A 50,906-nucleotide genomic window follows, 5' to 3' on the forward strand; every position below is an offset into this window, starting at 1 on the left:
AAAATCTATAATTATTGCTTTGGGGATTGCTAGGTCAAATTAGTTTCCATTTTTTAACTTGTAAAACTTTTACTTGACATAAGACGTCTTATTAATTAATAATTTAAAATTGAAAATAAAAAATTCTCAATTACCCATTATTATTAAAGTATTCTACATCTACATATGGTGAAGTCAATGCCCGCAACAAACATGGATAATTTAATTCAAACTCCAATATACTGCCCACTACAACATTTTCTCTCTCAGTGACATCAACAATTAAATGATCACTACTAGCCCCCTCAATGATAATTCCATCCTGAGAAGGAATTAGACCAGTAGGGTCTATATCTTGTTTTCCTACTGCTAAAATTGCTCGCTGACGTACACCTTTATCTATAATCTCTTTCTTTTCTCCAAAAGCATTTTCTCCTTGTTGGCCCTTAGTTGAAGTTGGCTTCTGTCTCAATTCAATTATTTCTGCTTTTAATTTAACAGTATTAGTTATAGTTCCAGGGAATGCATTACCACTTGGAACTTCTCGACCTAATAAAATAGTTTCTCCAATCCTTAGTTGATTGATTTGAGCCTGATAATTATCATCTAGCAATAATGGTAAAGAACTACTATTACCACCTGAAATCATATCTAATGTTATATTTAACTCTTTCTCTACTTCATCCTTTAATCGGATTAATTCTTTCATTTTATCTTTACTTGGTAGAATTCCCATAAAGCAAGCTAAATTAGTACCTAAACCAACTAATTTTATGTTAGATAAAGTTTCAATTTTTTTTACTATCTGCAGTACATTATTAGGTAAAACCCCTTCCCGGCGGTCGCCTAAGTCAACCATCAAAATTATTTTATGTATTTGCTCTTTTTTTACAGCAGCTTGATTTAACTGCTTAATAACCTCCAATTCAGAATTTAAACTAATATCAGCATAATCAATCACTTGCTCTACTTGACTAAGCATAGGACTTCTTAGTAACATTAATTCCGTATCTAAATCAGATAACCTTTTTAAATTTTCAATCCGCGAATCAGCTAATCCTCTTACCCCAGCTTCAAGCATCTTCTTAGCTACTTCAGGGTCACCTTTAACCCCCTTAGTGACACCCCAAACATTAATACCATTCCTCTTAGTTAACGAAACTATACGCTGGGCATTATCTTTTATTTTAGCTAAATTAATTTCTACTTTTGGATACATAAACTAATCCTCCAATAAGAATAGTAACAAGTAATCAGTAAAGAGTAATCAGTTAAAATCAAGTCAAAAAACGAAAACTCTTCGTGTCGCCCTAGGCGCTGTGCTTAGAGCTTGTTAAGTGCGCAGTCTATATGCAGTTGTTTTTGTTTATTGCATACATACCAATAAGAAAAGGAAGAGTATAAAAATACCCTTCCTTGTGGAAATACTGCATTATCTTTTAGAGAATTGTGGAGACTTACGTGCTTTTTTGTGTCCGTACTTTTTACGTTCTTTCATTCGTGGATCTCTAGTTAAGAATCCAGCCTTCTTAAGTACATCACGATGTCCTTGATCTACTTCTAATAAAGCACGAGAAATACCATGGCGAATAGCTTCAGCTTGTCCTGAAGTTCCTCCACCATCAGCATTTACTATTACATCAAATTCACCAATAGTTTCAGTGATTTCTAACGGCTGCTTAACAACCATTTCTAAGCTATCTCGACCAAAATAATCGGATAGTTCTTTATCGTTAACTACAATCTTACCGTCACCAGGCAACAATCTAACCCGTGCAGTTGAAGTCTTTCGTCTACCAGTTCCTAAATATTCAACTTCTGCTGCCATTAAAACATCCTCCCTTCATTTATAATTCCAATTCTTCAGGTTGCTGAGCTTCATGAGGATGCTCAGAACCACTGTATACTTTAAATTTCTTAAACATCTTACGTCCTAACCTATTTTTAGGTAACATACCCTTTACAGCTAATTCAATAGCTTCTTCAGGTTTGTCTTCTAATAGTTCTCCATATGGTTTAGACTTTAAACCACCTGGATATTCAGAATGTTCATACCGCATTTTATTTTGTAATTTGTTCCCACTTAAGTGAACTTTATCAGCATTAACAGCTACTACAAAATCTCCTGTATCAACATGAGGAGTAAAAATAGGCTTATGCTTACCTCTTAAAATTTTAGCAATTTCTGAGGCAACTCGACCTAAAGTTTTTCCTGCAAGATCAACAACATACCATTTACGATCAATTTCTTCTTCTTTAGCCATATAAGTACTCATGGTCTTACTCATGGACTTACCTCCTTACAAAAATTATATAATAAATTTAACCGGGGCTAGCCAGCATAGAAAACAAACGTACAAATTAATTTTATTATACCTCTCCAGTCCTGTCAAGCAATTTTAAAAGTTAATTAAAATTACTATAACTTAAAACAAAATTCCTACTCCCACTAAATAAAGAAAACTAACTCCTAGTGCCCAATAATCTCTACCAACTAAGGTGAGAACATTCATGCGAGTCCGATTTTCTCCTCCACGGTAGCATCTCGATTCCATTGCTAAAGCCAATTCATCCGCCCTACGAAAAGCACTTACAAACAAAGGTACTAACAAAGGGATTAAACTTTTAGCCTTTTTAATCAAACTGCCGCTTTGAAAATCCGCTCCTCTCGCCTGCTGAGCTTTCATTATTTTCTTTGCTTCTTCAAGCAAAGTAGGAATAAATCTTAAAGCAATTGTCATCATCATTGCTAATTCATGTGCTGGAACACCTATTCTTTTAAATGGATTTAACAGTCTCTCAATCCCATCTGTTAACTGCAATGGAGAAGTAGTTAAAGTTAATAGAGAAGTATAGGACACTAAAAAAATCAAGCGCAAAGCCATAAATGAACCTAAAGTTAATCCCTCTTCTTCAATTCTTAAAAACTTCCACTGCCACAGCACTTCACCACCACGAGTCATAAATAAATGAATAAAAAAGGTAAATAAAATAATGAATAATAATGGTCGAATACTTTTGATAATATAACCAGGCTTAATCTTAGATAGTAAAACAGTCACAAACAATAATCCAGCTAAAGCTAAATAACCTTTAAAGCTACCAATCAAAAATATAGTTATTATGAAAAACATAATAACTAATATTTTAGTTCTAGGATCTAAATTATGAATAATCGAATCCTTTTCTATATATTCGCCGATTATAATATCATCTAACATAATTTAACCTCTCATTACTTTTAATAACTCATTTTTAGCCTGGTCAACTGTAAAAATATTGGTATCCACTTCAATTCCTCGGGCTCTAACTTTATGCAATACTTCAGTAATTTCTGGAACTCCTAAACCTATTTCTGTTAAATATTCATAATTAGAAAAAACTTCATCCGGTGTACCAGTTAAAGAAAGTTTGCCGTTATCTAAAACGAAAACACGATCAGATAATCGAGCAATTTCTTCCATCCGGTGAGAAATTAAAATGATAGTTAGAGAAAATTTCTCTTGTAATTCCACAATCTCTTCAATTAACTGCTTCCGCATTTGAGGGTCCAAACCTGCAGTTGGTTCATCTAAAATTAAAATTTCAGGTTCCATTGCTAAAACTCCAGCAATAGCAACTCTTCGCTGTTGTCCACCTGATAATCTAAAAGGAGAACGATCTTTAAATTGATCATAATCTAAATTAACTAATTCCAAAGCATGTTGGACTCTTTTTTTTATTTTCCCTTCCTTTAACCCTAAATTTTTAGGGCCAAAAGCAACATCTTTAAAGACTGTTTCTTCAAACAGTTGATGTTCAGGATACTGAAATACAAGTCCCACTTTTTGATGAATCTCTTTTAAACTTTCTGCTTCAGTTAAATCTAAACCACTAACTTTAACTTGACCACCTGTAGGTTCAACTAAACCATTTAAGGTCTGAACTAAAGTTGACTTACCTGATCCAGTGTGACCAATTAAACCAATAAACTCTCCTTCAGCTATCTCAAAACTAATATCTTTAATTGCATAATCCCCAGGATCTAAATCAGGACTATAACAGTGTTCTAAATCATTTACTTCAATCAACATAATTCTTTCACCAACCTGTCTACCTCAAATGCTTCTTGCGAGATATCTATACCTGCTTCTCTAAGTTTTACAGCTAGCTCTATAGTTTGAGGAACATCCAAATGATATTCATATAATTGCTCCAAATTAGAAAATAATTGAGCTGGAGTTCCTGTTAAAACAACTTTCCCTTCTTCCATTACTATTATTTTATCTGCCTTAATTACTTCATTCATAAAATGGGTAATATAAATCACTGTCATATTTAAATCTTCATTTAATTGATGCACCGTAGATAAAACTTTCTTTCTTCCAACAGGATCTAACATAGCAGTAGGTTCATCTAAAACAAGGCAATCAGGTTTCATAGCTAAAATACCAGCAATTGCCACTCTTTGTTTCTGCCCCCCTGATAAATGGTGCGGAGCAGCTCTTTTATATTCTTCCATATCTACTATGGAAAGAGCGTTATCAACTCGTTGACGAATTTCTGACGAGTCTAGGCCTAAATTTTCAGGGCCAAATGCTACGTCTTCTTCTACTATATTAGCCACTAATTGATTATCAGGATTTTGAAATACCATTCCTATTTTACGTCTGATATCCCAAATCTCATCTTCTTTAGTTGTTAGATGCCCTGCTACTTCAACTGAACCGCGACTTGGGGTTAGTAATCCATTTAACATTTTAGCTAAAGTGGATTTTCCCGAACCGTTATGACCTACTATTGCAACAAAATCACCAGACTCAATATCTAAATTAACATCTTCTAAAATCCAATCCTGTTCTGTTTCATATTTATGATATAAATCTCTAATTTTTATTAGCGGCATTTTCTCACCAACCTAATACAAAAAACAGCCATATATACTAGACGATTTTCGTCTAGTATGAATTATTAACATGGCTGTTTGGAAAGTAAATAATTTTATTGTCTAAAATTATTCAACTAATTCTAAAATTGCCATTGATGCTCCATCGCCTCTACGCTGTCCAGTTTTTAGAATTCTAGTATATCCACCTGGACGATCAGCAAATCTTGGGCCAAGATCATCAAACAATTTATCAACTGCTTCAGAATCTTGTAATTTACTCATAACCTGACGACGAGCATGATCTGTTCCTTTTTTAGCTTTTGTGATTATTTTTTCAGCAATACTTCTAACCTCTTTAGCTTTAGGTTCAGTTGTTTCGACACTCTCATTCTTAAACAACTGAATAGCTAAATTAACAAATAATGCTTTTCGAGGTGCACTTTTTCTTCCTAACTTTCTGTGGGCCATGATTATCCCTCCTTTTACTCCAATATCTATTTTACAATTCAGGTTGTTTTAAAGTTAAATCTAATTCTGCTAATTTTGCTTTGATTTCTTGTAATGATTTCTTACCTAAATTCCTAATTTGCATTAACTCTTCTTCAGTAGTATTAACAAGCTCTTCTACTGTATCTAAGCCAGCTCTCTTCAGACAATTAGAAGATCTAACAGATAAATCTAGTTCTTCAATTGTAGTATCTAAAATTTCGTTCTTTTCTTCTTCTTCTTTTTCAATCATGATATCTACTTCATTAATTTCTTCATTTAAGTTTAGGAATAAGTCTAAGTGTTCTTCTAACACTCTAGCAGCTAAACTGATAGAGTCTTCTGGAGTAATACTTCCATCAGTAGTAACTTCAAGAGTTAACTTATCCAGATTACTTCTATTCCCAACTCTAGTATCTTCCACATCAAAATTAACTTTTTTCATAGGAGAAAAAGAAGAATCTATTGGAATTTCACCGATTACTCGTTCTTCTTCATCTTTATTTTCTTCAGCAACTACATAACCGCGCCCTTTTTCTACAGTAGCTTCTAAATGAAAGTCAGCTTCTTCAGATAAAGTAGCGATATGCAAATCAGGATTTAAAATATCTACATTACCACTCACAGTAAAGTCATCAGCAGTAACAGTCTGCTCGCCACTAACATCAATCCGAATCTTTTGTGGCTCAGATTCTTCCTCCATTTTAATAATCAAATCTTTTAAATTTAAGATTATATCAGCTACATCCTCTACAACACCTGGGATAGTATCAAACTCATGCTTAACACCATCAATTTTAACAGCAGTTACCGCTGCACCAGGTAAGGAGGATAACATAATTCGGCGCAAAGAATTACCTATTGTCGTTCCATATCCTCGTTCTAGTGGACTAATTACAAATTTACCATAAGTGTCATTTGATTCAATACGCTCAATTTGAGGCTTTTCAATCTCTATCATATAATTTTAGTCCTCCTTTTAATGAGGCAAATTTAAACAAACTACTTGTAAATAATTTAACCCCTAACAATATTATCTAGAATAGAACTCTACAATTAACTGTTCTTGGATTGGAAGATCAATATCTTCTCGCACAGGCTCACCAAGCATTTTTCCTTCTAATTGATTAAGATCAGATTCTAACCAAGAAGGTACTTCTTGAACTTCATTAAATTCAGTTATTTCTTCCATCCGCTTCATATCTTTACTGCTATCTTTAACTTCAATCTTATCGCCAACTTCTACTTGATAAGATGGAATATCAACTCTACGATCATTAACCTGAATATGTCCGTGTCTTACAAGTTGTCGTGCTTCATTTCTAGATGTAGCAAAACCTAGTCTATACACAACATTATCTAATCTACTTTCTAGAATTTGTAAGAACTTTTCACCAGTAACACTTGGCTGATGTTCAGCTTTTTCAAAATACTTTCTAAATTGACTTTCTAGTACACCATAAATTCTCTTAACTTTCTGCTTTTCTCTTAACTGTACTCCAAATTCAGATAACTTTCTTCGTCTACCCTGCCCATGATCTCCTGGAGCATACGGACGACGTTCCATAGCACATTTATCAGTATAACATCTTTCGCCTTTTAAAAACAACTTTTCTCCTTCTCGTCGACATAATCGACAAACAGGTCCGTTATATCTTGCCATATCTTAATTTACACCTCCATAAAGTGATTAAAACAAATTACTTATTATACTCTCCGACGCTTAGGTGGACGACAACCATTATGTGGAATAGGAGTTACATCTTGAATAGATGCTACTTCCAATCCAGCTGCCTGTAAAGCTCGAATAGCTGCTTCTCGTCCAGACCCTGGTCCTTTAACGAAAACTTCAACTTCTTTCAAACCATAATTCATTGCTGTTTCAGCTGCATCATCAGCAGCAACCTGAGCAGCATAAGGAGTTCCTTTTCTAGAACCTTTAAAACCTAACTTCCCTGCGCTAGCCCAAGAAATAGTATTTCCTTTTCTATCTGTTAAAGTAACAATTGTATTATTAAAAGTAGACTTAATATGCGCTTGACCATTTTGTACTTTTAATTTTTTCTTCTTTTTTGCCATAATGACCCTCCTTTATTCACTAAATATTTACTGACCAACAGTACTCTTAGGTCCTTTTCGAGTTCGAGCATTACTTTGAGTTCTCTGACCTCTTACAGGTAACCCTTTCTTATGCCGTTTCCCTCTATAACATCCAATATCTTTTAGACGCTTAATATTAGCTTGAACTTCCCGTCTTAATTCACCTTCAACAAGATAATTTTCATCAATAATATTACGTAATTCAGCTATTTCGCCTTCAGTCAAATCTTTAATTCTTGTACTTTTATCAATTCCAATTTCTTCTACAATATCCTCAGCAGAAGAACGACCGATACCATAGATATAAGTCAATCCAATTGCAACCTTTTTATTTTTAGGTAAATCTACACCCTCAATACGTGCCATTAAATACACCTCCTAATAGTTTACAGTTTAAAATTTAAAGTTGAGAGTTTAAAAATAAAGAATAAGCAAAATACTATTAAATTCAAAATTGCTTTTGATTTTAACTATTCACTCTTAACTCTTAACTATCAACTGTATTTATCCTTGTCGTTGTTTATGCTTTGGGTTTTCACAGATAACATAAACTTTTCCTTTCCGACGCACAACCTTACATTTATCACAAATCGGCTTTACAGATGGTCGAACTTTCATATTAACCCTCCTTTGTATTGTTACATTTAGGAATCATGACGATAGGTGATTCGACCACGACTCAAATCATAGGGAGACATTTCTACTGTTACTTTATCTCCCGGTAAAATTTTAATAAAGTTCATTCTCATCTTGCCAGAAACATGTGCTAATACTTCATGACCGTTTTCTAACTCAACTTGAAATTTGGCATTAGGCAAAGTCTCGACAACAGTTCCTTCCGCTTCAATAGGCTCTTCTTTTGCCATAAGTTTATTTCAACCTCCTTTAAAAGGTTAGAAATTTCGACACCTCAATATATCATTTTATCACAAATAATATATTTTATGCAATTAAATTTCTTTTAAATTTTCTTTAAGGTCAGCAAATACTTCATCTAAGCTTTGCTCACCGTCAATTTTCAGTAATGAACCTCTATCTTTATAATAATCAACTACTGCTGCAGTCTTGTCATAATATACCTCTAAGCGCTCTTTAATAGTGTCTGGAGTATCATCATCTCTTTGATATAATTCTCCTCCGCATTGATCACAAACGCCTTCTTCTTGCGGTGGATTAAAATCAACATGATAAGTAGCTCCACAATCATCACAAATTCTACGACCAGATAAACGTTTAACTACTTCATCATCATTCACTTTAATATTTACTGCAGCATCTAGTTCATAATCTAAATCATTCAGAATTTGGCTTAAAGCCTCAGCCTGATTAACAGTACGAGGAAAACCATCTAAAATAAATCCATCTTTGCAATCAGACTGAGCTAGTCTTTCCTTAACAATACCATTAGTAACTTCATCAGGAACTAATTTTCCTTGGTCAAGATATTGCTTTGCCTTTTGCCCTAATTCTGTTTCATTTTTAATAGCCTTACGAAAAATATCTCCCGTTGATATATGAGGTATACTATAATAATTTTCTAACCGAGCAGCCTGTGTACCTTTTCCTGCTCCAGGTGGCCCAAGCAGCACTAATTTCATCTATATCACTCCCTAATTTATTGCATAAATCCTTCATAGTGACGAGATAGTAAATAAGTTTCAACTTGCTGCATTGTTCTCAAGGCAACACCAATTACAATCAATAATGCTGTTCCGCCAAATCGAGCTTCAATACCAGTTAAATTAATTACAAAGTTCGGCAGCACCGCAACTCCGGCTAAGAATATCGCTCCAGCTAAAGTGATTCTAGTTAGAATCTTATCCAAATATTCAGCTGTTGGTCGACCAGGTCGACGCCCCGGAACAAAACCACCATTCTGCTTCATATTATCTGCTATCTCAATTGGATTAAATTGAATTGCAGTATAGAAGTAAGTAAAGAATATAATCATTAACGCAAATAGAATAATATATAATGGTGTCCCAGGAGATAGAGCGTTTGCTACAGCCTGAGCCCAATCCTGTTGAATAAATTGAGCAATAGTTGCTGGGAATAATAATACTGATGAAGCAAAGATTACTGGGATTACACCAGCTTGATTAACTTTCATTGGAATATGAGTAGAACGTCCCCCATAAACCTTTCTCCCCACAACTCTTTTAGAATATTGCACTGGTACCTTACGCTGCCCCTGTTGAATGTAGATAACTACAGCAATAACTACAACAGCAATTGCAGCAAAAATTAATACATTGAAAATGTTGATTGCTCCTGCTTGCAATCTATCGAATGTATTCATTACAGCCGTTGGAAAACGAGAAATAATAGAAGCAAAGATAATGATTGAAATACCATTACCAATTCCTTTATCAGTAATTTGCTCCCCTAACCACATCAAGAATATTGTTCCAGCAGTCAAAGTGATCACAATTGTAGCTAAATTAAAGAAGCTATTATTAGCAATTGCTCCAGTGTTTCTAATCATCATAGTAATTCCCGTACCCTGAATTAAACCTAAAACAACTGTAGCATAACGAGTATATTTAGTAATTATCTTCTTACCTTCTTGACCTTGCTTAGATAATTCTTCTAACTTAGGAATTACAACTGTTAACAATTGCATTACAATTGAAGCAGTAATATACGGACTGATACTCATTGCAAAAATAGTAAATCTTCTTAGAGCACCACCAGAAAACATATTTAAGAATCCTAACACACCACTGCCTTGAAAAAACTGCTGTAATTTTGAAGGATCAATTCCCGGTACTGGAATATGAGCTCCAACTCTATAAACAGCAATCATCGCCAAAACAAACAAAATTTTATTTCTTAACTCTTCTACCTTCCAGGCATTTTTTAAAGCTGATAACATTTATTAAATCACCTCTGCTTTCCCTCCAGCAGTTTCGATCTTCTCCACTGCAGATTGGCTATATTGATGAGCTTTAACAGTTAAAGACTTTTCTAATTGTCCATCACCTAAAATCTTAACCCCATCTTTAATTTGCTTAACTAAACCAGCATCTTTCAAATCTGCAATAGTTACTTCAGCTCCATCTTCAAAACGATTTAAATCTGCTACATTAACGACTGAGTATTCTGTCTTAAACTTAGCATTAGAAAATCCTCGCTTTGGAAAACGTTTAAAGAAAGGAGTTTGACCTCCTTCAAATCCAGGTCTTGTGCTACCACCAGAACGAGAATTTTGACCTTTGTGACCTCGACCAGCAGTCTTACCATTTCCAGAACCAATGCCGCGGCCTTTTCTTTTTCGATTACTTTTTGCTCCTTCAGCTGGTTGTAAATCATGTAATTCCATTTCAATTCACCTCCTGAAATTATATTATGAGGAACTTATCCTAATAGTTCTTCGACTGATTTACCTCTTAATTTAGCAACTTTTTCAGCATTCTTTAGACTATCTAAACCTTGAATAGCTGCTTTTACCACATTAAGTGGATTATCTGTACCTAAAGATTTAGTTAAAACATCATTAATACCTGCTAGTTCCACAACAGCACGAACTGGACCACCAGCAATTACTCCTGTACCTTTAGAAGCAGGTTTTAAAAGAACTCGCCCTGCACCAAAGACACCTGTAATTTCATGTGGTATAGTAGTATCTTCTAATGGTACTTTAACTAAATTTTTCTTTGCTGCAGCAATACCTTTATTAATTGAATCAGCAACTTCGTTAGCTTTACCAATTGCTGTTCCTACATGTCCATTCTTATCTCCAACTACTACTAAAGTACTAAAGCTAAATCGGCGTCCACCTTTAACTACTTTAGCAACTCGACTAATATCAACAACCCGTTCTTCTAGTTCTAAATCACTAGGATCAATAATATTTCTTGGCATTTCTTCCCCTCCTTATGATTAAAATTCTAAACCATTTTCCCGTGCAGCCTCAGCTAAGGCCTCAATTCGACCATGATAGTCAAATCCTCCACGATCAAATACAACTTTTTCAATTCCTTTATCTAATGCCCGTTCAGCAAGATATTTTCCGACAATTTCTGCTGCTTCTTTATTACTGCTAACTTCAATTTCAGTTTTAATTTCTGTATCTACAGTAGAAGCAGAAACTAAAGTTTCTTCAGCAAAATCATCAATGATTTGGGCATAAATGTGTTTATTACTACGATAAACATTTAGACGAGGTCGATCCGGCTTACCGACAACTTTATTTCTAACTCTTTTATGTCTTCTTTCACGTGCCTCTCTATTACTTAAATCACCCATTATTGTACTCCCTCCTTCATCAATTAGCTAGTTTTTCCTTCTTTACGTCTGATTCGTTCATCAGCATATTTAATACCTTTACCATTATAAGGTTCAGGCTTTCTAATCTGTCTAATATCAGCAGCAACCTGTCCTACTAGCTGCTTATCTACACCTTCAACAATAATATTACCATCTTCTACTGTAAATTCAATATCTCCTTCAGGTTCAACAACTACTGGGTGAGAATATCCTGCTTGAATTTCTAATTTATTACCTTGTTTAACAGCTCGATATCCAACACCATTAATTTCTAGTTCTTTTTTGAATCCAGTAGTCACTCCTTCAATCATGTTTACAATTAGACTTCTTGTTAAACCATGAGCAGATTTGTCATCTTTAGACTCAGTTGGACGATTAACAACAACTTCATCATCATCTACTTTGATATCCATTCTTGGGTTTAAATCTTGAGTTAAACTTCCTTTTGGACCTTCAACGGTTAAAACATTATCTTCTGTAATTGAAACATCAACTTTTTCTGGAATTTCAACTGGTAAATGACCAATTCTAGACATAAAAGTCACCCCCTCCAATATTTTTTTGAATTACCATACGTAGCAAAGAACTTCTCCGCCGATTCCATTCTTTCTTGCTTCTTTATCTGTCATTACACCTTGCGATGTAGAAATTACTGCAACTCCTAAACCACCTAATACTTTAGGTAATTCATCTTTATCAGCATATACTCTTAATCCTGGCTTACTAATTCTCTTTAAACCAGTAATTACGTCCTCTTCATTAGGACCATACTTTAAGAATAATTTCAAAGTACCTTGAGCACCATCATCATATCGGTCATATCCTTCAATAAATCCTTCTTCTTCTAAAAGATTAGCAATTGCCTCTTTTACATTAGAAGCAGGAATACTTACCTTATCTTTAGAAAGTTGAGTAGCATTTCGAATTCTTGTTAACATATCAGCTATTGGATCAGTCATAAAACCTTACCTCCTTTCAAATTATAACACAAATTTATTACCAGCTTGCTTTTTTAACACCAGGTAATTTTCCTTCATGAGCTAATTCTCTAAAACAAATTCTACATAATTCAAATCTTCTTATAACACCAGTCGGTCTTCCACAACGGCGACATCTTCTTTCTTCACGAGTTGAATGTTTAGGCTCACTATTAGCCTTCACAACTTTAGACGTTTTAGCCACTTTGCCACCTCCTTAGTTACTGTTTAAATGGCATTTTCATTAATGATAATAATTCTTTTGCTTCTTCATCAGTTTCAGCAGAAGTTACAATTACAATGTCCATTCCTAAAATCTGACTAACTTCTTCAACATCAATTTCAGGGAAAACAGTATAATTTTTAATTCCTAGAGAATAATTCCCACGACCATCAAATGACTTAGTAGGTAAGCCTCTAAAGTCTCTTACTCGAGGCAGCGCAACATTAATTAATTTATATAAGAATTCATACATTTTATTTTTACGTAAAGTAGCTTTGCAACCTACCGGCATTCCTTTTCTAATCTTGAAATTTGCAACAGATTTTTTAGCTCTTGTAATTACAGGATCTTGACCAGTAATTGCACTTAAACTTTCTACTGCTTCATCCAAAATAGTTGCATTTTCTGGAGCATCTCCAAGTCCCATATTAACAATAACTTTTTTAATCTCCGGTACTTCCATTACATTATCATATTCAAACTTTTCCATCAAAGCAGGAACAATTTCTTCCTTATATTGTTCTTTTAATACACTCATTATCTTATCCTCCCTTCCAATCTACGATCTAATCTACGATTTCACCACAATTTTTGCAGTATCTAACTTTTTCACCACTATCTAAAATCTTCTTACCAGTTCGAGAGGCTTCACTACAATGCTTACAGACTAACATAACATTCGAACTATGAATTGGTGCCTCTTGTTCCTGAATACCTCCCTGAGGATTATCCTGAGTAGGTTGTTGATGTTTCTTAACTATATTGATTCCTTCAACAACAACTCTATCATCTTCAGGAAATGCTTTCAGAACTTCACCTTCTCTACCTTTATCTTTTCCCGCAATAACTTTAACTTGATCACCTTTTTTTACATGTAATTTACCAGTAGACATAATTTAACCTCCCTTCTAAACGCACTATATTACTTCAGGTGCTAAAGAAATAATCCGATTAAAGCTTTTCCCTCTTAATTCTCGAGCAATTGGACCAAAAATTCTTGTTCCAACTGGTTCGTTATTATTATTTATAATTACAGCAGCATTTTCATCAAAACTAATATAAGAACCGTCGTCTCGACCTACCTCTTTATTAGTTCTAACAATAACTGCTTTTACAACATCTCCTTTACTTACCATACCATCTGGAATAGCCTCTTTAACTGTTGCAACAATTATTTCTCCAACAGAAGCAAATCTTTTGCCAGATCCGCCTAAAACCTTAACACACAATAGTTCTCTAGCGCCTGAGTTATCGGCTACTTTCAATCTTGATTCTGCTTGAATCATTCTAAACCCTCCTTTCAAATAACACTAATTATCTATTTAGCTTTGCGTATAATTTCTGTTACTTTCCAAGTCTTATTCTTACTATACGGCTTAGTTTCTACTATTTCTACTTTATCGCCTTCTTTACATTCATTCTCTTCATCATGTGCCATAAATCTAGAAGTTCTATTAATAACACGCTTATATAAATCGTGCTGGACTTTACGCTCAACTGCTACTACAACAGTCTTATCCATTTTGTCACTAACAACTTCACCAGTTCTTTTCTTACGATTGCTAGCGGCCATTTTATACCTCCTCTCAATTAACCTTGATTAATACCAAGATCTCGCTCATTTAAAATTGTTTTTACTCGGGCAATAGTTTTCTTAACTTCCCGGATTCTAATTGGATTTTCTAGTTGAACAGTTGCGTTTTGAAAACGCAGATTAAACAATTCATCCTTTAATTCGCTTAATTTATGCTCTAATTCTTCTGAAGTCATTTTTCGTAATTCATTAGCTTTCATCTGTGTCACCACCCATATCTTCCCGCATTACAAATTTAGTATCAATAGGCAACTTATGAGAAGCTAATCTCATAGCTTCACGGGCAATTTCTTCTTCTACACCTGAAATTTCAAACATTACACGACCTGGCTTTACAACAGCAACCCATTTTTCAGTTTCACCTTTACCGCTACCCATTCGTGTTTCAGCAGGTTTAGCAGTTACAGGCTTATCAGGGAAAATATTAACCCAAACTTTTCCTCCTCGCTTAATATATCGAGTTAGAGCAATTCTTGCTGCCTCAATTTGACGATTTGTAATCCAAACTGGTTCTAATGCTTGCAGGCCATATTCGCCAAAAGTAACTTCTGTTCCTCTCGATGCTTTTCCTTTAAGACGTCCACGATGTTGTTTTCTATGCTTAACTCTTGTTGGAATTAACATTATTTGGCCTCCTTTCTATTCTTCATCGTCTTCTAATTCTGGTAGAACTTCTCCTTTATAGATCCAAACTTTAACTCCAATTTTACCATAAGTAGTATACGCTTCTGTAAAGCCGTAATCAATATCTGCTCTTAGAGTATGAAGCGGAACACTACCTTCATTATAGCCTTCAGTACGAGCCATGTCTGCTCCACCTAGACGGCCAGCACATTCAATCTTAAATCCTTCTACGCCACCTTGACGCATAGCACGATTCATAGACTGTTTCATAGCTCTTCGGAATGAAACTCTATTTTCTAATTGTTGAGCAACATTCTCAGCTACTAATTGTGCATTTTGATCAGGATTATCAACCTCTACTACATTAACTTGCACATTTTTATCTGTCATTTCTTCTAAGTCTTCTCTTAGTTGATTAACTTCAGAACCACCTTTACCGATTACCATTCCTGGGCGAGCAGTATGAATGTCTAACTTTACTCTATCAGCTGCTCTTTCGATAACTATTCTAGCAATTCCTGCTTCATACATTTCTCCTTTAACGTGCTCTCTAATTTCTAAGTCTTCATGTAACAAATCAGCATATTCATCTGGTTCTGCAAACCATTTTGCATCCCAGTCTTTAATGACTCCAACTCTTAAACCATGTGGATTTATTTTTTGTCCCATTCATTATCCCTCCTTTTCTGCTACTTTAATAGTAATATGACTAGTTCTTTTATTAATTGGGCTCGCCTGCCCCATTGCTCTCGGTTTGTATCTTTTCATTGTCGGACCTTGGTCAACATATGCTTCAGAAACCTTAAGTTCATCAGCGATCATACCATGATTATTAACAGCATTCGCAACAGCGGAATTAAGAACTTTCTCAATTATTTCCGCAGCTTTTTTCTGTGTATTCTTTAAAATGCCAATTGCTTTGTCAACATCTTTACCCCTTACTAAATCAATAACCAACCTAGCTTTTCTTGGGGAAATTCGAACTTCCTTAGCAATAGCTTTTGCTTCCATTGTTTTACCCCCTTTATATTAAAACCATTTAAAGTTCTGTAGAGTTTCCCAGATATCTACTTAAGAGATGTAGATCTTTCAGTATGTCTACTGTGTCCCCTAAATGTTCTAGTTGGAGCAAATTCTCCTAATTTGTGTCCTACCATTTCTTCAGTAATATATACCGGTACATGTTCTTTACCATCATGAACAGCGATTGTATGACCTACCATCTGTGGATAAATTGTTGAACTTCGGGACCAAGTCTTAACAACTTGCTTTTCCCCAGATTCATTCATCTCCTGAATTTTAGCCAACAATTTCTCATCCACAAAAGGACGATTGTTTTGTTTAGCCACGCATATACCTCCTTACGAATCAATTATTTTTTATTCTTTTTAGATTCATGACGTCTCTTAACAATATATTTATCAGATTCTTTTGGCTTTCTTGTCTTCTTACCCATAGTAGATTGACCCCAAGGTGTAACTGGATGTCTACCTGCAGGTTTCTTACCTTCTCCACCACCGTGTGGGTGATCATGTGGGTTCATTGCTGTACCACGAACACTTGGTCTCTTACCTAACCATCGATTTCTACCTGCTTTACCGATAGTTATATTTTCGTGGTCAACATTACTTACTTGACCAATTGTAGCTCTACATCTGATATTAACTAATCTCACTTCGCTAGAAGGCAACTTAATATGAGCATGTTTTCCTTCTTTAGCCATTAGTTGAGCTTGAGTACCAGCAGATCTAGCTAACTGTCCGCCCTTACCTGGCTTTAATTCAACATTGTGAATAATAGTACCTACTGGAATTTCTTCCAAAGGCAAAGCATTACCCACTTCAATTTCAGCATCAGGACCTGAAACAACAGTGTCCCCTACTTCTATATCTCGTGGTGCAATAATATATCTCTTTTCTCCATCAGCATAGTGCAATAATGCAATTCGAGATGAACGATTAGGATCATATTCTATAGTAGCAACTTTTGCTGGAATTCCATCCTTATTTCGTTTAAAGTCAATCACCCGATATTTTCTCTTATGGCCACCACCTTGATGTCTAACAGTAACTCGACCATTAGAATTACGACCGCCTGTTCTCTTTAACGGTTCAAGTAGTGACTTTTCTGGTTGATCAGTAGTAATATCTTCAAAAGCATCAACTGTCATATATCTTTTAGATGGAGTTGTTGGTTTAAACTTTTTAATTGCCATTTTTATTCCCTCCTTCTTCGGTTAAAAATTATACTCCCTCAAAAATTTCAATATTGTCATCTTCAGATAATTTAACTCTTGCCTTCTTCCATTCAGCAGTTGTACCTTCATTATATCTTAACCGTCTCTTTTTACCAGGCATGCGGCAAGTAGTAACTTTTTTTACTGTCACATCAAAGATATCTTCTACAGCATCTTTAATCTGTGACTTATTTGAATTAAGTGCTACTTTAAAAGTATACCAATTATTTTCTTCCATATCCATCATAGTTTTTTCAGAAATATGAGGTTCAATAATAACATCTCGTAAATTCATTATACTACTAGCACCTCCTCAACCTGGTTCACTGCATCTTCCTGCACAATAACCTTATTACTATTTACAACATCATAAACGGTTACTTGTGTTGGCTTTACGATTCTAACACCTGGAATATTTCGAGCAGATTTATATACATTTTCAGTAATTTCATCTAGAACAATTAATACCTTTTGATCTTTGGCATTTAAATTATCTAGCACAGATACCATCTGCTGAGTTTTTGGCTGAGCAAAATCAAAGCCATCAACTACAACTAATTCTTCATTTCTAACTTTATCAGTTAATGCAGACTTAACAGCCAATTTTTTTACTTTCTTTGGAATGTTCTTCTTATAACTTCTTGGTTGTGGACCAAAAGTAGTTCCTCCACCAACCCAAATTGGCGACCTGATACTTCCGTGTCGAGCACGACCAGTACCTTTCTGTCTCCACGGCTTACTTCCACCGCCATTAACTTCGCCTCGAGTTTTAGTTTTAGCAGTACCAGCTCGTTTAGCAGCTAATTGAGCATTTACTGCCTCATGAACAACATGTTCATTTATTTCAACGTCAAACACTTTATCATTTAAAGCAACATTTCCTACACTTTCTCCATTAGAATTATATAAATTTAATTCTGGCATCTTTTTTCCTCCTTCCTCATAACCTATTTAACTGTTTCAGTAATTTCTAATAGTCCTTTCTTAGGACCAGGTAAACCACCTTTGATTAATAAAACATTCTTTTCTGAATCGATTCTAACAACTTCTAGATTTTGAACTGTTACTCTTTCACGACCCATTCTTCCTGGCATTTTTTTACCTTTGAATACTCTTGCAGGGTCAGCACTCTGGCCAATTGAACCTGGTAATCTATAATTTCGAGAACCATGAGTTTTAGGACCAGTATTAAAGTTCCATCTCTTTACGGTACCAGCAAATCCTTTACCTTTAGAAGTACCAGTTACATCAACTTTTTCACCTTCTGCAAAGTTTTCAACTGTAACTTCATCTCCTGTTTCTAATTCTTCTGTCCCAGACATTCTAAATTCCTTAACATATTTCTTAGGACTAATCCCATGTTTTTCAAAATGTCCTTTTTCTGGTTTATTAACTCTAAATTCCTTTGCATCTTCAAATCCTAACTGTACTGCTTCATATCCATCAACAGCTTCAGTCTTCTTCTGAATCACTGGACAAGGTCCTGCTTTCACAACTGTTACTGGAACTACTTCTCCATTTTCTTTAAAAACTTGCGTCATACCAATCTTTTTTCCTAAAATACCTTTCATCTTAAACACACCTCCTTATCAACAACCACTATTATAATTTAATTTCGATATCGACACCAGCAGGTAAATCTAATCTCATTAAAGAATCAACTGTTTTAGGTGTCGGTTCTTTAATATCAATCAATCTTTTATGAGTTCTCATCTCAAATTGTTCTCGTGCACTACTATTAATATGAGGAGAACGAAGAATAGTAAATACTTCCTTTTTCGTTGGTAATGGTACAGGTCCAGAAACACTTGCTCCTGTTTTTTTAGCTGTATCCACAATCTTTGCTGCGGAATCATCTAGTACTTGATGTTCATAAGCTTTTAATTTAATTCTGATTTTCTCTCTAGCTTGTTCAGCCATTATTTTCACCCCCGATTACATAATTAAAAGCAGAAAAAAGATGAGGAGGAAACTTCACTCCTCATTTTTTCCTATTTTATTTGATTACTCAATAATTTCAGTAACAACGCCAGCTCCTACTGTCTTTCCACCTTCTCTAATTGCAAATCTTAATCCTTCATCCATTGCAATTGGAGAAATTAATTCTGCGTCCATCTCAATGTTGTCTCCTGGCATTACCATTTCTACATCTTCTGGTAAGTTGATTGTTCCTGTTACGTCTGTTGTTCGGAAATAAAACTGCGGCTTATAACCATCAAAGAATGGTGTATGTCGCCCACCTTCGTCTTTTCCTAGCACATATACCTCTGCTTTAAACTTAGTATGAGGCGTAATTGTTCCTGGTGTTGCTAGTACTTGACCTCTTTCAATATCTTCTTTATCAATACCTCTTAATAATGCACCTACATTATCTCCTGCTTGAGATTGTTCCATCTCTTTTCTAAACATTTCTAATCCTGTAATTACTGTTTCTTCTGTCTCTTTAATTCCTACTAGTTCTACTTCATCTCCTACATTTACTACTCCTGTTTCTACTCTACCAGTTGCTACTGTTCCACGTCCTGTAATACTAAATACATCTTCTACTGGCATTAAGAAGTCTTTGTCTGTATCTCTCTCTGGAGTAGGAATATACTCATCAATTGCATCCATTAATTCTAGAATCTTTTCGCCCCATTCACTATCTGGTTCTTCTAGTGCTTTTAGAGCTGACCCTACAATTACTGGAGCATTATCTCCATCAAATTCATATTCGTTTAATAAGTCTCTTACTTCCATCTCTACTAATTCGATTAATTCTTCGTCATCAACCATATCTGCTTTGTTTAAGAATACTACTATTCTCGGAACTCCTACCTGACGAGCTAATAGTAAGTGTTCTCTTGTCTGCGGCATTGGTCCGTCTGCTGCAGATACGATTAATAAAGATCCATCCATCTGTGCTGCACCAGTGATCATATTCTTTACATAGTCTGCGTGTCCTGGGCAGTCTACGTGAGCATAGTGTCTATTCTCTGTTTCATACTCTACGTGAGATGTTGCAATTGTAATACCTCTTTCTTTTTCCTCTGGTGCATTGTCAATATCCTCAAAATTTGCCACACTATCTTCGTCTTGAGATAATACTTTTGTGATTGCTGCTGTTGTTGTTGTCTTACCATGATCAACGTGTCCAATTGTACCAATATTAATATGTGGTTTCGTTCTTTCAAACTTTTCTTTTGCCATCATTTATCCCCCCATTTGAATTTTAACTTAAATTAATTTATTTTTCTTCTTCGATAATCTCTTTAGCAATATTTTGCGGTACTTCTTCATAGTGATCCATCTGCATTACATATTGAGCACGACCCTGTGTATTAGAGCGTAAATCAGTCGCATAACCAAACATTTCGGACAATGGAACATAACCATTAATAATCTTAGCATTTCCTCGTTGTTCCATTCCTTCTACTTGACCACGTCGACTGTTAAGGTCACCAATAACATCTCCCATATATTCTTCAGGAGTTGTTACTTCAACTTTCATAACTGGTTCTAATAGAACAGGCTTTAATTTATAAGACTGTTCTCTAATAGCCATAGAACCTGCTATTTTAAATGCCATTTCAGAAGAGTCAACTTCGTGGTGAGAACCATCTTCAAGACTAACTTTTACATCCACAACTGGATATCCAGCTAAAATTCCATTGTCTAAAGCTTCTTTTGCTCCCTCTTCAACGGAACTAATATAATCTTTAGGGACAACTCCACCAACAATGTTATCTTCAAATTCAAAGCCTTCTCCAGCTTCTAAAGGTTCTACTTCCATAACTACGTGACCATACTGTCCACGTCCACCCGACTGTCGAATAAACTTACCTTCGACTTCTGCTTTTTGAGTGATAGTTTCACGATAAGCAACTTGTGGCTCACCGATATTAGCTTCTACATTAAATTCTCTAGTTAAACGGTCAATGATTACTTCTAAGTGTAATTCACCCATTCCAGAAATAATTGTCTGACCAGTTTCTTCATCAGTCCGAACATTAAATGTCGGATCCTCTTCAGCTAATTTCTGTAATGCTTCACCTAATTTATCACTATCAGCCTGAGTTTTAGGTTCAATAGCAACATCAATTACTGTTTCAGGGAATTCCATTGATTCTAGAATTACTGGGTCTTCTTCTGTACATAAAGTATCACCAGTAGCAGTATTCTTTAAACCAACAGCTGCTGCTAAATCACCAGCGTATACTTCTTCTCGATCTTCACGCTTATTAGCGTGCATCTGTACAATTCGTCCAACTCTTTCAGTTTCATCCTTAGTTGAGTTGTATACATAAGATCCAGATTCTAAAATACCAGAATAAACTCTAAAGAATGCTAACTTACCAACATATGGGTCACTCATGATTTTAAATGCTAATGCAGAGAATGGAGCATCATCATCTGCAGGTCTTTCGATTTCCTCTTCAGTCTTTGGGTCAATTCCTTGCACTGGAGGAATATCTACTGGTGCAGGTAAGTATTCTACAACTGCATCTAGTAAAGGCTGCACTCCCTTATTCTTTAATGCTGTTCCGCAAAGAACAGGAGTAAACTCATTAGCAATAGTTCCTTTTCTTAGAGCCTTTTTAATTTCTTCAACAGTAATTTCTTCATCCTCTAGATATTTCATCATGATTTCTTCATCTACATCAGAAAGCTTTTCAATTAATAGCTCTCGATATTCATGAGCCTTATCTTCTAAATCTTCAGGAATTTCAGTTCTTTCATAATCAATTCCTAATTCATCTTCATAAACAATTGCTTCCATAGTAACTAAATCGATAGAACCTTTATAATCTTCTTCTTTACCAATTGGAATCTGGATTGGTACTGGATTAGCATCAATTCTTTCATCCATCATATCTACTACATTGTAAAAGTCAGCACCAGTTCTATCCATCTTATTTACAAATGCTATCTTAGGAACATTATACTTATCTGCCTGACGCCAAACAGTTTCTGATTGAGGTTCAACTCCTCCAACAGAGCAGAAAACTCCAATAGCTCCATCAAGCACTCTTAAAGATCTTTCTACCTCAACAGTAAAGTCCACGTGTCCAGGCGTGTCTATGATATTAATTCTGTGATCATCCCATTGACACGTAGTAGCTGCAGAAGTAATTGTAATACCTCTTTCTTTCTCTTGGTCCATCCAATCCATCTGCGAATCTCCATCATGTGTTTCACCAATTTTGTGTGTCCGTCCTGTATAGAACAACATACGTTCTGTTGTCGTTGTTTTACCAGCATCAATATGAGCCATCAAACCAATATTTCTCGTCTTTTGTAGCGAAAATTGTCTGGGCACTTAAAACACCCTCCTTATCTTATATGCTTAATTTACCATCTATAATGAGCAAACGCTTTGTTTGCTTCTGCCATCTGATGTACATCTTCCTTCTTTCTAACAGCTCCACCTTCTTCATTATAAGCGTCAATGATTTCATTTGCAAGCTTATCTACCATTTTTCTTTCATTTCTACCTCGCGCAGCATTGACTAGCCATCTTAGTCCTAAAGTAATTCGTCGATGTTTATCAACTTCAACTGGAACTTGATAGTTAGCTCCTCCAACTCGACGGCTGATTACTTCTAAAACCGGCATAACATTATTTAAAGCTTCTTTTAGAACCTCTAAAGAGTTTTCACCAGTTTTTTCTTCAACTATATCCATTGCATCATAAAAAATGTTTTCAGCTAAGCTCTTTTTTCCATCATACATTATTTTATTAATAAAGCGAGTTACTAGCTTACTATTATATACTGGATCAACTGCTACATCTCTTCGAGCTTTTGTATTGTTATCTTCAGACATTTAATTTCCCTCCTTCCATTTAACTAATAGCTATACTTTACTCACTAGGCTTTTTTACTCCATATTTTGAACGACCTTGCTTTCTGTCTTCAACTCCAGCAGTATCTAAAGTACCACGTACAATAGTATATCTCACACCTGGTAAGTCTTTTACACGACCACCTCTAACTAATACTACAGAGTGTTCCTGCAAATTATGCCCAATACCTGGGATATAAGCAGTTACTTCTTTTCCATTAGTTAATCTTACACGAGCAACTTTTCTCAGGGCCGAGTTAGGCTTTTTAGGAGTAGCAGTATAAACTCTAGTACAAACTCCTCTTTTTTGCGGTGCTCCTTCTAATGCTCTAGCACCTTTTTTCTTTTTAACCTTATTTCTTCCTTTACGAACTAATTGGTTTATTGTAGGCATTAAACTACACCCCCTTCCAAAATTTTATAAAAACTGTTAAACAAAAGGAGCACTAAGCCCCTTTTGTTTATTATCTTAGATAAATTTTATCATTAATTTGATTTTAGCTAAATTAATTTTGATTACATTATTACAACACACTTAAGAATTTTAACATTTACTTTTATGCCTGTCAACATTTTTTTGCTTTTTATTCTACAATTTCTGGTTCAGCATCTCGATATTGCTTCATACCTGTTCCAGCAGGAATTAATTGGCCAATAATAACATTTTCTTTCAGACCTTTCAAGTTATCTTGCTTTCCTTCTAGAGCAGATTCAGTTAATACTCTTGTTGTTTCCTGGAAAGAAGCTGCAGATAAGAAGCTCTCAGTATTTAATGAAGCTTTAGTGATACCTAATAACTGCGGAATTGCAGTTGCAGGTTCTTTTTCATTAGCGATTGCCTTTTCATTCTCTTCTTCAAATTCAAAGACATCAACTAAATCTCCAGGTAATAAATCTGTTTCACCAGCTTCTTTAATTTTAACTTTGCTCATCATCTGTCTAATAACTACCTCAATGTGTTTATCATTAATTCCTACACCCTGAGATCTATATACATTCTGTACTTCTTTTAATAAATACTTTTGTACATCTCTCTTTCCAGCAATATTTAATATATCTTCTGGATCCATAGGACCTTTAGTTAATTTATCTCCCGCTTCAACACGGTCACCATCAGATACTATTATCTCTGAACCATATGGCAATTGATAAGTCTTTTGACGTCCATCATCTGTTTTAATTACCGCCTTATAAGAATTGCCCTTTTCTACAATATTAGCTGTTCCATCTAACTCAGTTACAACTGCCTGTCCCTTCGGACTTCTAGCTTCAAATAGCTCTTCTACACGTGGTAAACCTTGTGTGATATCATCTCCAGCAACTCCACCAGTGTGGAAAGTTCTCATCGTTAACTGAGTACCAGGTTCACCAATTGATTGAGCAGCCATAATTCCAATTGCTTCTCCAACGTCAACCATTTTTCCAGTAGCAAGATTACGTCCGTAACATTTCTGACAGACGCCATCTTCAGTTTGGCAAGTTAAGACGTTTCTAATTTCAACCGCTTCAATTCCAGCTGCAGTTATCGACTGAGCTTGTTCTTCTTCGATTAGTTCGCCTTCTTCAACTATTACTTCACCAGTTTCTGGATGGGTAATATCTTTTGAAGCTATGCGGCCTGTGATTCTTTCTACTAGACCTTCAATTATTTCACCATCTCGTCTAACTGGCTCAACTACTAATCCTTCTTCAGTACCACAATCTTTTTCTTGCACTACTACATCTTGTGACACATCAACTAATCTTCTAGTTAAATAACCAGAGTCAGCAGTTCTTAAAGCAGTATCGGCTAATCCTTTTCGAGCACCGTGAGTAGAAATAAAGTATTCTAACACAGTTAAACCTTCTCTAAAGCAAGCTTTAATCGGCATATCAATGATTCGACCCGATGGATCAGACATCAAACCACGCATACCACCAAGCTGAGTAATCTGAGAAGTATTACCTCTCGCACCAGAAGTAGCCATCATATAAATTGGATTAAATTTATCTAAGTTATCGATTAAGGCTTCTGTAACTTGATCTTTAGCTTCACCCCAAACATCTATCGTCTTCTGATAACGTTCTTCATCAGTAATTAAACCACGACGATATTGTTTTTCTATCTTCTTAACTGTTTCTTCTGATTCCTCTAAGATATCTTCTTTTTCATCTGGAATGGCTACATCAGTAACACCAATAGTAATACCAGATTTTGTAGCATAATCAAAAGTTAAGTTTTTGATATCATTTAATGTTTCACCAGTTTGATTAGGGCCAAGCTCTTTATGACAACGTGTCACAATTTCTCCCAATTTGCCTTTATCTACAACTACATTATAGAATTCAAATTCTTCCGGCAAAATAGAATTAAAGATCACACGTCCTACGCCTGTTTCAATCCATTCGCCATTTTCTTTTCTATATTTTATCTTAGTCTGTAAAGTAACTCTATCGCTTTCATAAGCTTTAATTACTTCATCAACTGAACCAAAGAATTTATTCTTACCTTTGGCATCATCATCTAAAATAGTTAAATAATAAGCACCTAGTACCATATCTTGAGTCGGTACCGCAATTGCTTCTCCATGTGCTGGAGACAGCAAGTTATATGTGGATAACATCATTGATCTACATTCAGCCTGAGCTTCAGCAGATAAAGGTACGTGTACTGCCATTTGGTCACCATCAAAGTCCGCGTTATATGCTGGACAAACTAATGGATGAATTTTAATAGCTTTTCCTTCTACTAAAATAGGCTCAAATGCTTGGATTCCCAATCTGTGTAATGTTGGAGCACGATTTAACAACACAGGATGTTCTTGGATTACATCTTCTAGCACATCCCAGACTTCGCCATCACCGTTTTCCACCATACTCTTAGCACTCTTAATATTATGAGCTAAATCCCGATCAACTAACCCTTTCATCACAAATGGCTTAAATAATTCTAAAGCCATTTTTCGTGGTAATCCACATTGGTCAATATTTAAATCAGGACCTACTACAATAACTGAACGTCCAGAATAATCAACACGCTTACCTAATAAGTTTTGACGGAAACGTCCTTGCTTACCTTTCAGCATATCACTTAAAGATTTCAGTGGTCGATTATTAGCTCCAGTTACTGGACGACCTCTTCGTCCATTATCAATTAATGCATCTACTGCTTCCTGTAACATTCTTTTCTCATTACGAATAATAATATCAGGAGCACCAAGGTCTAATAATCTTTTTAATCGATTATTTCGATTAATAACACGACGATAAAGATCATTTAAATCAGAAGTAGCAAATCTTCCTCCATCTAATTGAACCATTGGTCTTAATTCAGGTGGAATTACTGGTAATACTTCTAAAACCATCCACTCTGGATTATTACCTGAGTCTTTTAACCCTTCTAATACTTTTAATCGTCTGACAGCTCTTTTTCTTCTTTGACCGGAAATACCTTGGATTTCTTCTCGAATCTCTTTTATTTCAGCAGCTAAATCAATATTTTTTAATATCTTCTTAATTGCTTCAGCTCCCATACCCGCTTCAAAATCATTGCCATATTTCTGTTTAGCATCTCGGTATTCACTCTCACTTAATAACTGTTTCTTACTTAATGGAGTATCACCAGGATCAATGACAATATAGGATACGAAATAAAGAGCTTTCTCTAATGAACGAGGCGACATATCCATTACTATTCCTAAACGACTTGGAATCCCCTTAAAGTACCAAATATGAGATACCGGAGCCGCTAGTTCAATATGCCCCATTCTTTCACGTCTTACTTTAGATTTAGTGACCTCTACACCACAACGGTCACAAACTACTCCTTTATATCTAACTCGTTTATATTTTCCACAATGACATTCATAATCTTTTGTCGGTCCAAAAATCTTTTCACAAAATAATCCTTCTTTTTCTGGCTTCAAAGTTCTATAATTAATTGTTTCTGGTTTCTTAACCTCACCACTTGACCAGGACCTAATTTTTTCTGGTGAGGCTAATCCAATTTCCATTGAATCAAAACTATTTACATTAAACAAGGGTTATTCACTCCCCCTCTTCAATAATTTTATTTATTCTTCGTCTTCCCCATCATCCTCGGAAGCAATATCTAACCCAAGTTTCTTTGTATCTGTTTCATCAATTTCTTCTTCTTCAATGGACAATTCTTCTTCCTCAGAATAAATTTTTGCATCAAGTCCAATACTCTGCATCTCTTTAATTAATACTTTAAAGGATTCAGGGATCCCCGGTTCAGGAATGTTTTCATCTTTAACAATTGATTCATAAGCTTGCACTCTACCTACAACATCGTCTGATTTAACCGTAAGCATCTCTTGTAACGTATTTGCAGCACCATAAGCCTCTAAAGCCCAAACTTCCATTTCACCAAATCGCTGTCCACCGAACTGTGCTTTACCACCTAGTGGCTGTTGAGTTACTAAGGAATATGGACCAGTAGAACGTCCGTGTAATTTATCATGAGCTAAGTGGTGTAACTTAAGCATATACATTACACCTACAGTTACTCTATTTTCAAACGCTTCTCCTGTTCTACCATCATAAAGCTTTGTTTTTCCATCTCTTGGCAAGCCTGCTTCTTCAAGAGTATCTTCTACTTCTTCTTCAGTAGCACCATTAAATACTGGAGTTGAAGTATAAATATCTAATTCTTGAGCAGCCATTCCTAAATGAGTCTCTAATACCTGCCCAATATTCATTCTTGATGGTACCCCCAGTGGATTTAACACTATCTCTACTGGTTCTCCATTTGGTAAATAAGGCATATCTTCTTCAGGTAAAATTCTTGAAATTACACCCTTATTACCGTGACGGCCTGCTAACTTATCTCCTACAGTAATCTTTAATTTCTTAGCTACATAAACTCTGACTAGCTTATTAACTCCAGTCTTCAAATCATCGCCATCTTCACGGTCAAAGACTTTAACATCAACTACTATTCCTTCTTCACCATGAGGAACTTTTAATGATGTATCGCGAACTTCTCTTGCTTTCTCCCCAAAGATAGCTCTTAATAATCTCTCTTCAGCAGAAAGCTCTTTTTCTCCTTTTGGCGTTACTTTTCCTACTAAAATATCTCCAGCTTCAACTTCAGCTCCTTCTCGAATAATTCCTCGCTCATCTAAATCTTTTAGAGCCTCATCGCCCACATTAGGAATTTCTCGAGTGATTTCTTCAGGACCTAATTTAGTATCTCTAGCTTCTGCTTCATATTCTTCAATATGAATAGAAGTTAATCCATCTTCTTTAACTAAGTTTTCATTTATTAAAATAGCATCCTCGTAATTGTATCCTTCCCAAGCCATAAATGCAACTGTACAATTACGACCTAAAGCTAATTCACCTTTATCAGTAGCAGGACCATCAGCAATGATTGTTCCTGCTTCTACATAATCGCCTTTACGAACAATTGGCTTTTGGTTTATACAGCTCCCTTGGTTAGAACGAGCAAATTTAGTTAAATCATATCTATCTACTGTACCATCATCAGTTTTAATTAATATTTTTTCACCAGTTACTCTCATTACTTCACCAGCATTTTTAGCAACTGCTGTGGCACCTGAATCTTTAGCTGCAGCATATTCAATACCTGTACCTACTCTTGGTGCATCAGTTTTTAATAAAGGTACAGCCTGACGCTGCATATTTGCTCCCATTAAAGCTCGGTTAGCATCATCATTCTCTAAGAATGGAATTAACGCTGCAGAAACTCCAATGATTTGATTAGGAGCAACATCTATATAATCAACTTTTTCTGGGCTTGTTTTAATTTCTTCCCCATTATGTCGAGCAAATACTTCATCATGCTCTAAATTGCCATCTTCATCTAATGGCTCATTAGCCTGAGTGATGACATAGTCATCTTCCTCAGCAGCATTTAAATATTTTATTTCATCAGTTGCCTGCCCATCAACCACTTTACGATAAGGAGTTTCAATAAATCCAAACTCATTAGTTTCTCCAAAGATACATAATGACCCAATAAGACCAATGTTAGGTCCCTCTGGAGTCTCAATCGGACAAATACGACCATAATGCGTATGGTGTACATCACGTACATCAAACCCAGCTCTTTCTCGACTTAATCCACCTGGTCCTAAGGCACTCATCCTTCTTTTGTGAGTTAATTCGGACAATGGATTAGTTTGATCCATAAACTGAGATAACTGACCACTACCAAAGAATTCTTTAATAGCAGCAGCAACTGGTCTAGTATTGATTAAATTTTGGGGAGTGATTACATCTAGATCTTGGATAGTCATTCTTTCTCTTACTACCCGTTCCATTCTAGATAAACCAATTCTAAATTGATTCTGTAATAATTCTCCTACAGTCTTTAATCGACGATTACCTAAGTGGTCAATGTCATCTACTTTGGCATCATCTTCTTCATCAACTAATCTTAGTAGATAACGTACAGTTTCTACGATATCTTCTTTAGTTAATGTTCTTCTTTCAGGATCAATATCCAATCCTAATTTTTTATTAATTTTATAACGACCTACTTTTGCTAAATCATATCGTTTTGGATCAAAAAATAGAGATTCAATTAAGTTTTGTGCACTTTCCACTGTTGGTGGTTCTCCAGGTCGCTGATTCTTATACAACTCAATTAATGCTTCTTCTTGTGTTTCAGTATTATCTCGTTCAATAGTATCTTGAATTATTGGGTGATTATCAAACAAATCCAATAATTCTGCATCAGTTCCATATCCTAATGCTCGCAATAAAACAGTTCCTTTTATCTTTCGATTTCGGTCAACTCTAACACTGATTATTGCTTTCTTATCATACTTAAATTCAATCCATGCACCACGGTTAGGAATTAAACTCCCTCCGTATAAAATTCGACCATCTTTAATTATTTCTTTATCAAAGAAAGTACCTGAAGATCGAATCAACTGATTAACTACAACTCTTTCCGCACCATTGATGATAAATGTTCCTTTATCAGTCATAAGTGGGAAATTAGTCATAAACACATCTTGTTCTTTTATTTCTCCGGTGTCTTGATTAATCAATCTCACTTTAGCATTTAAAGCAGCTTCATAACTTACATCTCGATTTTTACTTTCAACTCGGTCATATTTTGGTTCGTCTAAAGAGTAATCAATAAATTCTAATACTAGATTTTCTGAAAAGTCAGTAATTGGAGAGATTTCATCAAACAAATTCAAAATTGCTTCTTCTAAAAACCATTCATAAGATTTCTTCTGTGTCTTAATTAAATAAGGGACATCCATACCAGGCTCAACTTTTGAAAAACTACGCCTTTGCCTAGTAATTGAATGTGATGGATTGGCCATGAAAATCATCACCTCCGAGGTTTTTATCACGATGGCAACTAACATCTTTATATATTTAATTTATAAATCAAAGCTTTATAAGCCTTAAAGAGTATTATTTACATCTTCAAATTCTAATATGCACTTTTAGCTAAACCACTAATATTCTAGTCGTAACAATAAGTAATAGTAACACATTAAAAAAATATTGTCAAGATAAAAGTTAACCGAGGTAAAAAAGCACTCTGTTTCAAAACAGAGTGCTTTTTTTATTTAAAAATATTCATTTTATTGTTAGCAGTTACTTAAGCTCAACTTCAGCTCCAGCATCTTCTAAGTCTTCTTTGATTTCTTCTGCTTCTTCTTCTTCAAGTGCTTCTTTTACTGTTGCAGGTAAGTCATCAACTAAAGACTTAGCATCTTTAAGACCTAAGTCAGTAACTTCTCGAACAGCCTTAATTACTTTAATCTTACTGCTTCCAGCAGAAGTAATAACAACATCAAAATCAGTTTGCTCTTCTTCTTCATCAGCACCGCCACCAGCAGCACCTCCAGCCATTGCTACAGGAGCAGCTGCAGTTACATCAAATCTTTCTTCAATCTCCTCAACCAACTCAACAAGTTCTAGAACAGACATCTCTTCAATCGCTTCTAAAATTTCTTCTTTAGACATTTTTATTTCCTCCCTGTTTGTTTTCGTTAATTTAAATTATTTTAATTTTCCTCTTTTTCATCTTTCACTGCTTTAAGTACATGAGCTAAACTTTTTACTGGGTCTTTTAAGCAGTGAACTAAACCATTAAGAGGTCGCTTCAATCCACTTGCAAGTCTACCAAGTAATTCTTCTCTTGATGGCACATCAGCTAATGATTTAACTTCATTAGTATCAAGCACTTCTTTATCTAATAAACCTGATTTTATCTCTAGAGCCTCATTTTCCTCAGCAAATTCTGATAAAATCTTTGCTGGAGCAACTGGGTCCTCTTCTGAAAATGCAATAGCAGTTGGACCGCTCAAATATTCTTCAATTTCTTCACAGCCAGCTTCTTTAGCTGCTAAATAAGCTAATGTGTTTTTAGCAACTTTATAATCAACTCCAGCTTCCCGCAGCTTTTCTCTCAATTTTGTCATTTGCTCTACATTCAAACCACGGTAATCTGTCAAAACTGCTGATTTAGCTTTATCAAACTTTGTAGTTAATTCATCTATAACTTTCTTTTTCTCTTTTGTGGCCATCTTGTCACCTCCAGTTTCAAAAAAGTAAAAAAGTCTCCGCTGCCGCAAGCTGGAGACTGATACTGAAATCTATGCTGTAATTTGTTATTTTCACAGCTAAATGAGCCTAGGAAATAACAAATTCAAGGCATTATCACTCCAACCTCGGCAGGTAAATTTAAGCTATAACAGCACCTACTGTCTTTGGTTGAATATTCTATTTTCAACACACAACTAGGATTTTAACACTTTTTCTAAGTCACGTCAAGAAATTTCGAAGATTTATTTAAATAACTTCAAAACTTCATCTCTATCAATTTTAACTCCTGGACCCATAGTAGCAGATACAGCAATATTTAAAATGTATCTACCTTTTACTCCGCTAGGTCGAGATCTGATTAAAGCGTCAGTGAAAGTTTCGAAGTTATTATACAATTCATCTAACTCAAAACTAGCTTTCCCAAGTGGAACGTTAACATTACCAGCTTTATCAGCTCGATATTCAATCTTACCAGCTTTAAGGTCACTAATAGCTCTTTCCAAATCAAAAGTTACTGTTCCAGTTTTAGGATTAGGCATTAAACCTTGTGGTCCTAAAATAGGTCCTAATTTTCCAACAACTTGCATCATATCAGGAGTCGCAACTACAGCATCAAAATCCATCCATCCATCTTGAATTCTTTCAGCTAGTTCTTCGCCCCCTACAACATCAGCACCAGCTTGCTCGGCTTCTTTCACCTTTTCTCCTTGAGCAAAAGCAATTACTTTAACTTCTTTCCCAGTTCCTTCAGGAAGAACAACAGTATCTCGTACCTGTTGATCATTTTGCCCAGGATCGATACCCAATCGAACTGAAACTTCGATTGTTTCATCAAAGTTAGCAGTAGCAGTTTCTTTAGCTAACTCTAGTGCAGGCTTAATATCATACTTCTTCTCCAAATCAACTTGTTCCAACGCTTCTTCATATCTTTTAGACATTACAAATACCTCCTTGTGGTAATAACGGTACTACCTCCCACAGATTTATATTTTTTATGATTTACTCTTCAACTTCAAGACCCATGCTTCGTGCAGTACCTTTAATCATACTCATAGCAGCTTCTAAAGAAGCAGCATTTAAGTCTTCCATTTTTGTTTCAGCAATTTCCTGTACATCATCCAAATTAACAGTTCCTACCTTATTAACATTTGGTTCACCAGAAGCAGTTTCAATACCAGCAGCTTTCTTTAATAATTCAGCAGCCGGTGGAGTCTTAGTAATAAAGTCAAAAGATCTATCTGCATAAACTGTAATCTCAACCGGAATAATATTTCCAGCTTGGTCTGCAGTTTTAGCATTAAATGCTTTACAGAACTCCATAATATTAACTCCATGCTGACCTAATGCTGGGCCAACCGGCGGAGCAGGATTTGCTTCTCCAGCAGGAATTTGTAAACTAATTTGTCCTACAACTTTTTTTGCCATTGTTTGCACCTCCTCATTATGCTTTTTCTACTTGGTCAAACTCTAATTCAACCGGAGTTGAACGACCAAACATTGATACCAAAACAGTTAATTCCTGTTTTTGATAATCAATTTCTTTGATTTCTCCTACATGGTCATCTAATACTCCATCAGTTACTTTTACTTTGTCTCCTACTTCTAAATCTATATCAACTTTACTAATTACATCCATACCCATATCTTGCTTGATTCTACGTACTTCTTCTTCAGATACTGGCACTGGATTAGTTCCAGCACTCGCAAAACCAATAACTCCAGGAGTATTGCGTACTACATACCAAGAGTCATCATCCATTACCATCTTGATCAATACATAGCCAGGGAAAATTTCATTCTTCTTAACTGTTTCTTCCCCATCTTTCATTTCTACTTCATCTTCAGTTGGAATTAAGACATCCACAATCTTTTCTTCCATTCCAGTACTCTTAACTCTTTGTTCTAAATTTTTTTCTACTTTATTTTCTCGACCAGAATAAGTGTGAATGGCATACCAACCATACTCTTTCTCATCACTCATAATATTAATGGGATCTAACTAACTTCTGATCCCACACCTCCCTAATTGAAGATAATAGGACTAATCAACTTTGAAACTAGTAAATCAATTCCTCCGATGAATAAAGCTACGAATAAAACTGTTACTAAAACAACTAATGTATAAGAAAATACTTCTTTTTGATTAGGCCAATTAACCTTCTTAAGTTCAATTTTTACTTCCCTCAAGAACTTTTTTGTCTTTTCCCAAAAATTTCGTTTAGCCATTTATTCCACATCCTCATTATTAAGATTGACCTGTTAGTTGCTTGGCAAAACCACTATTTAAAATAATTCACAATTTGAATTTCCAGTCAATCTATCTCGTCTCTTTATGCAGAGTATGACTCTGGCAGAACTTACAATACTTCTTTAGTTCCAAACGGTCGCGTTGGTTTTTAGTGTTTTTAGTCGTCGAATAGTTTCTTCTGTTACACTCTGTACAAGCTAAAGTAATTATTTCTCTCACAGCTGCCACCTCCTCAGGAAAACAAATCGATTCATTCAAAACTACGCCTTGTCTACTTTATCATATCTTGATATAAAAGTCAATATTTTATAGGTGACAATTTCATTCCCTAAACTAATAGAAAAGCAGGCAATTAAACACCCGCTTTTCTACAAATTCTATTCTATTGCCCTAAAAGAGCAATTGATTACTCAATAATTTCAGTAACAACGCCAGCTCCTACTGTCTTTCCACCTTCTCTAATTGCAAATCTTAATCCTTCATCCATTGCAATTGGAGAAATTAATTCTGCATCCATCTCAATGTTGTCTCCTGGCATTACCATTTCTACATCTTCTGGTAAGTTAATTGTTCCTGTTACGTCTGTTGTTCGGAAATAAAACTGCGGCTTATAACCATCAAAGAATGGTGTATGTCGCCCACCTTCGTCTTTTCCTAGCACATATACCTCTGCTTTAAACTTAGTATGAGGTGTAATTGTTCCTGGTGTTGCTAGTACTTGACCTCTTTCAATATCTTCTTTATCAATACCTCTTAATAATGCACCTACATTATCTCCTGCTTGAGATTGTTCCATCTCTTTTCTAAACATTTCTAATCCTGTAATTACTGTTTCTTCTGTCTCTTTAATTCCTACTAGTTCTACTTCATCTCCTACATTTACTACTCCTGTTTCTACTCTACCAGTTGCTACTGTTCCACGTCCTGTAATACTAAATACATCTTCTACTGGCATTAAGAAATCTTTGTCTGTATCTCTCTCTGGAGTAGGAATATACTCATCAATTGCATCCATTAATTCTAGAATCTTTTCGCCCCATTCACTATCTGGTTCTTCTAGTGCTTTTAGAGCAGACCCTACAATTACTGGAGCATTATCTCCATCAAATTCATATTCATTTAATAAGTCTCTTACTTCCATCTCTACTAATTCGATTAATTCTTCGTCATCAACCATATCTGCTTTGTTTAAGAATACTACTATTCTCGGAACTCCTACCTGACGAGCTAATAGCAAGTGTTCTCTTGTCTGCGGCATTGGTCCGTCTGCTGCAGATACGATTAATAAAGATCCATCCATCTGCGCTGCACCAGTGATCATGTTCTTTACATAGTCTGCGTGTCCTGGGCAGTCTACGTGAGCATAGTGTCTATTCTCTGTTTCATACTCTACGTGAGATGTTGCAATTGTAATACCTCTTTCTTTTTCCTCTGGGGCATTGTCAATATCCTCAAAATTCGCCACACTATCTTCGTCTTGAGATAATACTTTTGTGATTGCTGCTGTTGTTGTTGTCTTACCATGATCAACGTGTCCAATTGTACCAATATTAATATGTGGTTTCGTTCTTTCAAACTTTTCTTTTGCCATTATTTTTCCCCCCTGAAATATGTAGTGATTTACATTGAATTTCCATCTATATTATTTATTATAAATAAGTTGCAAGTATAAATCAAAATAATTTGCCAACTTTTCATTTTTTTAATTCTGGAGCCCACAACCGGAATTGAACCGGTGACCTCATCCTTACCATGGATGCGCTCTACCGCCTGAGCTATGTGGGCCAATTTTATAATAATAAAGAATAGACTAGGCGATAAACCGCAAGCCCCCTAGCCTAAAGTTATTAAATTGAAATATCTTCTAAATCACAATACTAAATATTATTATATGATTTTTACTTTTAGAGGTCAAGAATAAAATTAACTTATTATAAAAATTTAAGTCTGAGTTTTAGTTTGAGTCTTAAAATTAGCTTCTTAATATCGAATCATATTTATTATACTTAAACTTATACTTGAACTAATTATATATTTTTTTCTTCTAATAAATCCTCTAGCTTTTTCTTCACTCGCTGCAAAGCATTATCTACTGACTTAACATGACGCCCTAAACTATTAGCAATATCTTGATAACTGCGCCCTTTTAAGTACTCCTGTAAGACTTTTAATTCTAGCTCACTTAACATATTTTGAATATTACTTTCTAAAATATCATAAATTTCATCACTAACAACTAATCTTTCTGGATTATCTAATTTACTCCCCTCTAAAACATCTAGTAAAGTCCGATTAGAATCTGCATGAAAAATTGGTTTGTCCAAAGATACATAAGAGTTCAATGGTTGATGCTTTTGACGAGTAGCAGTTTTAATAGCCGTAATAATCTGTCTTGTAATACACAATTCTGCAAAAGAAAAGAAAGAAGCTAACTCTTCTTTCTTGTAGTCCCTAATAGCTTTATATAACCCAATCATTCCTTCTTGTACAATATCATCACTATCAGCACCAATTAAAAAATAAGAATTAGAACGAGCTTTAACGAAATTTTTATACTTTTTGATTAAATATTCAAATGCTAGTGCATTACCTTCTTGGGCCAAATCAACTACTTCATCATCTGTCATATCTCTATAGTCACTATATTCATTTAACTTAGCATTCAATCACAATCCCTCCACCCTGTGGGACTTTAAATATATTCTTTATTATAACTTATATAATTCTCACACGTCAAGAAATAACGCTCAGTAACTTTTTCCTTAAACTTAATTATTTTGTGGATTAACCTTTATAATTTTATCAACTGGTGGATATATATCTTTAGAAATTAGTTTATTTTCTATTAATTTAGAACCAGATTTAATTATTCTTCTTGTTGTAACTTTATAACCAACTTTACCATCTTGAATGGTTTTTTTACTTCCATCCTCTAATTTTTGATCAGATTTTTTTATTACTTTAGGATCTATAATTTCTGGTGAAGAAGTAACTACTTTAACATTAATTCCTGGATCAGTGCCCAATAAAGTAATAGTTAATTGATCATTAACAACTTTAGACATAATCATCAATGGATTAGAAAAATTATTTTTAAATTTGAAATCTATTAGGTCATAATATACTGTCGCCCCTCGTCCTAAAGGAACATAATTAACAGGTCGTGAATGATGCTCACGCTCTATTATTTTTAATCCCGCCAATAAAACTGAATTATACAAAGTAGAAGAGACCTGACAAACTCCGCCTCCTACTCCAGTTACATATTTATTATTAACTATTTCAATTGCCTCTTTAAAACCTCTTTTCTTAGTTCTAGGACCTACTATTTGATTAAAAGAAAAAACTTCACCAGGTTTAATTACTGTATTATCTATCTTTCTCGCTGCTACTTTTATATTCTGCGTTCGATTACTAGCTTGATCATCAAAATAAGTGCTATGAGTAGCAAGAATATTACGTAAATTATATTTTTTTATTTTCACAGAATTAGCTCTTACATTTTCCAATCCTACTGGTCCTACTAAAAATAAAGAAATTAGTAAAAATAAAGCTAGTATTTTCCGCTTCATAATTTATCCCTCTTCATTTCTTTGCCGCAGAGACTCATAAATAAGAATTCCTGCTGCTACTGAAGCATTCAAAGATTCTATTTGACCCTCCATCGGCATTTTAATTAAAAAATCACATTTTTCTTTAACTAATCTTCTCATTCCTGAACCTTCACTACCGATTACTAATCCTAAAGAACCACCTAAATCAGCTTGATAACAACTTTGTTTAGCTTCTAAATCAGCTCCTGCAATCCAAAACCCTTCTTCTTTCAATTGCTCTATAGTCCGAGCTAAATTAGTTACTTGAGCTACTGGTAAATATTCAACTGCTCCAGCTGAAGTCTTAACTACTACTGGAGTAAATCCAACAGCGCGACGTTTAGGAATGATAACTCCATCTACACCTGCTGCTTCAGCAGTTCGTAAAATGGAACCAAAATTATGTGGGTCCTTTATTTCATCAAGCAATACAAAGAAAGGATTATCTGATTGACTTTTAGCTTGAGTAATTAAATCATCTAAATAATAATAATCCAAGTCTTCCGCAAAAGCAATCACACCTTGATGCGCATGAGATTTAGCTAAATCATTTAACTTACCTTTAGTTACTCGCTCTAGCGCCACATTCTGATTACGAGCTAAACTATAAATTTTATCAATTACTTGTCCTTGAGCAGACTTTAAAATTAACACTTTTTCTACTTTCCTATTTCCATTTAATACTTCAATTACTGGGTTTCGCCCTTCTACTTTAGCCATCTAATCCCTCACTTTTATAACTGAATATTGTAATTTAACACATTTTTATTAATATTATTAATTTACTTACTATTATTATACCAAAAATTTGAAAAAACGAAACTGATTCTTAAAATAAATTGATATTTTTTAATCTAAGAATCTTTCTCTCATTTCTTTTTGGCGTCCACAACTCAATTTTCCTTCACTACATTCTCCATGCACACAGGAAGGTAATGCATTTTCATATAAAACATTAGATAACTCTCGTAATTGTAATAATTTTTTAGTGGCTAGTTTTCTAATCTCCCATTGCGCATTCATACAAATTCTTTCTGCTAGCATTTCTTTATCTATCCGAGCATTAGTAGACATAATCAACTTAATCTGTTCACAATTTAATAAAAAAGATAAAGCCTTATCTAATCCATATTCTTTATAAATATATAATCTGAATTTTCTAATTTCATCTGCTAAATCAAGGAAATCATCTTCAAACTGGCTCCCTTCAATGGTAGGCGGTACTAAAACCGGACGTTCATTTAATACCAAATTCAATAAACGTTCACGATGATTTTCAGATAAGCGATGCCTAATTTGCTGATGATAAGTAACTAAACTAGACATCATTGCAAAAGTAGTGCGCGCTTGTTCAGCTATACTTTCATGTCCATAGCCTAATACTCTTTGCGATAAATTTTTTGCTTTATCTTCAGCTTCATCTCCCCAAGATTTTAATTTCTCGCTTGGAGTTTGAGCTGAAGTACTAGTAGCTGCACCTAACCCTACTTTTAAATCTAATTTATCAAAACTATCTAATAAAATCATATTATTTTCTACATTTAATTTTTCTAAATCTTCTTGATATAATTTTTCTATCAATTCTAAATCATTATTATTCTTAAGGTCTATAGGTAGTAAGTTCACTACACAATCAGGTAGCAAATCCATCATTTCTTCTCGCATTTCTTTAAACAGATCATTATATCTTTCTGTAAAGAAAAGAGAAAATAGGTCATACAATTTATTCCCTGTCATTGCTACTGAAATATTTGTCTTAGTAGCTAATGGTAATATATATCGAGCATCTTCAATAGGAATTCCATGTTTATAATGTTCAAGTTTAGGTCGACCTTTAAAATTACCTTCCTTTAATTCAGACATTCCTTCATATAATTGAAAAGCTTGATTAATTATATCTTTAGCTTTCTGATTATCTGCAGATGATAACTCTGGTAATTGATAAGCGTCTTCATCCATCGAAACATAACGCTGACTCTGCTGCACATACGAATCTTTTAGTTCACATAACAAAGTACTCTGCATTCTATTAATTTCTTCAACTGCAAAAGAAATATTAACCGTTCTTAAGGCTTCCAACAGCTCATCTCTATCTAAATCAGTGATATTATTGTTTTTTATCCAACTAACTACTTTTTTCATTCCTGTTTGTTCAAAATTAGTAATCTTCATTATTAAATCCCCCGCTTAATTTAACTAAATCTGACCTTGGTCCAATATATCTTTCATAATTTCCATCAATTCTGATAGTCTATCTTTTTCTTTTTTTAAATATAAAAAACCTAATAGTGCTTCAAAGCCAGTGCTATAACAATATTCACTTGGATCCGCATTACTAGGAATATTCTTCTGACAATTTCTTCCCCGCCGGACAATACTTTCTTCTTCTTTAGTTAATTCATCCCTGATTTCTTCTAATAATTTTGCTTGTGCACTGGCATTCACATACTTCACTGTTTGTTCATGCAAAGCCTGACCTTTGCCTAACTTTCTTTCTAATACCACATTCCGAATAAATAATTCATATACTCCATCACCTACATAGGCCATTACTTCAGGTGACATCAATTTGGGACGATCAGGAAAATCAACTATATCATCCAAAAACATTTACCTGCCTCACTTTCTGAAATATAATATCAATGTCAACTAACTACTGTAGTTGGTTAATCAAACATATTACTGTACCCACTACCTAAGCCTTGGCAATGCCAAGGCTCTACAGGTTTTATTGTTTCACTATTTTACTATTTTTTTCTCTTTATTCTTCACTTCTTACTGTTTATTGTCTTTACTCATCACTGATTACTCGTTACTAATCTCACTGTCTTACTGTTTCACTGTTCCACTGTCTTACTGCTTTACTATTCTTTTATCTTCCACTCCGCGCCTTGGGGAGTATCCTTAACTGCAACACCTAAATTAGATAATTCATCTCTGATTTGGTCTGCCATTTCATAATTGCCCTGATCTCGCAAATCTGATCTTGTTTCTAATAATAACTCTACTAAATCAGGCACCAAATCATTCTCTGTTTCTTCTGTAGTTTTTAGAATACCTAAGACTTCAATACCTAGTTCTTCAAAGGTTTCTTTAACTTTTTCTAAAGCTTTTTTGACATCAATAGTCAATACAAAATCGTCTTGATCGATAAATTTATTTACTTCTCTTGCTAACTCATGTAAAGAAGCAATTGCTAAAGAAGTATTAAAATCATCATCCATAGCAGCAATAAAGTCTTCTTTCTTTTCCGCGACTAATTCAAACAATTCTGCTCCTTTTAGTTCACCATCTTGAACATCTTGTTTCAATAAATATTTCACTCGATCAACTGTATTTTCTAAACGCTCTAAACTTTTAGCAGCATCTTTCATATTCTCTTCGCTAAAATTAATTGGACTACGGTAATGTTTAGAAATCAAGAAAAATCTGACTACTTCAGCAGGATATTTATCTAAAATATCTCGCGTAGTGAAAAAGTTACCCAAGGACTTAGACATCTTTTCACCTTCAATATTGATATAACCATTATGCAACCAATAATTTACTACTTCATGGCCACAGCAAGCTTCACTTTGAGCTATTTCATTTTCATGATGAGGAAAAGTTAAGTCTACTCCTCCCGTATGAATATCAAACTCTTCTCCCAAATACTTAGTCGACATTACTGAACATTCAATGTGCCAACCTGGTCTACCTTGGCCCCAAGGACTATCCCATTCTGGTTCTCCTGCTTTGCTTTCTTTCCATAACGTAAAGTCAAGTGGGTCTTCTTTTTCTTCATTAACATCTACTCTTGAACCTGCTTGTAAATCTTCAATTTTCTTATTAGATAATTTTCCGTACTCATCAAACTTATCTACTCTAAAATAAACATCACCATTTTTCTCATAAGCATAACCTTTATCAATTAATGTCTTTACTAAATTAATCATCTCACTAATATGCTCAGTTGCTTGCGGATAGACATCAGCTCGTTTAATATTTAAAGCATCAGTATCTTCAAAATAAGCGGTAATGAACTTTTCCGCTAGTTCATCAACTGTAATTCCCTCTTCATTAGCTCTTTTAATCATTTTGTCATCAATATCAGTGAAGTTTAATACGTGCATTACTTCATAACCTTTATATTCTAAATAGCGCTTAACTATATCAGGAACAATAAATGCTCTTGCATTACCAATATGGAAATAGTCATATACTGTTGGCCCACAAGAATACATTTTAACCTTTCCGTCTTCTAAAGTTTCAAATTCCTCTTTAGTATCTTTTAGTGTATTATATATCTTCAATGTCATCTAAAATCTCCTCCTCCTGTAATTTATCATATATCTTTTCTAGATTAGATAGTCTTTTATCCAAGCAACCGCACATTTCTTTAACTGGATCTGGTAAATCACCATGTTCTAAATCAACTTCATGATTAATTCTCTCTCCATCTTTAACTACAATCCGCCCCGGAATCCCTACTACTGTACAATTGTCAGGTACTGAATCTAAAACTACTGCTCCTGCACCTATTTTAGCATTATTACCAATTTCAATAGAGCCTAGTACTTTGGCCCCTGCACTAACTATTACTTCATCTCCAATTGTTGGATGTCGTTTTCCTACTTCTTTGCCTGTCCCCCCTAAAGTAACTCCTTGATAGAGGGTTACATCTTCTCCAATTTCTGTAGTTTCACCAATTACAACTCCCATCCCATGATCAATAAAAAAACCATTGCCAATTTCAGCCCCCGGATGAATTTCTATACCAGTTAAAAACCTACCCAATTGCGAAATTATACGAGGTAAAGTTCTCAAACCCAATTTATAAAGTGGATGAGCTAAGCGATGAAAAATAACTGCATGTAATCCCGAATAAGTCAATAATACTTCCAGCAAATTACTAGCAGCAGGGTCACGATCAAAAATAGCTTCGATATCGCTTTGTAATTCCTTAAAGAGATTTATCATCCTCCCCACCTCCCTTTTTATGCCTAATAATTTATTATGATTCAAAAACAACTTTTATTATACAAAAAAGCCTTCCATCTCTATTATTCAGAGACGGAAGGCTCCGCGGTCCCACTCTGCTTAGCATATTGCACTCGCTTTAAACACTATAACGGATGTTAACCGAAACAACCTACTAACTTCAGTTGCTTAGCTCCAGGGAGCATTCATATAGCCTTTCTTATAAGTACTTTCAGACAGCGGTACTTACTCTCTATAAAGAAATTAACTATATTACTATTCCCTTTCTACACTTTTAATCGGTATTTATTTAATTAAATCTAGTGCTTGATTTAATCTATTAATTGTTTCTTCACGTCCTAATAAAGCAGCTACATCAAATAATGCTGGACCAGATTCTTCACCAGTTAGAGCAATTCGTACTGGGTGGAAGAACAATCTCCCTCCAACAGGTAAATCACTAATAATTTGATTCATCATTGCTCTAATATCTTGCTTCTCCCAATTTTCTAATTCTTGTGAACGATCGCGTAGAGTTTCTAATACTAAATCAACTTTCTCTTCAGCAAAAGTTTCTCTAGCTTCTTCTTCATCTTCATATTCTAAATCCTCAAAGAAAACGGCTACTTCATCATTAATTTGAGCTAAATAGTCTATAGATTCTCTCACAGTAGCTACTAATAATTCTAACCATTCTCTAGATTCATCTTCAATATCATACTCTTCTTCCAAATAAGGTACAGCCAAATCAACTACTGTTTCTAAGTCTTTATTTCTAATATATAATCCATTCATCCAATCTAACTTTTCTACATCAAATACTGCAGCACTTTTATTAACTCGGTCCATAGAAAATCTCTCAACAATCTCTGCTTTAGAGAAAATCTCTTCATCATCACTTGGAGACCAGCCTAATAAAGATAAGAAGTTAACTACAGCTTCTGGTAAATATCCTTTCTTGCGATATTCACTAACATAAACATATGCTTCACCACTTCTTTTACTCAACTTAGAACGATCAGAACCTAAAATCATAGGCAAGTGAGCAAAATTAGGACTTTCCCACCCAAAAGCTTGATATAATAGCTTTTGCTTAGGAGTATTTGATAAATGATCTTCACCTCTAATAACTTCAGTAATTTCCATCAAATGATCATCAATTACTACAGCAAAGTTATACGTAGGCATTCCATCTGATTTAACAATTACAAAATCATCAATTACATCACTACTAAAGGAAACTTCTCCATGAACTAAATCATTGATTATAATTTCTTCTTCTTCTAATGGAGATTTAAATCTAATTACAGGTTCTCGTCCTTCAGCTTCTAACTCTTTTCTTTCTTCTTCAGTTAAATTTCTACAGCGACCATCATAACGAGGTGCTTCATCATTAGCTATTTGCTCTTCTCTCATTTCTTCTAATTCTTCTGGTGTACAATAACAGCGATACGCTAAATCTTTATCTAATAATTCCTGCACATACTCTTCATAAATATCCAATCTTTCACTTTGACGATAAGGGCCAAATTCACCGCCTACTTGCGGCCCCTCATCCCAATCTAAGCCTAACCAATCCATCTCGCGATGAATAATCTCTTCAAATTCACTAGTTGACCTTTTCTGGTCAGTATCCTCAATTCTCATAATAAACTGTCCATCATTCTTACGTGCAAACAAATAATTAAATAACGCCGTTCGAATATTACCTATATGTATTTGTCCCGTCGGACTTGGTGCAAATCTTACTCTAGTATCAGTCATAACTTTCCCCTTTCTATTTATATCTATCATAAGCAAATATATTATAGAATATTTATAATTAAATTTCAAGCAAGTAGGTAATTTAATAAAAACAACAGCATATAGATTGCGCACTCATCTTAGCTCTAAGTACTGTAAACAGAGCTACACGAGGGGCTCAATTAGAGCGCAGCTAAATAAAAAAGATTGGGCAGAAGAATATCCCCGACCCAATCTTTTAATCATCAATAAATTAAATCACACTAATTCCTAAAGCTAACTGCTCAGGTCCATCAACCAAAGCATGCCCAAACTTCCCAAAAACTGAAACTGCAACTCTTCCTTTACCTCTTACTACAGCCACTTTAAATCCGCCACCTAAGCCAGGATTTACTAAATCTAACTGCGTATAAGCATCTTTAACGGCATTAGACACAGCTATTTTTTCTTTTGGATTTTCTTTAATTACGCCTCTAGCAATAGCAGCCACAGTGATACTCTCTCGTAATTTAATTGGTAAATTCTCTGCATTAGCTCCAGTTTGAGTTATAGCAGCTTTATAACCATAACCTTTAATTTTATCTAGCCAGTAATTTTCATATTCTCTACTTCTCGTCATCGACAAGTATATAGAAGAACTTTCTGGAGAAATCTTTTCTGTTTTTTCTTCTTTAACATACCCTGAAACTATATCTTCAGCAGTTACAATCCCGACTAATTGCTCGGCATCATCAACTACTGGCACTCCCCCAATATGATTATTAGATAGAACCTGAGATACTTCTTGAATTGTCTTTTTATAATTAATTGTAATAACATCAGTTTCCATAACTTCTTCGACCAATACATCTAAATCATTATTATATACTAAATCACCATCTGTAATAATCCCAACTATTTTATTATTTTTCATTACTACTAATCTTCCAATATCATTAACATTCATTAATCGTTCTGCTTCTTCTAATGTAACATCAGAAGTAACAGTAATTACTTCTGAACTCATTAATTCTTTTATTTCCATTATTTTAAACCCCCTCAATACTAGCTACTGCCTGAGCAGCAATTCCTTCTCCTGCCCCTACAAAACCTAGCCTTTCAGTTGTTGTTGCTTTTAGATTAACTCTATTCAAATCCAATTGTAAAACTTTTGCTATATTTTTTTCCATTATTTTAATATAAGGAGCTAATTTCGGTTTTTGGGCTATTATTACAGCATCTATATTGTTTAATTTTAAATCTTTTTCTTTTACTAATTTATATACTTCTTCTAATAATATCAGACTTGAAACTCCTTTATATTGAGGATCATCGTCAGGAAAATGACGACCAATATCACCTTCACCCATAGCACCTAATAATGCATCTGCTACAGCATGCAGTAACACATCAGCATCAGAATGACCTAATAAACCAACCTTATAATCAATTTCTACTCCACCCAATACCAAATCTTCGCCTTCTTCTAATCGATGTACATCATAACCTATTCCAGTCAGCATTATTTCCTCCTCGCCAAAATTCTTTCTCCAAATTCTAAATCTTCTGGTGTAGTTATCTTTATATTTTCATAAGAACCTTGGACTAACTTTACAGTTTGATTAATTCTTTCTACCAAACTAGCACTATCAGTTCCAATAAAATCATCTGCTAGTGCATTTTGATATGCTTCTGTTATTAATTCTTTATCAAAAACTTGAGGAGTCTGAATTGCAACTAATTTAGAACGGTCTGGAGTATTAATAATCATATTATCTGAATTAATTACTTTAATAGTATCTTTAACTGGTACTCCAACTGCAGCAGCATCATACTTTTCAGCTGCAGTTATAACTTTATTAATCAATTCGGCCGTAATGAATGGACGCGCTCCATCATGGATTAATACATAGTTACTAGTGGATTTAACTGCTTGTAGACCATTGTATACAGATTCTTGTCTTGTTTCTCCTCCTGCAATAACTTTAGTAACTTTCCCAAAATCATAGTTATCAACTAATTTATTTTTACAATAATCAATTTCTTCTTCTCTAGCTACTATTATTACTTCATCCACTACAGATGCTGATTCAAATTTATTTAAAGTATGAGCTAATATTTCTTTATCATTTAACATTAAAAACTGTTTATTTTTTTCTGTTTTCATTCTTTTACCCTGCCCAGCAGCAGGAATAACAACACTTAATTTCATTCTACATTCCTCCAACTAACTTAAAGCTTTTTGCGCTTTATATTTTGGTTTAGCAAAAATCATTCTTCCAGCAGAAGTCTGTAACACACTAGTTACTAATACCTCTAATTCTTCTCCAATATGGTCTTTACCATCATCAACTACAATCATTGTTCCATCGTTTAAGTAACCTACTCCTTGCCCTGGCTCTTCACCATCTTTAATAATCTTAACATCCATTTCTTCACCAGGTAATACAACTGGTTTAACTGCATTAGCTAATTCATTAATGTTTAATACAGAAACCCCTTGTAGTTCCGATACTTTATTCAAATTATAGTCATTAGTAACAACTTGTCCATTTAATTCTTGAGCTAATTTAACTAATTTTCTATCTACTTCTTTAATATCATCATAGTCTTTACTAGAAATCAAAACTGGAATATCAATTTCATTTTGAATCTTATTCAAAATATCTAAACCTCTTCGACCTCGATTACGTTTTAAAATATTAGAAGAATCAGCAATATGTTGTAACTCTTCTAATACAAATTCAGGAATAACTAATACTCCTTCAATAAAAGAGGTCTTACAAATATCTGCAACTCTACCATCTATTATTGCACTTGTATCTAATATCTTATAGGTAGCTCGTAACTCATCCCCATTTTCAGTATTATTTTCAACAACTTGTCCTTCATTATTCTGATTATTATTCTCATCATCCTTATTATTTTTATTATTAAAACAATTTATTCCCTTTAAAAATTCTTCTCTTTTATTCAATCCTAAAGTCCAACCTAAATAACCTAAAACAAGATTAACTAAAATTTGCAAAGCAGCACCAAATCTAGGGATAGAAGCAATAGAAAATGAAACACTCACTAAAACCCCTAACAGCAGACCAATCACTAGTCCCATAATGCCGAATAAAATATCTTGTCCTGGAATTTCTTCTAAATCAGTTCTAAACTGATTTATCATATTAAATATTTTAATAATAATCCATGGCACTACCAAAAATCCTATCACAGCACCCACTATGATTGCATAAATAGTATTATTAGTAATTAACTTATTAAATTCTAAACTTATTTCTTCGGCCAAACCCAGTAAATTAACAAAAACCTGTCCTAAAAAACCCCCGATTAATATCCCCAGGAGCCGTCTTACTTTATTCAAAAAACTTCACCCCCTAATTAAGTTCATATATATGAAAATAAACGTCAGGCTACCCTGACGTTACTCTTCTTCATCAAAATCTTGTTCTTCAAATATTTCATCTATTTTTTCTCTTACTTCTTCTTCATCTTTTTCTTCTGCTAAAACTAACTCACTAATTAAAATTTGTCGAGCATTACTTAACATTTTCTTTTCACCAGTTGATAATCCTTTTACAATATCACGGATAGTTAAGTTCCTAACAACTTCCGCTACTTCAAATATATCACCTGTTTTTATTTTCTCACTATTAGCTCGATAACGTCTGTTCCAATTTTGCGACATTTCACTTTGATCCTGTTTTAAAACTTTATATACATTAGGTACAACATCTTCATTTATGATATCTCTTAAGCCTATATCTTCAGCATTATCCTTTGGAATCATAACTCTCATTTCTCCAATTGGAAGTTTCATAATATAATAATGCTTAGTTTCACCTAAAATTTCCTTTTCTTCTATATCAACTATTGTTCCTGCACCATGATTTGGATAAACAATATTATCTCCAATTTCAAACATGTATGTAACCCCCATTCAGTATATAGTACACCATAATAATTATATCAATTTTGTAGCATTGTGTCAATCTATACCAAATTATATATGTCTATCTAATAACACCTGATCTCTAAGTCTTTTCAGGCCTTCTTTAATAGCTTGAGCCCTTACATCTCCTACACCATCAACATCATCCAATTCTTCAATTGAGGCATTTAAAATTTCATGGAAATTCTCAAAAGAAGCTACTATATTTTCAATCACAGACATTGGAACACGAGGAATCTTCTTGAGTAATCTATATCCACGAGGAGAAATAGATAAATCAAGCGCACTCATATTGCCACCATGACCTAAATATTTACTAATTGTAGATAGACTAAGCAACTCATCAGAAGAACAATTTGAGATTTTATCAAAAATAACCTCTGGGTCTTCAATCTCTCCCTCTTCTAAATTATCAACTTTATAATCTTTAACAATTAGCAACCCTTCTTCTTTAACATTAGCAACTAATTCTTCTAACTGCATATTAATTAATCGACCTTCACTACCTAATTCATTAATGTATTTTTCAATTTCTCGTCCAATCCTAAGTACCATTTCTGTTCTTTGTAATACTGTTGCTACATCAGAAATAGTAACTAAATCTTCAAACTCTAAAGCACTTAAATTAGTTAAAGCTTGATCTAATACATTACGATATTTTTCCAAAGTTTGAATAGCTTGATTTGCTTTTACTAAAATAACTCTAATATCTTCTAATACATATTTCTTATCTTCTTTATATAAAGTAATTACATCACGGCGCTGAGAAATAGCAATCACTAATTCTCCTGTCTGTTTAGCTACCCGTTCTGCAGTCCGATGCCTAGTCCCTGTTTCTTCAGACGATAAAGACGGATCAGGTATCAACTGAGTATTAGCACATAAAATTCTTTCTGCATCACTACTTAAAACTATAGCACCATCCATCTTAGCTAATTCATATAACTTTTGTGGTGATAATTTAGCATTAATATTAAAACCACCATCTACAATTCCTAATACTTCTTCACTATCCCCAACCACAATCAATGCGCCCGTTTCAGCTCGCAAAACATTTTCTAAACCTTCTCTAAACGTAGTACCAGGAGATAGCAATTTTAAAGTTTCATCAAACTCACTAATTTGAGAGAAATCAGGCATTTATTCACCTCCTAAAATTAGATCTAACACTTTACTAATCTTCTTCACCCCAAAAAAAGATAATTTATCATTCTGTGATAAATCATCAAGATTACCCTGTGGTAAAATAAATTTATTAAATCCTAATTTACTAGCTTCATTAACTCTTTTTTGTATCTTATTTACTGCTCTCACTTCACCTGATAATCCTATTTCTCCAATTATTGCAAAATCACTAGGAATAGGTTTATCTCTAAAGCTTGACACCATAGCAGTAGCTAACCCTAAATCAATCGCAGGTTCTTTTATTTCAAAACCACCAGCAACATTAATATGTATATCTTCCATTTGAATATTTAATCCCAATCTTTTCTCTAATACAGCTAAAATTAATGATACGCGACGTCGATCTACCCCCGTAGTCATTCGACTTGGGTTCCCAAAATTAGCAGAACTAACCAAAGCCTGTAATTCCGCTAAAATAGATCTGCTTCCCTCAACACAAGGAACAATAACTGAACCTGAAACTTCCTCAGGACGTTCAGCAATAAATGTTTGCGACGGATTAAGAACTTCTTCCAATCCTCCTTGATTCATCTCAAAAATTCCTACTTCATTAGTAGAACCAAATCTATTTTTTATTCCTTTGAGCATTCGATAGGAATGATTTTGATCTCCTTCAAAGTAAAGTACTGTATCTACCATATGTTCTAAAACTTTTGGACCAGCAATTGAACCTTCTTTAGTTACATGGCCTACAATAAATAATGGCAATTCTTTTCTTTTTCCTACTTCCATTAATTTACTAGTAGTTTCTCTAACTTGTTTAATACTGCCAGGAGCAGAATCAACAGTAGGATTGTAGATAGTTTGGATGGAATCAATAATTATTAAATCAGGCTGCAACTTCTTTATTTGAGTAATAATCGAATTCAAATTAGTATCAGCTAATATGTATAAATTAGAAGCAGTTGAATTTAATCTATCTGCTCTTATTTTAATTTGTCGCTCAGATTCTTCTCCAGAAACATATAATACTTGGTCATAATTTTCTGCTACATTATTAGCAGTTTGTAATAACAGAGTAGATTTACCAACTCCTGGAGCACCGCCAATCAAAGTCAAACTTCCCGGCACAACTCCACCACCTAAAACACGATTCAATTCAGAAAAACCGGTTTTTAATCTATCTTCAGAAGTCACTTTAATATCAGATATTTTTCTAACTTCAGCTTCAGAATCGAACGTAGATGTAGCTTGTTCTCGTTCTAACTTTTTTTGTTCCTCTTCTTTAGCTTTATCAGGATCAAAGATAGTTTCTTCTAAGGTATTCCAACTCTTACATTCAGGACACTGTCCATTCCATTTTAGAGCTTCATATCCACATTCACTACAAACATACCTTTTACGTTTTTTAGCCATATAACCACCTAATCAAATAAATAATAAGCTTAAATTTAATTATAACATTTCACAAAGCATTTCACAAGAAAATAAAAAAATTCTTCAAAAAATAGAATGGCTCCCCGAGCAGGACTTGAACCTGCGACAAAGTGGTTAACAGCCACTCGCTCTACCAACTGAG

At 34.4% G+C, this 50,906-nt stretch carries 64 protein-coding genes, 1 tRNA gene and 2 other annotated features; all 65 genes read right to left on the reverse strand.

Annotated elements, in window-relative coordinates:
- Nucleotides 1-130 precede the first annotated feature (130 nt).
- A complete protein-coding gene (locus JOC47_RS13115) occupies nt 131-1,198 on the reverse strand; it encodes an alanine/ornithine racemase family PLP-dependent enzyme (protein WP_204702571.1) in 1,068 nt (355 codons plus the stop codon).
- Nucleotides 1,199-1,411: 213 nt separating this feature from the next.
- Nucleotides 1,412-1,807: a 30S ribosomal protein S9 gene (rpsI, locus tag JOC47_RS13120; RefSeq protein ID WP_204702573.1), complete on the reverse strand. Its 396-nt coding sequence runs from the start codon at nt 1,805-1,807 to the stop codon at nt 1,412-1,414.
- Between the two features lie 19 nt (nt 1,808-1,826).
- The gene (gene rplM / locus JOC47_RS13125) at nt 1,827-2,267 is read right to left on the reverse strand and encodes a 50S ribosomal protein L13 (RefSeq protein WP_275579435.1); all 441 of its coding nucleotides are present in this window, start codon (nt 2,265-2,267) and stop codon (nt 1,827-1,829) included.
- A 138-nt stretch (nt 2,268-2,405) separates the two neighbouring features.
- Nucleotides 2,406-3,200: an energy-coupling factor transporter transmembrane component T family protein gene (locus tag JOC47_RS13130; RefSeq protein WP_204702575.1), complete on the reverse strand. Its 795-nt coding sequence runs from the start codon at nt 3,198-3,200 to the stop codon at nt 2,406-2,408.
- Nucleotides 3,201-3,203: 3 nt separating this feature from the next.
- On the reverse strand, nt 3,204-4,052 hold the full coding sequence (locus JOC47_RS13135; RefSeq protein ID WP_204702577.1) for an energy-coupling factor transporter ATPase: 849 nt from the start codon (nt 4,050-4,052) through the stop codon (nt 3,204-3,206).
- A complete protein-coding gene (locus JOC47_RS13140; RefSeq protein ID WP_204702579.1) occupies nt 4,046-4,864 on the reverse strand; it encodes an energy-coupling factor transporter ATPase in 819 nt (272 codons plus the stop codon). Before JOC47_RS13140 ends, JOC47_RS13135 begins: the two co-directional genes overlap by 7 nt.
- Nucleotides 4,865-4,972: 108 nt before the next feature.
- Nucleotides 4,973-5,314, reverse strand: a complete 342-nt coding sequence (rplQ, locus tag JOC47_RS13145) for a 50S ribosomal protein L17 (RefSeq protein WP_204702581.1) — start codon at nt 5,312-5,314, stop codon at nt 4,973-4,975.
- Nucleotides 5,315-5,345: 31 nt separating this feature from the next.
- Complete coding sequence (locus JOC47_RS13150) at nt 5,346-6,293, reverse strand: DNA-directed RNA polymerase subunit alpha (protein WP_204702583.1); 948 nt, start codon at nt 6,291-6,293, stop codon at nt 5,346-5,348.
- A gap of 72 nt (nt 6,294-6,365) precedes the next feature.
- Nucleotides 6,366-6,995 carry a 30S ribosomal protein S4 gene (gene rpsD, locus JOC47_RS13155; protein ID WP_204702593.1) on the reverse strand — a complete coding sequence of 210 codons (630 nt, stop codon included), beginning with the start codon at nt 6,993-6,995 and terminating at the stop codon, nt 6,366-6,368.
- Between the two features lie 44 nt (nt 6,996-7,039).
- Nucleotides 7,040-7,411, reverse strand: a complete 372-nt coding sequence (gene rpsK / locus JOC47_RS13160; protein WP_204702595.1) for a 30S ribosomal protein S11 — start codon at nt 7,409-7,411, stop codon at nt 7,040-7,042.
- Between the two features lie 27 nt (nt 7,412-7,438).
- Nucleotides 7,439-7,798 (reverse strand): 30S ribosomal protein S13, encoded by a 360-nt coding sequence (gene rpsM, locus JOC47_RS13165; RefSeq protein ID WP_204702597.1) that lies wholly within the window; start codon nt 7,796-7,798, stop codon nt 7,439-7,441.
- Between the two features lie 138 nt (nt 7,799-7,936).
- Nucleotides 7,937-8,050 (reverse strand): 50S ribosomal protein L36, encoded by a 114-nt coding sequence (gene rpmJ / locus JOC47_RS13170; protein WP_204702599.1) that lies wholly within the window; start codon nt 8,048-8,050, stop codon nt 7,937-7,939.
- 26 nt (nt 8,051-8,076) lie between these two features.
- Complete coding sequence (gene infA / locus JOC47_RS13175) at nt 8,077-8,298, reverse strand: translation initiation factor IF-1 (RefSeq protein WP_204702602.1); 222 nt, start codon at nt 8,296-8,298, stop codon at nt 8,077-8,079.
- An 84-nt stretch (nt 8,299-8,382) separates the two neighbouring features.
- Nucleotides 8,383-9,030: an adenylate kinase gene (locus JOC47_RS13180; RefSeq protein ID WP_204702604.1), complete on the reverse strand. Its 648-nt coding sequence runs from the start codon at nt 9,028-9,030 to the stop codon at nt 8,383-8,385.
- Between the two features lie 17 nt (nt 9,031-9,047).
- A complete protein-coding gene (gene secY / locus JOC47_RS13185) occupies nt 9,048-10,307 on the reverse strand; it encodes a preprotein translocase subunit SecY (protein WP_204702606.1) in 1,260 nt (419 codons plus the stop codon).
- Between the two features lie 3 nt (nt 10,308-10,310).
- Nucleotides 10,311-10,754: a 50S ribosomal protein L15 gene (gene rplO, locus JOC47_RS13190; RefSeq protein WP_204702608.1), complete on the reverse strand. Its 444-nt coding sequence runs from the start codon at nt 10,752-10,754 to the stop codon at nt 10,311-10,313.
- A gap of 35 nt (nt 10,755-10,789) precedes the next feature.
- On the reverse strand, nt 10,790-11,296 hold the full coding sequence (gene rpsE / locus JOC47_RS13195) for a 30S ribosomal protein S5 (RefSeq protein ID WP_204702610.1): 507 nt from the start codon (nt 11,294-11,296) through the stop codon (nt 10,790-10,792).
- An 18-nt stretch (nt 11,297-11,314) separates the two neighbouring features.
- Nucleotides 11,315-11,680 (reverse strand): 50S ribosomal protein L18, encoded by a 366-nt coding sequence (rplR, locus tag JOC47_RS13200; protein WP_204702612.1) that lies wholly within the window; start codon nt 11,678-11,680, stop codon nt 11,315-11,317.
- Nucleotides 11,681-11,703: 23 nt separating this feature from the next.
- Complete coding sequence (gene rplF / locus JOC47_RS13205) at nt 11,704-12,237, reverse strand: 50S ribosomal protein L6 (protein WP_204702614.1); 534 nt, start codon at nt 12,235-12,237, stop codon at nt 11,704-11,706.
- A 30-nt stretch (nt 12,238-12,267) separates the two neighbouring features.
- The gene (gene rpsH, locus JOC47_RS13210; protein WP_204702616.1) at nt 12,268-12,660 is read right to left on the reverse strand and encodes a 30S ribosomal protein S8; all 393 of its coding nucleotides are present in this window, start codon (nt 12,658-12,660) and stop codon (nt 12,268-12,270) included.
- 37 nt (nt 12,661-12,697) lie between these two features.
- Complete coding sequence (locus JOC47_RS13215) at nt 12,698-12,883, reverse strand: type Z 30S ribosomal protein S14 (protein ID WP_204702618.1); 186 nt, start codon at nt 12,881-12,883, stop codon at nt 12,698-12,700.
- A gap of 16 nt (nt 12,884-12,899) precedes the next feature.
- Entirely contained in the window at nt 12,900-13,442 is a 543-nt protein-coding gene (rplE, locus tag JOC47_RS13220; protein ID WP_369127970.1) for a 50S ribosomal protein L5, read from the reverse strand.
- A 25-nt stretch (nt 13,443-13,467) separates the two neighbouring features.
- Entirely contained in the window at nt 13,468-13,794 is a 327-nt protein-coding gene (gene rplX, locus JOC47_RS13225) for a 50S ribosomal protein L24 (protein ID WP_204702622.1), read from the reverse strand.
- A gap of 24 nt (nt 13,795-13,818) precedes the next feature.
- The gene (gene rplN, locus JOC47_RS13230) at nt 13,819-14,187 is read right to left on the reverse strand and encodes a 50S ribosomal protein L14 (RefSeq protein WP_204702624.1); all 369 of its coding nucleotides are present in this window, start codon (nt 14,185-14,187) and stop codon (nt 13,819-13,821) included.
- Nucleotides 14,188-14,219: 32 nt separating this feature from the next.
- On the reverse strand, nt 14,220-14,474 hold the full coding sequence (gene rpsQ, locus JOC47_RS13235) for a 30S ribosomal protein S17 (RefSeq protein WP_204702626.1): 255 nt from the start codon (nt 14,472-14,474) through the stop codon (nt 14,220-14,222).
- A 17-nt stretch (nt 14,475-14,491) separates the two neighbouring features.
- A complete protein-coding gene (rpmC, locus tag JOC47_RS13240) occupies nt 14,492-14,695 on the reverse strand; it encodes a 50S ribosomal protein L29 (protein ID WP_204702628.1) in 204 nt (67 codons plus the stop codon).
- A complete protein-coding gene (rplP, locus tag JOC47_RS13245) occupies nt 14,685-15,119 on the reverse strand; it encodes a 50S ribosomal protein L16 (RefSeq protein ID WP_204702630.1) in 435 nt (144 codons plus the stop codon). Before rplP ends, rpmC begins: the two co-directional genes overlap by 11 nt.
- Before the next feature lie 15 nt (nt 15,120-15,134).
- The gene (gene rpsC / locus JOC47_RS13250; RefSeq protein ID WP_204702633.1) at nt 15,135-15,788 is read right to left on the reverse strand and encodes a 30S ribosomal protein S3; all 654 of its coding nucleotides are present in this window, start codon (nt 15,786-15,788) and stop codon (nt 15,135-15,137) included.
- A 3-nt stretch (nt 15,789-15,791) separates the two neighbouring features.
- Nucleotides 15,792-16,130, reverse strand: a complete 339-nt coding sequence (gene rplV / locus JOC47_RS13255) for a 50S ribosomal protein L22 (RefSeq protein WP_204702635.1) — start codon at nt 16,128-16,130, stop codon at nt 15,792-15,794.
- A gap of 56 nt (nt 16,131-16,186) precedes the next feature.
- Entirely contained in the window at nt 16,187-16,468 is a 282-nt protein-coding gene (gene rpsS, locus JOC47_RS13260) for a 30S ribosomal protein S19 (protein ID WP_204702637.1), read from the reverse strand.
- Nucleotides 16,469-16,491: 23 nt separating this feature from the next.
- Nucleotides 16,492-17,334 (reverse strand): 50S ribosomal protein L2, encoded by an 843-nt coding sequence (rplB, locus tag JOC47_RS13265; protein WP_204702639.1) that lies wholly within the window; start codon nt 17,332-17,334, stop codon nt 16,492-16,494.
- A 28-nt stretch (nt 17,335-17,362) separates the two neighbouring features.
- Nucleotides 17,363-17,650, reverse strand: coding sequence for a 50S ribosomal protein L23 (gene rplW, locus JOC47_RS13270; protein ID WP_239551245.1), 288 nt, complete (start codon nt 17,648-17,650; stop codon nt 17,363-17,365).
- Complete coding sequence (gene rplD, locus JOC47_RS13275; protein WP_204702641.1) at nt 17,650-18,279, reverse strand: 50S ribosomal protein L4; 630 nt, start codon at nt 18,277-18,279, stop codon at nt 17,650-17,652. Before rplD ends, rplW begins: the two co-directional genes overlap by 1 nt.
- 23 nt (nt 18,280-18,302) lie before the next feature.
- Complete coding sequence (rplC, locus tag JOC47_RS13280; protein WP_204702643.1) at nt 18,303-18,926, reverse strand: 50S ribosomal protein L3; 624 nt, start codon at nt 18,924-18,926, stop codon at nt 18,303-18,305.
- Nucleotides 18,927-18,957: 31 nt separating this feature from the next.
- Nucleotides 18,958-19,275: a 30S ribosomal protein S10 gene (gene rpsJ, locus JOC47_RS13285; protein WP_204702645.1), complete on the reverse strand. Its 318-nt coding sequence runs from the start codon at nt 19,273-19,275 to the stop codon at nt 18,958-18,960.
- A gap of 84 nt (nt 19,276-19,359) precedes the next feature.
- Nucleotides 19,360-20,544 (reverse strand): elongation factor Tu, encoded by a 1,185-nt coding sequence (gene tuf / locus JOC47_RS13290; RefSeq protein ID WP_204702647.1) that lies wholly within the window; start codon nt 20,542-20,544, stop codon nt 19,360-19,362.
- A gap of 37 nt (nt 20,545-20,581) precedes the next feature.
- Nucleotides 20,582-22,654 (reverse strand): elongation factor G, encoded by a 2,073-nt coding sequence (gene fusA / locus JOC47_RS13295; RefSeq protein WP_204702649.1) that lies wholly within the window; start codon nt 22,652-22,654, stop codon nt 20,582-20,584.
- A 32-nt stretch (nt 22,655-22,686) separates the two neighbouring features.
- Complete coding sequence (rpsG, locus tag JOC47_RS13300) at nt 22,687-23,160, reverse strand: 30S ribosomal protein S7 (protein WP_204702651.1); 474 nt, start codon at nt 23,158-23,160, stop codon at nt 22,687-22,689.
- Between the two features lie 37 nt (nt 23,161-23,197).
- A complete protein-coding gene (gene rpsL, locus JOC47_RS13305) occupies nt 23,198-23,572 on the reverse strand; it encodes a 30S ribosomal protein S12 (protein ID WP_204702653.1) in 375 nt (124 codons plus the stop codon).
- Nucleotides 23,573-23,762: 190 nt separating this feature from the next.
- Entirely contained in the window at nt 23,763-27,197 is a 3,435-nt protein-coding gene (gene rpoC, locus JOC47_RS13310; protein ID WP_204702655.1) for a DNA-directed RNA polymerase subunit beta', read from the reverse strand.
- Nucleotides 27,198-27,230: 33 nt separating this feature from the next.
- Nucleotides 27,231-30,485, reverse strand: coding sequence for a DNA-directed RNA polymerase subunit beta (gene rpoB / locus JOC47_RS13315; RefSeq protein WP_204702657.1), 3,255 nt, complete (start codon nt 30,483-30,485; stop codon nt 27,231-27,233).
- Between the two features lie 280 nt (nt 30,486-30,765).
- On the reverse strand, nt 30,766-31,137 hold the full coding sequence (rplL, locus tag JOC47_RS13320) for a 50S ribosomal protein L7/L12 (protein ID WP_204702659.1): 372 nt from the start codon (nt 31,135-31,137) through the stop codon (nt 30,766-30,768).
- A gap of 41 nt (nt 31,138-31,178) precedes the next feature.
- Nucleotides 31,179-31,700 (reverse strand): 50S ribosomal protein L10, encoded by a 522-nt coding sequence (gene rplJ, locus JOC47_RS13325; protein WP_204702661.1) that lies wholly within the window; start codon nt 31,698-31,700, stop codon nt 31,179-31,181.
- A 17-nt stretch (nt 31,701-31,717) separates the two neighbouring features.
- Nucleotides 31,718-31,905 (reverse strand) — a sequence feature (ribosomal protein L10 leader region).
- Nucleotides 31,906-31,961: 56 nt separating this feature from the next.
- Nucleotides 31,962-32,657 carry a 50S ribosomal protein L1 gene (gene rplA, locus JOC47_RS13330; protein ID WP_204702663.1) on the reverse strand — a complete coding sequence of 232 codons (696 nt, stop codon included), beginning with the start codon at nt 32,655-32,657 and terminating at the stop codon, nt 31,962-31,964.
- A 61-nt stretch (nt 32,658-32,718) separates the two neighbouring features.
- Nucleotides 32,719-33,144, reverse strand: coding sequence for a 50S ribosomal protein L11 (gene rplK, locus JOC47_RS13335; RefSeq protein ID WP_204702665.1), 426 nt, complete (start codon nt 33,142-33,144; stop codon nt 32,719-32,721).
- A gap of 16 nt (nt 33,145-33,160) precedes the next feature.
- Nucleotides 33,161-33,700 carry a transcription termination/antitermination protein NusG gene (gene nusG / locus JOC47_RS13340; RefSeq protein WP_204702667.1) on the reverse strand — a complete coding sequence of 180 codons (540 nt, stop codon included), beginning with the start codon at nt 33,698-33,700 and terminating at the stop codon, nt 33,161-33,163.
- A gap of 41 nt (nt 33,701-33,741) precedes the next feature.
- On the reverse strand, nt 33,742-33,945 hold the full coding sequence (gene secE, locus JOC47_RS13345; RefSeq protein WP_204702669.1) for a preprotein translocase subunit SecE: 204 nt from the start codon (nt 33,943-33,945) through the stop codon (nt 33,742-33,744).
- 91 nt (nt 33,946-34,036) lie between these two features.
- A complete protein-coding gene (rpmG, locus tag JOC47_RS13350; RefSeq protein WP_204702671.1) occupies nt 34,037-34,186 on the reverse strand; it encodes a 50S ribosomal protein L33 in 150 nt (49 codons plus the stop codon).
- A gap of 187 nt (nt 34,187-34,373) precedes the next feature.
- A complete protein-coding gene (tuf, locus tag JOC47_RS13355) occupies nt 34,374-35,558 on the reverse strand; it encodes an elongation factor Tu (RefSeq protein ID WP_204702647.1) in 1,185 nt (394 codons plus the stop codon).
- Nucleotides 35,559-35,676: 118 nt separating this feature from the next.
- Nucleotides 35,677-35,752 (reverse strand) — tRNA-Thr (locus tag JOC47_RS13360).
- 242 nt (nt 35,753-35,994) lie between these two features.
- A complete protein-coding gene (sigH, locus tag JOC47_RS13365; protein ID WP_204702673.1) occupies nt 35,995-36,633 on the reverse strand; it encodes an RNA polymerase sporulation sigma factor SigH in 639 nt (212 codons plus the stop codon).
- Nucleotides 36,634-36,735: 102 nt separating this feature from the next.
- Nucleotides 36,736-37,539: a VanW family protein gene (locus JOC47_RS13370; protein ID WP_204702675.1), complete on the reverse strand. Its 804-nt coding sequence runs from the start codon at nt 37,537-37,539 to the stop codon at nt 36,736-36,738.
- 3 nt (nt 37,540-37,542) lie between these two features.
- Nucleotides 37,543-38,280 carry a 23S rRNA (guanosine(2251)-2'-O)-methyltransferase RlmB gene (rlmB, locus tag JOC47_RS13375; RefSeq protein WP_204702677.1) on the reverse strand — a complete coding sequence of 246 codons (738 nt, stop codon included), beginning with the start codon at nt 38,278-38,280 and terminating at the stop codon, nt 37,543-37,545.
- A 129-nt stretch (nt 38,281-38,409) separates the two neighbouring features.
- Nucleotides 38,410-39,732 carry an FAD-dependent thymidylate synthase gene (locus tag JOC47_RS13380; RefSeq protein ID WP_204702679.1) on the reverse strand — a complete coding sequence of 441 codons (1,323 nt, stop codon included), beginning with the start codon at nt 39,730-39,732 and terminating at the stop codon, nt 38,410-38,412.
- A 24-nt stretch (nt 39,733-39,756) separates the two neighbouring features.
- Nucleotides 39,757-40,170 carry a Mini-ribonuclease 3 gene (locus tag JOC47_RS13385; RefSeq protein ID WP_204702681.1) on the reverse strand — a complete coding sequence of 138 codons (414 nt, stop codon included), beginning with the start codon at nt 40,168-40,170 and terminating at the stop codon, nt 39,757-39,759.
- A 254-nt stretch (nt 40,171-40,424) separates the two neighbouring features.
- Nucleotides 40,425-41,852: a cysteine--tRNA ligase gene (cysS, locus tag JOC47_RS13390; RefSeq protein ID WP_369127971.1), complete on the reverse strand. Its 1,428-nt coding sequence runs from the start codon at nt 41,850-41,852 to the stop codon at nt 40,425-40,427.
- On the reverse strand, nt 41,839-42,519 hold the full coding sequence (gene cysE, locus JOC47_RS13395; RefSeq protein ID WP_204702685.1) for a serine O-acetyltransferase: 681 nt from the start codon (nt 42,517-42,519) through the stop codon (nt 41,839-41,841). Before cysE ends, cysS begins: the two co-directional genes overlap by 14 nt.
- Before the next feature lie 86 nt (nt 42,520-42,605).
- Nucleotides 42,606-42,818, reverse strand: a binding site (T-box leader).
- Nucleotides 42,819-42,825: 7 nt separating this feature from the next.
- Nucleotides 42,826-44,283: a glutamate--tRNA ligase gene (gltX, locus tag JOC47_RS13400; RefSeq protein ID WP_204702687.1), complete on the reverse strand. Its 1,458-nt coding sequence runs from the start codon at nt 44,281-44,283 to the stop codon at nt 42,826-42,828.
- A 232-nt stretch (nt 44,284-44,515) separates the two neighbouring features.
- The gene (locus JOC47_RS13405) at nt 44,516-45,286 is read right to left on the reverse strand and encodes a HutP family protein (RefSeq protein ID WP_204702698.1); all 771 of its coding nucleotides are present in this window, start codon (nt 45,284-45,286) and stop codon (nt 44,516-44,518) included.
- A 4-nt stretch (nt 45,287-45,290) separates the two neighbouring features.
- On the reverse strand, nt 45,291-45,764 hold the full coding sequence (gene ispF, locus JOC47_RS13410; RefSeq protein ID WP_239551249.1) for a 2-C-methyl-D-erythritol 2,4-cyclodiphosphate synthase: 474 nt from the start codon (nt 45,762-45,764) through the stop codon (nt 45,291-45,293).
- Entirely contained in the window at nt 45,764-46,453 is a 690-nt protein-coding gene (gene ispD / locus JOC47_RS13415) for a 2-C-methyl-D-erythritol 4-phosphate cytidylyltransferase (RefSeq protein WP_204702700.1), read from the reverse strand. Before ispD ends, ispF begins: the two co-directional genes overlap by 1 nt.
- A gap of 15 nt (nt 46,454-46,468) precedes the next feature.
- Nucleotides 46,469-47,614, reverse strand: a complete 1,146-nt coding sequence (locus tag JOC47_RS13420; RefSeq protein ID WP_204702702.1) for a PIN/TRAM domain-containing protein — start codon at nt 47,612-47,614, stop codon at nt 46,469-46,471.
- 60 nt (nt 47,615-47,674) lie between these two features.
- On the reverse strand, nt 47,675-48,175 hold the full coding sequence (locus JOC47_RS13425; protein WP_204702704.1) for a CarD family transcriptional regulator: 501 nt from the start codon (nt 48,173-48,175) through the stop codon (nt 47,675-47,677).
- Nucleotides 48,176-48,253: 78 nt separating this feature from the next.
- A complete protein-coding gene (gene disA, locus JOC47_RS13430; protein ID WP_204702706.1) occupies nt 48,254-49,342 on the reverse strand; it encodes a DNA integrity scanning diadenylate cyclase DisA in 1,089 nt (362 codons plus the stop codon).
- Nucleotides 49,343-50,743, reverse strand: a complete 1,401-nt coding sequence (radA, locus tag JOC47_RS13435; RefSeq protein WP_204702708.1) for a DNA repair protein RadA — start codon at nt 50,741-50,743, stop codon at nt 49,343-49,345. It abuts the gene before it with no gap.
- Between the last annotated feature and the right edge of the window lie 163 nt (nt 50,744-50,906).

It is taken from the genome of Halanaerobacter jeridensis (assembly GCF_016908315.1).
GTDB lineage: Bacteria > Bacillota > Halanaerobiia > Halobacteroidales > Halobacteroidaceae > Halanaerobacter > Halanaerobacter jeridensis.

What these genes read in the sequence shown, in the direction of transcription:
- JOC47_RS13115 (WP_204702571.1), bottom strand. Translation starts at nt 1,198, where the DNA reads ATGTATCCAAAAGTAGAAATTAATTTAGCTAAAATAAAAGATAATGCC.
- JOC47_RS13405 (WP_204702698.1), bottom strand. Translation starts at nt 45,286, where the DNA reads ATGGAAATAAAAGAATTAATGAGTTCAGAAGTAATTACTGTTACTTCT.
- rpsI (WP_204702573.1), bottom strand. Translation starts at nt 1,807, where the DNA reads ATGGCAGCAGAAGTTGAATATTTAGGAACTGGTAGACGAAAGACTTCA.
- rpsE (WP_204702610.1), bottom strand. Translation starts at nt 11,296, where the DNA reads ATGCCAAGAAATATTATTGATCCTAGTGATTTAGAACTAGAAGAACGG.
- rpsJ (WP_204702645.1), bottom strand. Translation starts at nt 19,275, where the DNA reads ATGGCTGAACAAGCTAGAGAGAAAATCAGAATTAAATTAAAAGCTTAT.
- rplF (WP_204702614.1), bottom strand. Translation starts at nt 12,237, where the DNA reads ATGTCTAGAATTGGTCATTTACCAGTTGAAATTCCAGAAAAAGTTGAT.
- JOC47_RS13180 (WP_204702604.1), bottom strand. Translation starts at nt 9,030, where the DNA reads ATGAAATTAGTGCTGCTTGGGCCACCTGGAGCAGGAAAAGGTACACAG.
- rpsK (WP_204702595.1), bottom strand. Translation starts at nt 7,411, where the DNA reads ATGGCAAAAAAGAAGAAAAAATTAAAAGTACAAAATGGTCAAGCGCAT.
- rpsM (WP_204702597.1), bottom strand. Translation starts at nt 7,798, where the DNA reads ATGGCACGTATTGAGGGTGTAGATTTACCTAAAAATAAAAAGGTTGCA.
- rplR (WP_204702612.1), bottom strand. Translation starts at nt 11,680, where the DNA reads ATGGGTGATTTAAGTAATAGAGAGGCACGTGAAAGAAGACATAAAAGA.
- rplV (WP_204702635.1), bottom strand. Translation starts at nt 16,130, where the DNA reads ATGGAAGCAAAAGCTATTGCTAAGGAAGTTCGAATTTCCCCAAGAAAA.
- JOC47_RS13425 (WP_204702704.1), bottom strand. Translation starts at nt 48,175, where the DNA reads ATGTTTGAAATTGGAGATAATATTGTTTATCCAAATCATGGTGCAGGA.
- secY (WP_204702606.1), bottom strand. Translation starts at nt 10,307, where the DNA reads ATGTTATCAGCTTTAAAAAATGCCTGGAAGGTAGAAGAGTTAAGAAAT.
- rplO (WP_204702608.1), bottom strand. Translation starts at nt 10,754, where the DNA reads ATGGAATTACATGATTTACAACCAGCTGAAGGAGCAAAAAGTAATCGA.
- rplW (WP_239551245.1), bottom strand. Translation starts at nt 17,650, where the DNA reads ATGAATTTACGAGATGTTATTATTGAACCTCATATTTCTGAAAAAACT.
- JOC47_RS13140 (WP_204702579.1), bottom strand. Translation starts at nt 4,864, where the DNA reads ATGCCGCTAATAAAAATTAGAGATTTATATCATAAATATGAAACAGAA.
- rpmC (WP_204702628.1), bottom strand. Translation starts at nt 14,695, where the DNA reads ATGAAAGCTAATGAATTACGAAAAATGACTTCAGAAGAATTAGAGCAT.
- rpsL (WP_204702653.1), bottom strand. Translation starts at nt 23,572, where the DNA reads ATGCCTACAATAAACCAATTAGTTCGTAAAGGAAGAAATAAGGTTAAA.
- JOC47_RS13150 (WP_204702583.1), bottom strand. Translation starts at nt 6,293, where the DNA reads ATGATAGAGATTGAAAAGCCTCAAATTGAGCGTATTGAATCAAATGAC.
- rplN (WP_204702624.1), bottom strand. Translation starts at nt 14,187, where the DNA reads ATGATTCAAGCAGAATCAAGATTGAAAGTAGCCGATAACTCAGGCGCT.
- JOC47_RS13380 (WP_204702679.1), bottom strand. Translation starts at nt 39,732, where the DNA reads ATGAAGATTACTAATTTTGAACAAACAGGAATGAAAAAAGTAGTTAGT.
- rplQ (WP_204702581.1), bottom strand. Translation starts at nt 5,314, where the DNA reads ATGGCCCACAGAAAGTTAGGAAGAAAAAGTGCACCTCGAAAAGCATTA.
- JOC47_RS13370 (WP_204702675.1), bottom strand. Translation starts at nt 37,539, where the DNA reads ATGAAGCGGAAAATACTAGCTTTATTTTTACTAATTTCTTTATTTTTA.
- ispD (WP_204702700.1), bottom strand. Translation starts at nt 46,453, where the DNA reads ATGAAATTAAGTGTTGTTATTCCTGCTGCTGGGCAGGGTAAAAGAATG.
- rplL (WP_204702659.1), bottom strand. Translation starts at nt 31,137, where the DNA reads ATGTCTAAAGAAGAAATTTTAGAAGCGATTGAAGAGATGTCTGTTCTA.
- disA (WP_204702706.1), bottom strand. Translation starts at nt 49,342, where the DNA reads ATGCCTGATTTCTCTCAAATTAGTGAGTTTGATGAAACTTTAAAATTG.
- rplJ (WP_204702661.1), bottom strand. Translation starts at nt 31,700, where the DNA reads ATGGCCACAAAAGAGAAAAAGAAAGTTATAGATGAATTAACTACAAAG.
- cysE (WP_204702685.1), bottom strand. Translation starts at nt 42,519, where the DNA reads ATGATAAATCTCTTTAAGGAATTACAAAGCGATATCGAAGCTATTTTT.
- rplX (WP_204702622.1), bottom strand. Translation starts at nt 13,794, where the DNA reads ATGTCTACTGGTAAATTACATGTAAAAAAAGGTGATCAAGTTAAAGTT.
- rplD (WP_204702641.1), bottom strand. Translation starts at nt 18,279, where the DNA reads ATGCCAGAATTAAATTTATATAATTCTAATGGAGAAAGTGTAGGAAAT.
- rplB (WP_204702639.1), bottom strand. Translation starts at nt 17,334, where the DNA reads ATGGCAATTAAAAAGTTTAAACCAACAACTCCATCTAAAAGATATATG.
- nusG (WP_204702667.1), bottom strand. Translation starts at nt 33,700, where the DNA reads ATGAGTGATGAGAAAGAGTATGGTTGGTATGCCATTCACACTTATTCT.
- tuf (WP_204702647.1), bottom strand. Translation starts at nt 35,558, where the DNA reads ATGGCAAAAGAAAAGTTTGAAAGAACGAAACCACATATTAATATTGGT.
- rpsH (WP_204702616.1), bottom strand. Translation starts at nt 12,660, where the DNA reads ATGACTGATCCAATAGCTGATATGTTAACAAGAATTCGAAATGCTACT.
- JOC47_RS13130 (WP_204702575.1), bottom strand. Translation starts at nt 3,200, where the DNA reads ATGTTAGATGATATTATAATCGGCGAATATATAGAAAAGGATTCGATT.
- rpsQ (WP_204702626.1), bottom strand. Translation starts at nt 14,474, where the DNA reads ATGGCCGCTAGCAATCGTAAGAAAAGAACTGGTGAAGTTGTTAGTGAC.
- rplK (WP_204702665.1), bottom strand. Translation starts at nt 33,144, where the DNA reads ATGGCAAAAAAAGTTGTAGGACAAATTAGTTTACAAATTCCTGCTGGA.
- rplC (WP_204702643.1), bottom strand. Translation starts at nt 18,926, where the DNA reads ATGAAAGGTATTTTAGGAAAAAAGATTGGTATGACGCAAGTTTTTAAA.
- radA (WP_204702708.1), bottom strand. Translation starts at nt 50,743, where the DNA reads ATGGCTAAAAAACGTAAAAGGTATGTTTGTAGTGAATGTGGATATGAA.
- rpsG (WP_204702651.1), bottom strand. Translation starts at nt 23,160, where the DNA reads ATGTCTGAAGATAACAATACAAAAGCTCGAAGAGATGTAGCAGTTGAT.
- rplM (WP_275579435.1), bottom strand. Translation starts at nt 2,267, where the DNA reads ATGAGTAAGACCATGAGTACTTATATGGCTAAAGAAGAAGAAATTGAT.
- rpmJ (WP_204702599.1), bottom strand. Translation starts at nt 8,050, where the DNA reads ATGAAAGTTCGACCATCTGTAAAGCCGATTTGTGATAAATGTAAGGTT.
- infA (WP_204702602.1), bottom strand. Translation starts at nt 8,298, where the DNA reads ATGGCAAAAGAAGAGCCTATTGAAGCGGAAGGAACTGTTGTCGAGACT.
- rpsD (WP_204702593.1), bottom strand. Translation starts at nt 6,995, where the DNA reads ATGGCAAGATATAACGGACCTGTTTGTCGATTATGTCGACGAGAAGGA.
- rplP (WP_204702630.1), bottom strand. Translation starts at nt 15,119, where the DNA reads ATGTTAATTCCAACAAGAGTTAAGCATAGAAAACAACATCGTGGACGT.
- JOC47_RS13135 (WP_204702577.1), bottom strand. Translation starts at nt 4,052, where the DNA reads ATGTTGATTGAAGTAAATGATTTAGAACACTGTTATAGTCCTGATTTA.
- rpsC (WP_204702633.1), bottom strand. Translation starts at nt 15,788, where the DNA reads ATGGGACAAAAAATAAATCCACATGGTTTAAGAGTTGGAGTCATTAAA.
- rlmB (WP_204702677.1), bottom strand. Translation starts at nt 38,280, where the DNA reads ATGGCTAAAGTAGAAGGGCGAAACCCAGTAATTGAAGTATTAAATGGA.
- gltX (WP_204702687.1), bottom strand. Translation starts at nt 44,283, where the DNA reads ATGACTGATACTAGAGTAAGATTTGCACCAAGTCCGACGGGACAAATA.
- tuf (WP_204702647.1), bottom strand. Translation starts at nt 20,544, where the DNA reads ATGGCAAAAGAAAAGTTTGAAAGAACGAAACCACATATTAATATTGGT.
- ispF (WP_239551249.1), bottom strand. Translation starts at nt 45,764, where the DNA reads ATGCTGACTGGAATAGGTTATGATGTACATCGATTAGAAGAAGGCGAA.
- JOC47_RS13385 (WP_204702681.1), bottom strand. Translation starts at nt 40,170, where the DNA reads ATGTTTTTGGATGATATAGTTGATTTTCCTGATCGTCCCAAATTGATG.
- rpoB (WP_204702657.1), bottom strand. Translation starts at nt 30,485, where the DNA reads ATGGCCAATCCATCACATTCAATTACTAGGCAAAGGCGTAGTTTTTCA.
- rplA (WP_204702663.1), bottom strand. Translation starts at nt 32,657, where the DNA reads ATGTCTAAAAGATATGAAGAAGCGTTGGAACAAGTTGATTTGGAGAAG.
- secE (WP_204702669.1), bottom strand. Translation starts at nt 33,945, where the DNA reads ATGGCTAAACGAAATTTTTGGGAAAAGACAAAAAAGTTCTTGAGGGAA.